This is a genomic window from Mesorhizobium neociceri, assembly GCF_013520985.1.
In the GTDB taxonomy this organism is placed as follows: Bacteria; Pseudomonadota; Alphaproteobacteria; order Rhizobiales; family Rhizobiaceae; genus Mesorhizobium; species Mesorhizobium neociceri.
This window is the reverse complement of the sequence record NZ_JACDTY010000002.1, coordinates 689,916-747,586: the sequence shown is the minus strand read 5'-3', so window position 1 is coordinate 747,586 and position 57,671 is coordinate 689,916. Positions and strand designations below refer to the sequence as shown.

Annotated in this window: 43 protein-coding genes and 1 tRNA gene (2 of these 44 cut by a window edge); 21 read left to right on the top strand and 23 right to left on the bottom strand. The window is 62.9% G+C overall.

Annotated features, from left to right (window positions below):
* The 3 genes in view from H0241_RS07555 to phnN are tightly spaced (at most 20 nt apart) and all read left to right on the top strand, a layout consistent with a single transcriptional unit that may run on beyond the window.
* Window positions 1-635, top strand: the 3' portion of a protein-coding gene (locus H0241_RS07555) for a DUF1045 domain-containing protein (protein ID WP_181056764.1). It extends 73 nt beyond the left edge of the window; the window shows 635 of its 708 coding nt (coding positions 74-708); its start codon lies beyond the left edge, outside the window; it ends in the stop codon at window positions 633-635.
* A gap of 20 nt (window positions 636-655) precedes the next feature.
* Complete coding sequence (locus H0241_RS07550) at window positions 656-1,795, top strand: alpha-D-ribose 1-methylphosphonate 5-triphosphate diphosphatase (RefSeq protein ID WP_181056763.1); 1,140 nt, start codon at window positions 656-658, stop codon at window positions 1,793-1,795.
* Window positions 1,792-2,421, top strand: a complete 630-nt coding sequence (gene phnN / locus H0241_RS07545; RefSeq protein WP_181056871.1) for a phosphonate metabolism protein/1,5-bisphosphokinase (PRPP-forming) PhnN — start codon at window positions 1,792-1,794, stop codon at window positions 2,419-2,421. The genes H0241_RS07550 and phnN overlap by 4 nt, the downstream gene beginning before the upstream one ends.
* A 210-nt stretch (window positions 2,422-2,631) precedes the next feature.
* Here the strand turns inward: phnN and H0241_RS07540 are convergent, their stop codons facing one another.
* The 3 genes from H0241_RS07540 to H0241_RS07530 all read right to left on the bottom strand — a co-directional run bounded on the left by H0241_RS07540 (window position 2,632) and on the right by H0241_RS07530 (window position 6,382).
* Window positions 2,632-3,618, bottom strand: coding sequence for an ABC transporter permease (locus H0241_RS07540; protein WP_181056762.1), 987 nt, complete (start codon window positions 3,616-3,618; stop codon window positions 2,632-2,634).
* A 41-nt stretch (window positions 3,619-3,659) separates the two neighbouring features.
* Window positions 3,660-5,198 (bottom strand): sugar ABC transporter ATP-binding protein, encoded by a 1,539-nt coding sequence (locus tag H0241_RS07535; protein ID WP_181056761.1) that lies wholly within the window; start codon window positions 5,196-5,198, stop codon window positions 3,660-3,662.
* A gap of 221 nt (window positions 5,199-5,419) precedes the next feature.
* Window positions 5,420-6,382 carry a sugar-binding protein gene (locus H0241_RS07530; protein WP_181056760.1) on the bottom strand — a complete coding sequence of 321 codons (963 nt, stop codon included), beginning with the start codon at window positions 6,380-6,382 and terminating at the stop codon, window positions 5,420-5,422.
* A gap of 582 nt (window positions 6,383-6,964) precedes the next feature.
* Between H0241_RS07530 and H0241_RS07525 the strand changes: the two genes are divergently transcribed.
* Window positions 6,965-8,077, top strand: a complete 1,113-nt coding sequence (locus tag H0241_RS07525; RefSeq protein ID WP_181056759.1) for a LacI family DNA-binding transcriptional regulator — start codon at window positions 6,965-6,967, stop codon at window positions 8,075-8,077.
* A 217-nt stretch (window positions 8,078-8,294) separates the two neighbouring features.
* Window positions 8,295-8,477 (top strand): hypothetical protein, encoded by a 183-nt coding sequence (locus H0241_RS07520; RefSeq protein WP_181056758.1) that lies wholly within the window; start codon window positions 8,295-8,297, stop codon window positions 8,475-8,477.
* A gap of 194 nt (window positions 8,478-8,671) precedes the next feature.
* On the opposite strand, the gene H0241_RS07515 is transcribed toward H0241_RS07520, so the two are convergent.
* Together H0241_RS07515 and H0241_RS07510 are read right to left on the bottom strand one after the other, a co-directional pair.
* Entirely contained in the window at window positions 8,672-9,805 is a 1,134-nt protein-coding gene (locus tag H0241_RS07515; RefSeq protein ID WP_181056757.1) for a DUF1501 domain-containing protein, read from the bottom strand.
* Complete coding sequence (locus H0241_RS07510; protein ID WP_181056756.1) at window positions 9,796-11,169, bottom strand: S8 family serine peptidase; 1,374 nt, start codon at window positions 11,167-11,169, stop codon at window positions 9,796-9,798. Before H0241_RS07510 ends, H0241_RS07515 begins: the two co-directional genes overlap by 10 nt.
* Before the next feature lie 138 nt (window positions 11,170-11,307).
* Here H0241_RS07510 and H0241_RS07505 point away from each other — a divergent pair, with 138 nt between their 5' ends.
* On the top strand, window positions 11,308-11,886 hold the full coding sequence (locus H0241_RS07505) for a hypothetical protein (protein WP_181056755.1): 579 nt from the start codon (window positions 11,308-11,310) through the stop codon (window positions 11,884-11,886).
* Window positions 11,887-11,898: 12 nt separating this feature from the next.
* Here H0241_RS07505 and H0241_RS07500 read toward each other — a convergent pair whose 3' ends face one another.
* Entirely contained in the window at window positions 11,899-13,632 is a 1,734-nt protein-coding gene (locus H0241_RS07500; RefSeq protein WP_181056754.1) for an adenylate/guanylate cyclase domain-containing protein, read from the bottom strand.
* Window positions 13,633-13,782: 150 nt separating this feature from the next.
* Between H0241_RS07500 and H0241_RS07495 the strand changes: the two genes are divergently transcribed.
* Window positions 13,783-15,021 carry a YcaO-like family protein gene (locus tag H0241_RS07495; protein WP_181056753.1) on the top strand — a complete coding sequence of 413 codons (1,239 nt, stop codon included), beginning with the start codon at window positions 13,783-13,785 and terminating at the stop codon, window positions 15,019-15,021.
* A 326-nt stretch (window positions 15,022-15,347) separates the two neighbouring features.
* On the opposite strand, the gene H0241_RS07490 is transcribed toward H0241_RS07495, so the two are convergent.
* On the bottom strand, window positions 15,348-17,147 hold the full coding sequence (locus H0241_RS07490) for an adenylate/guanylate cyclase domain-containing protein (protein ID WP_181056752.1): 1,800 nt from the start codon (window positions 17,145-17,147) through the stop codon (window positions 15,348-15,350).
* Between the two features lie 1,229 nt (window positions 17,148-18,376).
* Here H0241_RS07490 and H0241_RS07485 point away from each other — a divergent pair.
* The gene (locus H0241_RS07485; RefSeq protein ID WP_181056751.1) at window positions 18,377-18,895 is read left to right on the top strand and encodes a GNAT family N-acetyltransferase; all 519 of its coding nucleotides are present in this window, start codon (window positions 18,377-18,379) and stop codon (window positions 18,893-18,895) included.
* 423 nt (window positions 18,896-19,318) lie between these two features.
* Here H0241_RS07485 and H0241_RS07480 read toward each other — a convergent pair.
* Window positions 19,319-19,395 (bottom strand) — tRNA-Arg (locus H0241_RS07480).
* 255 nt (window positions 19,396-19,650) lie between these two features.
* Between H0241_RS07480 and hsdR the strand changes: the two genes are divergently transcribed.
* From hsdR to H0241_RS07460, 4 genes are read left to right on the top strand one after another with little or no spacing between them, the layout of a single operon-like run.
* Window positions 19,651-22,095: an EcoAI/FtnUII family type I restriction enzme subunit R gene (hsdR, locus tag H0241_RS07475; protein ID WP_181056750.1), complete on the top strand. Its 2,445-nt coding sequence runs from the start codon at window positions 19,651-19,653 to the stop codon at window positions 22,093-22,095.
* Window positions 22,096-22,098: 3 nt separating this feature from the next.
* Window positions 22,099-23,553 carry a type I restriction-modification system subunit M gene (locus H0241_RS07470; protein WP_181056749.1) on the top strand — a complete coding sequence of 485 codons (1,455 nt, stop codon included), beginning with the start codon at window positions 22,099-22,101 and terminating at the stop codon, window positions 23,551-23,553.
* Window positions 23,550-25,244 (top strand): restriction endonuclease subunit S, encoded by a 1,695-nt coding sequence (locus H0241_RS07465; protein ID WP_181056748.1) that lies wholly within the window; start codon window positions 23,550-23,552, stop codon window positions 25,242-25,244. Before H0241_RS07470 ends, H0241_RS07465 begins: the two co-directional genes overlap by 4 nt.
* The gene (locus H0241_RS07460; protein ID WP_181056747.1) at window positions 25,241-26,728 is read left to right on the top strand and encodes a hypothetical protein; all 1,488 of its coding nucleotides are present in this window, start codon (window positions 25,241-25,243) and stop codon (window positions 26,726-26,728) included. The genes H0241_RS07465 and H0241_RS07460 overlap by 4 nt, the downstream gene beginning before the upstream one ends.
* Before the next feature lie 84 nt (window positions 26,729-26,812).
* On the opposite strand, the gene H0241_RS07455 is transcribed toward H0241_RS07460, so the two are convergent.
* A complete protein-coding gene (locus H0241_RS07455; RefSeq protein ID WP_181056746.1) occupies window positions 26,813-27,733 on the bottom strand; it encodes a DUF1003 domain-containing protein in 921 nt (306 codons plus the stop codon).
* Between the two features lie 167 nt (window positions 27,734-27,900).
* On the opposite strand from H0241_RS07455, the gene H0241_RS07450 reads away from it, so the two are divergent.
* Window positions 27,901-28,455, top strand: coding sequence for a dihydrofolate reductase family protein (locus tag H0241_RS07450; RefSeq protein ID WP_181056745.1), 555 nt, complete (start codon window positions 27,901-27,903; stop codon window positions 28,453-28,455).
* Between the two features lie 96 nt (window positions 28,456-28,551).
* Here the strand turns inward: H0241_RS07450 and H0241_RS07445 are convergent, their stop codons facing one another.
* Both H0241_RS07445 and H0241_RS07440 read right to left on the bottom strand, forming a co-directional pair.
* Entirely contained in the window at window positions 28,552-32,412 is a 3,861-nt protein-coding gene (locus H0241_RS07445) for a DUF7929 domain-containing protein (RefSeq protein WP_181056744.1), read from the bottom strand.
* Between the two features lie 10 nt (window positions 32,413-32,422).
* Window positions 32,423-34,357 (bottom strand): NHL repeat-containing protein, encoded by a 1,935-nt coding sequence (locus H0241_RS07440; protein ID WP_235984159.1) that lies wholly within the window; start codon window positions 34,355-34,357, stop codon window positions 32,423-32,425.
* 510 nt (window positions 34,358-34,867) lie between these two features.
* Between H0241_RS07440 and H0241_RS07435 the strand changes: the two genes are divergently transcribed.
* Window positions 34,868-36,460 carry an ABC transporter substrate-binding protein gene (locus tag H0241_RS07435; protein ID WP_181056742.1) on the top strand — a complete coding sequence of 531 codons (1,593 nt, stop codon included), beginning with the start codon at window positions 34,868-34,870 and terminating at the stop codon, window positions 36,458-36,460.
* A 6-nt stretch (window positions 36,461-36,466) separates the two neighbouring features.
* Window positions 36,467-37,330 (top strand): hypothetical protein, encoded by an 864-nt coding sequence (locus H0241_RS07430; protein ID WP_181056741.1) that lies wholly within the window; start codon window positions 36,467-36,469, stop codon window positions 37,328-37,330.
* A gap of 5 nt (window positions 37,331-37,335) precedes the next feature.
* Here H0241_RS07430 and H0241_RS07425 read toward each other — a convergent pair whose 3' ends face one another.
* The 7 genes from H0241_RS07425 to H0241_RS07395 form a co-directional block, all read right to left on the bottom strand.
* Window positions 37,336-38,271 (bottom strand): alpha/beta hydrolase, encoded by a 936-nt coding sequence (locus H0241_RS07425; RefSeq protein WP_181056740.1) that lies wholly within the window; start codon window positions 38,269-38,271, stop codon window positions 37,336-37,338.
* Window positions 38,272-38,393: 122 nt separating this feature from the next.
* Window positions 38,394-39,176 (bottom strand): carnitinyl-CoA dehydratase, encoded by a 783-nt coding sequence (locus tag H0241_RS07420; protein ID WP_181056739.1) that lies wholly within the window; start codon window positions 39,174-39,176, stop codon window positions 38,394-38,396.
* Complete coding sequence (locus H0241_RS07415; RefSeq protein WP_181056738.1) at window positions 39,169-41,247, bottom strand: acetate--CoA ligase family protein; 2,079 nt, start codon at window positions 41,245-41,247, stop codon at window positions 39,169-39,171. Before H0241_RS07415 ends, H0241_RS07420 begins: the two co-directional genes overlap by 8 nt.
* A 66-nt stretch (window positions 41,248-41,313) precedes the next feature.
* On the bottom strand, window positions 41,314-42,477 hold the full coding sequence (locus tag H0241_RS07410; protein ID WP_181056737.1) for an acyl-CoA dehydrogenase family protein: 1,164 nt from the start codon (window positions 42,475-42,477) through the stop codon (window positions 41,314-41,316).
* 4 nt (window positions 42,478-42,481) lie between these two features.
* Entirely contained in the window at window positions 42,482-43,576 is a 1,095-nt protein-coding gene (locus H0241_RS07405; RefSeq protein WP_181056736.1) for a carnitine 3-dehydrogenase, read from the bottom strand.
* A 2-nt stretch (window positions 43,577-43,578) separates the two neighbouring features.
* Complete coding sequence (locus H0241_RS07400) at window positions 43,579-44,202, bottom strand: HD domain-containing protein (RefSeq protein ID WP_181056735.1); 624 nt, start codon at window positions 44,200-44,202, stop codon at window positions 43,579-43,581.
* Between the two features lie 14 nt (window positions 44,203-44,216).
* Window positions 44,217-45,140 (bottom strand): BKACE family enzyme, encoded by a 924-nt coding sequence (locus tag H0241_RS07395; RefSeq protein ID WP_181056734.1) that lies wholly within the window; start codon window positions 45,138-45,140, stop codon window positions 44,217-44,219.
* A gap of 78 nt (window positions 45,141-45,218) precedes the next feature.
* Between H0241_RS07395 and H0241_RS07390 the strand changes: the two genes are divergently transcribed.
* Entirely contained in the window at window positions 45,219-46,199 is a 981-nt protein-coding gene (locus H0241_RS07390) for a GlxA family transcriptional regulator (protein WP_181056733.1), read from the top strand.
* Between the two features lie 61 nt (window positions 46,200-46,260).
* On the opposite strand, the gene H0241_RS07385 is transcribed toward H0241_RS07390, so the two are convergent.
* Entirely contained in the window at window positions 46,261-46,464 is a 204-nt protein-coding gene (locus H0241_RS07385; RefSeq protein ID WP_181056732.1) for a hypothetical protein, read from the bottom strand.
* 208 nt (window positions 46,465-46,672) lie between these two features.
* Window positions 46,673-47,998: a xylose isomerase gene (xylA, locus tag H0241_RS07380; RefSeq protein WP_181056731.1), complete on the bottom strand. Its 1,326-nt coding sequence runs from the start codon at window positions 47,996-47,998 to the stop codon at window positions 46,673-46,675.
* Between the two features lie 113 nt (window positions 47,999-48,111).
* Between xylA and H0241_RS07375 the strand changes: the two genes are divergently transcribed.
* Window positions 48,112-48,474 carry a nuclear transport factor 2 family protein gene (locus H0241_RS07375; protein WP_181056730.1) on the top strand — a complete coding sequence of 121 codons (363 nt, stop codon included), beginning with the start codon at window positions 48,112-48,114 and terminating at the stop codon, window positions 48,472-48,474.
* A 197-nt stretch (window positions 48,475-48,671) separates the two neighbouring features.
* Here the strand turns inward: H0241_RS07375 and xylB are convergent, their stop codons facing one another.
* Both xylB and H0241_RS07365 read right to left on the bottom strand, forming a co-directional pair.
* Window positions 48,672-50,126: a xylulokinase gene (gene xylB / locus H0241_RS07370; RefSeq protein WP_181056729.1), complete on the bottom strand. Its 1,455-nt coding sequence runs from the start codon at window positions 50,124-50,126 to the stop codon at window positions 48,672-48,674.
* An 82-nt stretch (window positions 50,127-50,208) separates the two neighbouring features.
* Window positions 50,209-51,531 (bottom strand): tetratricopeptide repeat protein, encoded by a 1,323-nt coding sequence (locus tag H0241_RS07365; RefSeq protein ID WP_181056728.1) that lies wholly within the window; start codon window positions 51,529-51,531, stop codon window positions 50,209-50,211.
* 227 nt (window positions 51,532-51,758) lie between these two features.
* Here H0241_RS07365 and H0241_RS07360 point away from each other — a divergent pair, with 227 nt between their 5' ends.
* The gene (locus H0241_RS07360) at window positions 51,759-54,545 is read left to right on the top strand and encodes an autotransporter family protein (RefSeq protein ID WP_181056727.1); all 2,787 of its coding nucleotides are present in this window, start codon (window positions 51,759-51,761) and stop codon (window positions 54,543-54,545) included.
* A gap of 21 nt (window positions 54,546-54,566) precedes the next feature.
* Here the strand turns inward: H0241_RS07360 and H0241_RS07355 are convergent, their stop codons facing one another.
* Window positions 54,567-55,190: a LysE family translocator gene (locus tag H0241_RS07355; protein WP_181056726.1), complete on the bottom strand. Its 624-nt coding sequence runs from the start codon at window positions 55,188-55,190 to the stop codon at window positions 54,567-54,569.
* A gap of 214 nt (window positions 55,191-55,404) precedes the next feature.
* Here H0241_RS07355 and H0241_RS07350 point away from each other — a divergent pair, with 214 nt between their 5' ends.
* From H0241_RS07350 to H0241_RS07340, 3 genes are all read left to right on the top strand, one after another.
* Window positions 55,405-56,172 carry a L,D-transpeptidase gene (locus H0241_RS07350; protein ID WP_181056725.1) on the top strand — a complete coding sequence of 256 codons (768 nt, stop codon included), beginning with the start codon at window positions 55,405-55,407 and terminating at the stop codon, window positions 56,170-56,172.
* A 256-nt stretch (window positions 56,173-56,428) separates the two neighbouring features.
* On the top strand, window positions 56,429-57,595 hold the full coding sequence (locus H0241_RS07345; protein ID WP_181056724.1) for a diphosphate--fructose-6-phosphate 1-phosphotransferase: 1,167 nt from the start codon (window positions 56,429-56,431) through the stop codon (window positions 57,593-57,595).
* Between the two features lie 29 nt (window positions 57,596-57,624).
* Window positions 57,625-57,671: the 5' portion of an MBL fold metallo-hydrolase gene (locus tag H0241_RS07340; RefSeq protein ID WP_181056723.1), read on the top strand. 688 nt of this gene lie beyond the right edge of the window; 47 of the gene's 735 nt are visible here — the first part of the coding sequence; the start codon lies at window positions 57,625-57,627; its stop codon lies beyond the right edge, outside the window.

The following is a 57,671-nucleotide window of genomic DNA, read 5'->3' as shown; positions in this document are numbered from 1 at the left end:
GCGACCCTTTCGGCGCCGCCACAAGGCCGGTCGAGGCGGTGGCCGACCTGTCGGCCGCGGAAGTCGCCTTCCACACCGCCTCGGCCCGGCGCTACGGTTTTCACGCGACACTGAAGGCGCCCTTCCGGTTGGCCGCCAACGAGACGGAAGCCTCGCTGCGCGCGGCGCTGGACGCCTTTGCCGAGGCAACACCGACGGTGACCATCCCGCGCCTTATCGTCAGCCAGATCGATGGCTTCTTCGCTTTGGTGACGGAAGGGCCGCTGCCGTCGCTCAACCGTTTCGCCGACGACGTCGTGCTGGGCTTCGACCGTTTTCGCGCGCCGCTCACCGAAGCGGAAATCGAACGCCGCAGCCCGGATTCGCTGAAGCCGGCCGAATTCCGCAATCTCTGCCAGTGGGGCTACCCCTATGTCTTCGAGACCTTTCGCTTCCACATGACGCTGTCCGGCCGGGCCGGGCCACAGGAAAGCCAACGTCTGCGCGCAGCAATCGACAGCCTGTTCGCCGAGGTGCTGCAGCAGCCGGTGCTGGTGGATGCGCTGACGCTGTTTGTCGAAACCGAACCGGGCGCTCCGTTCATGGTGCTCTCGCACCATGCGCTTGGGCGCCGCACCGCCCGAAAAACCGCCTGACGAGCCAAGGACTGCCTGAAATGACTGCCGAGACCGTTCTGACCAACGCCCGCATCGTGCTTGCCGACGAAATCGTCGAAGGGTCGCTGCTGCTGCGCAACGGCCTAATCGCCGGCATCGACGCCGGCGCCGGGCGAACCGGCGAGGATATGGGCGGCGACTACATCATTCCCGGCCTGGTCGAACTCCACACCGACCATCTCGAAGGCCATTACGCGCCGCGGCCGAAAGTGCGCTGGAACCCGATCGCCGCCGTGCTCGCGCATGACGCTCAGGTCGCCACGGCCGGCATCACCACCGTACTCGATGCCTTGCGCGTCGGCATGGACGAGGACGCCGACCTCACCTCCGACGATATCCGCAAGCTCGCCGATGCCATCGAGGACAGTGTTCAGCAGGATCGCCTGCGCGCCGATCACTTCCTGCATCTGCGCTGCGAGGTCTCGGCGCCGGATTGCCTGCAGGCCTTCGCCAATTTCGATGGCGACGAACGGGTCAGGCTGGCATCGCTGATGGACCATGCGCCGGGACAGCGCCAGTTCGTCAACCTCGAAACCTACGCCTACTACTACCAGCGCAAGTTGAAGCTGACCGATCGCGACTTCAAGCTGTTCTGCGAAAAGCGAATGAGTGAGTCGGCGCGGAACTCGGGACCGAACCGGGTGGCGATCTCTGCCGCCTGCCAGGAGCGCGGCATCGTGCTGGCAAGCCATGACGACGCCACATCAGGCCATGTCGACGAGGCGATTGAGCAAGGCGTGCGGGTCGCCGAATTCCCGACCACGCTCGAAGCCGCCAAAGCCTCCAAGGATGCCGGGCTCGGCGTGCTCATGGGCGCTCCCAATGTCATGCGTGGCGCCTCGCACTCGGGCAACGTCTCGGCCCGCACGTTGGCCGGCGATGGTCTGCTCGACATCTTGTCGTCCGACTACATTCCGTTCAGCCTGATCCAGTCGGCCTTCTTCCTCGGTGATGTCGTCGAAGGCATTTCCCTGCCGCAGGCGGTTGCCATGGTGTCGAAGAACCCTGCCGAGGCCATCGGCCTCAGCGACCGCGGCGTCATCGAACCGGGCCGCCGTGCCGATCTGGTGCGTGTGCGCGTCGACGATCATGTGCCGGTCGTGCGGACCGTCTGGCGCCAGGGACGCCGGGTCGCCTGATGGTCTCGGCCTCGATCGAACGCGAACTCACCGCCGGGGCTTTTCCGGTCCGCAACGGCGTCTTCGTCGCCGTCGTCGGCCCAAGCGGCGCCGGCAAGGATACGGTGATTGGCTATGCCAGGGCGCTGTTTGCCGACGAGACAAGGCTGGAGTTCGTGCGCCGGGTCATCACCAGACCGAGCGACGCCGCAAGCGAGGATCACGATACGCTGGCCGACGCCGCCTTTGTCGAGGCCGAAGCCGACGGCGCCTTCGCGATTTCCTGGGAGGCGCACGGCCTGCGCTACGGCATCCCGGCCGATGTCGACTGGTCGATAGCCAATGGCCATGTGGCGGTCGCCAATGTGTCGCGCGGGGTTATCCCGGTCCTGCGCGAACGCTACGCCAATCTGGCTGTCGTCGAGATCACCGCCGCGCCGGAAATCCTCGCCGAACGCCTGGCCCAGCGCGGCCGCGAGTCGCGTGGCGAAGTGCTCGCCCGCCTCGCCCGCAGCGCCAACGTCGCTTTGTCCGGACCCGGCGTCACCTCGATCGACAATGGCGGCCCGCGCGAAACCGCCGGCGAGCGCTTCGCCGAAGTGCTGCGCAAGGCGATGGCGTTCTCGGATATGTCCGGCGTGATTTAGCGCCCTTTACCTTCTCCCCTTGTGGGAGAAGGTGGATCGGCGCGCAGCGCCGAGACGGATGAGGGGTGCGCGAAGGAATGCGGCACTGGCAGCCTGCCACCGAATGCCTTGATTAGATGAAAGTTTCCGCCAAGCTGGAACACCCCTCATCCGACCTCGCTTCGCGAGGCCACCTTCTCCCACAAGGGGAGAAGGTAAGAAGCGCGGCGATCACTCCGCGGCCACACTCTTCCGGCTGGCGTCGAGCATCAGCCGTCTTGCCCGGAACACGCCCCATTGCTGGTCGACCAGCACGCCGATGAGGATCACGCCACCCATCACCGCGAAGTTGAGCGAGGACGGGATGCCGAGCAGGTTGACCAGGTTCTGCAACTCCTGCAGCAGCACGGTGCCGAGGATGACGCCGACCAGCGAGCCCTCGCCGCCGCGCAGCGAGAAGCCGCCGAGCACGGCCGCGGCGATGGCGTAGAGTTCATAGAACTGGCCGTGGCTGGCCGGCGAAATCGAGCGCGTATACATGGCGAAATAGATCGCCGACAGCGCCGTCAGCACGCCGCAGATGACATAGGCGGCCATGACCACGCGGCCGGTGCGGATGCCGGAATATTTCGCCGCCTCTTCGTTCTTGCCGATGGCATAGAGGTAGCGGCCGAACACCGAGCGGTGCAGCACCACCCACATGACGATGGAAATGACGATCAGCGCGATGAAGCTGTTCGGCACGCCCCACGACCGGCCGGCGGTGAGGAATTCCAGCTCCGGAAAATTCTGCCCGAAGGCGAAGCCAGCGGTGCCGTCGGCGGTGTAGAAGCGCGCCACGCCGCGATAGATCAGCAGGCCACAGAGCGTCACCACGAAGGGCTGCAATTTGAGCCGGGTGATCAGCCAGCCATGCACCAGCCCGATGATGCCGCCGAGCACCAGGATCAGCGGCAGCGCAATCGGCCAGCCCAAACCGCGTACGGCGATGAAGTCGATGAACAGCGTACCGAGCAGCGCAACCACCGAGCCGACCGACAATTCGATGCCGCCGGTGATGATGACGAAGGCCTGGCCGATCGACAGGATGCCGAACAGCCCGATCAGGTTCGAGGTGTTGGCAAGATTGATCGGCAGCAGGAAGCGAGGGTTGATGATCGCCACCACCGCGCCGACCACCAGGATCAGGATCAGCAGGCCGAGATCTTTTTTGCTCATCGTCGTCTCCCCAATGCCGGACCGGCAATGCCGAAATCCGGCTAGTTTGCCGGCTTGCCGACAGCCAGCAGAAGCACGTTCTCCTGGCTGAAGTGTTCCTTGTCGAGAATGCCCGAGATCTGGCCCTCATGCATAACGGCGATGCGGTCCGAAACGCCGATCACCTCTTCCATGTCGCTGGAAATCATCAGCACGGCGACGCCGGCATCGGCCAGCGCCCGCATCAGCCCATAGATTTCGGCCTTGGCGCCAATGTCGATGCCGCGCGTCGGCTCGTCGAGGATCATCACCTTGGGGTTCATGGCCAGCCATTTGCCCAGCACCACCTTCTGCTGGTTGCCGCCCGACAGCGAGCCGGTGCGGGTCTGCACCGACGGCGCCTTGATGCCGAGATCTTTCTTCTGCTTCTCGGCGGTGACGGTCTCCGCACTTGCCGACACCAGCTGGCGCTTCGCATGCGCCGGCAAATTGGGCAGCGAAATGTTCTGCGCGATCGAGAGATCGAGCAGAATGCCGGTCAGCTTGCGGTCTTCCGGGACGAGAAAAATGCCGTGCGCGACGGCATCGGCGGCCGAGCCCAGCGCCAGCGGCTTGCAGTCGAGTTCGAGCGAACCACCAAGCGTGCCGTCGATGCCGAAGAACACCCGCGCCAACTCGGTACGGCCGGAACCGACAAGCCCTGCGAGGCCGAGAATTTCGCCGCGCCTGATGTCGAGATCGACCGGCCGGGCAGGGTAGGCAGGGGTTCGGACGGCTTTTGCCGAGAGTGCCGTAGCGCCCGGCGCCCGCGCGGCCTCGGAGGCTTTCTCGCGCTCCTTCAGCATGCGGCCGATCATCAGCTTGACCATCTGGTCGTGGTTGATGGCGCTCTTCGGCAAGGTGCCGGCCAGCATGCCGTCGCGCAGCACGACGACGCGGTCGGCAACGCGCTCGACCTCATGCAGGCGGTGCGAAATGAAGATGACGCTGATGCCGTCAGCCTTCAGCCCCTTGATGACGTCGAGCAGCTTGTCGGTTTCGGCGATCGGCAGGCTCGATGTCGGCTCGTCGAGGATGACCAGACGCGCCTTGATCGACAGCGCCTTGGCGATCTCGACCATCTGCTGCTGGGCAAGCGACAGCGAGGCAACCTGCGTATCGGCGGAGAAATTGGCGCCGACGCGCTTCAACAATGGCGCCACCATTTCACGCAGCCTGGCGCGATCGACCAGTCTCAGCGGTCCGCCGCGCAACGGCTCGCGGCCGAAAAAGATATTGGCCGCGACGTCGAGGTTTTCGAACAGATTGAGTTCCTGGTGGACAAAGGCAATGCCGGAACCCAGGCTGCCTTCGACGGTGAGCCCGTCATGTGCGGTCCCGTCAACGGTGATGGTCCCGCTGTCCGGCCTGGTGACGCCGCCGAGAATCTTCATCAAGGTCGATTTGCCGGCGCCGTTTTCGCCGACCAGGCCGATCACCTCGCCCGGCCTGACCTCCATGGAAAAGCCATCCAGTGCGACAACGCCCGGATAGGTCTTGCGCACGTTCTCGAGGCCGAGGAACGGGGTAGTCGCTGCAATGGATGTGTCGGAATAGTTCATCAAGCCTGACAGCAGCCGCTGGGTCTAGAGCGGTTCATCGTTTCACGGAAATGCCGAACCGCTCCATCTCTTTTTTAGCGCAATTCCGGACGGAAAACCGTTCACACTTTTCCTGGAATTGCTCGAAACAGCCCCTTCAGCAGACTGACGGGCCTGACCGGGCCCGTCAATACGATCGCCGGCTCAAGGCGAACCCTGAGCCGGCGTAACTGCTCGTGGTCTCAGTTTCCAGACATCGCCTTCAGATTGGCCGCATAGGCGTCGACATCGTCCTTGCCGATGATCTTGGTCGGGATGATGATCAGGCCGCCTTCCGGAATGCCCGACTTGTCGCCCTTGAGATAGGCGGCCATCAGCTTCATGCCCTGGTAGGCCCATTCGAAGGGCTGTTGCACGACTGTGGCGGCAACGGTGCCTTCCTTGACACCGCCCAGCGTGATCGGATCGTCATCGAAGCCGACGACGGTGATCGAGCCGAGCTTGCCGGCGTCGCGCAGCGCTTCATAGATGCGCGGCGTGTTGTAGGAGTAGAAGCCGACCATGCAGGTGATGTCGGGGCTGGCGACCAGCGCGTCCTCGACGTTCTTCTTGGCGCGCGCCTGGTCGATATCGTCGCCGCGCACGTCGACCAGCTCGATCTTGCTGCCGGCCAGGCCGTCCTTCATGCCCTGGATGCGTTCCTTGGCGTTGTCGGCGCCGAGCAGGCCAACGAAGCCGAGGCACTTGCCGCCGTCCGGCATCGCCTTCTTGGCAATTTCGGCCGCCTGCTTGCCGGCATCGACGTTGGACGAGCCGATATAGGCGACGCGCTTGGTTTGCGGCGCATCGGAGTCCGTGGTGAACAGCGCCGTTTCCGAGGCGATCTTGTTCAGACCGTCGGTCGACGTCTTGGGGTCGACGGCCGAGACCATGATGCCCTTGACGCCGGCGGTGACCAGATCGTCCATCAGCCGCTGCTGGATGGCGACCGAGGACTGCTCGGGATATTTGAGTTCGAGATTATAGTCGGGCAACTCGCCTTGCGCCTTCTTGACGCCGGCCTCGGCGGCCTTCCAGAAGTCGGAAGCGCCGTTGACGACGAAGGCCAGCGTCGGCTTGTCGTCGGCGCGCGCGATGGCTGTCGCCGTGAGGCCCAGCAGCAGGGCTGCGGTGGCTACGGATGCGTGTCGTATCAAGGATTTCATGTTCAACCTCCCGTTTTGGTCCAGTCGTCGGACTGAACCGATCTTGCACTCACTGATTTGCCGCTTGCGATCTGGACGCCCTCCTCCTCAGGGTTCCCGGCACTGAAAGAATGGCGTCGTTCCAGTCGCGATCACGGACTTTAGAGACTCATCCCACGCTCGTAAATAGTCTGATTTGTCTGACATATCACATGTCCGAAACATAGCATGCGGAGGCAATCTCCGCTCGCCATCAGGCTGTTCGCTGCACTTTCCGCCGCGCCAGCCATAACGAGCTGGGCGCGACGGATTGACGTTACAGCGCATTTTTGTATTAGTAAACAGTATTAGTAAAAGGTCTCGTGCGAAGGCTCGAGGGGGACCTTGTGGCTCGCTCGCCGAACGCGTGTTGTCTCGGGCGCACCCAAGTGGATGCCTTGTAGCCTTTGAGTTTCACTGTCGCGGAGCGGCATGGCGGAGGAATCTCAAAGCTGCTAATAAACATAAATGCCTCCGACCATTTCCATTAGTCGACGGCGCCACGCCATCTTGTCGGCCTGACAGGCTGCCGCTAGACAGGCTGGGGATTGGGGACACGATGCCATGAGCGAGACGAGGGATCCGGCCAGCGACACGGCGAAGCGGCGCAAGGCGCCGGCGAGAACCGCCAAGGGCGGCCGTGTCACCATGACCGATATCGCCAGGGCGGCCGGCTGCTCGCAGGCGACCGTCTCCTTCGTGCTCAACAATTCGCCCGGCATCAGGCTGTCGCAGCAGACCCGCGAGCGGGTGATCGATGCCGCGCGTTCGCTCGGCTACACCGCGCCCGCCTTCTCGGCGCTGCGCAAGCCGGTTCCCGCCTTCGAGGGGCTGGATGGCGTCATCGGTTTCGCCGTCGACCAGCTGGCGACCAGTCCGGAAGCCGTGGTCGCCATCGAGGGCGCCCGCCAGGCCTCATGGAACGCCGGCAACGTCTTGCTTGTGGCGCAGACCATGGGCGACGCCGTGATGGAGCCGCGTGCCATTGCGGCCCTCACCAAGCGCGGCATCTCGGCGCTGATCTACATGACCATCTTCACCCGCGAGATCACGGCGCCGGACTTCCTCTACGGCCTCGACATTCCGGTCATCCTGCTCAACTGCTACACGTCGGACTATGCCTTCCCGGCCGTGGTGCCTTCCGAGATCGCCGGCGGCCAGAGCTCGACCCGGCATCTGATCGGCCACGGCCACCGGCGCATCGCCACCATCACTGGCGAGCCTTGGATGCAGGCCGCGCAAGACCGGCTGAAAGGCTACCGCAGGGCGCTTGCCACCGCCGACATCCCGTTCGATCCGGAGCTGGTGGTCGAAGGCGACTGGTCGGCCAGCGCCGGCTATGCCGCGACCGTCAAGCTTCTGGCGCTGAAAGACCGCCCGACCGCCATCTTCTGCCAGAACGACCGCACGGCCATCGGCTGCTACGAAGCGCTGAAGGAGGCGGGCCTGCACATCCCGCAGGACATTTCGGTGGTCGGCTATGACGACGAGGAGATCGCCCGGCATCTGTTCCCGCCGCTGACGACATCAATCCTGCCGCACATGGCCATGGGCCAATGGGCGATCGAGCAGCTCGAAGTTCCGCCGCCCCCAGGCCGCGGCCGCTATCCCATCACCAAGCTGGAATGCCCGCTGGTCGAGCGGGACTCGGTGACGGCGGTAGCTGGGCAAACCTGACAGACCCATCCCGAAGCATGCCGGGATGGGTCTGTTACAGTATTGCGCCTCGGGGCAGGACTATCCGAACCCCGGGATCAAGCCGCGGCTAGAACCGCAATATGACATAAGAGCGCCTGCGATAGCAGCGCCGGTGCCACCGGCCATACCGCCAGAACCTGCGGCAGTGCCGCCTCCAGACGCGCCGCCTGTGATGGCGACGATGGTGCCATCGCCGATGGTAGATCTGCTCGACATCGCCCGGGCCTTCGTCGTCATCGAAAGCACTGGCATCCTGCTTGTCGAGCTCATCGAGAATGCCGTTACCGACATTGGGAACCCCGGCCACGGCCTCGAGAGGCCGAACCGTAGTAGCAAGCGCCGCGGCCCCCGCAACGCCGAACAATGCTGTCAAGAATGATCGCCGATCCATCAAAACCTCCATCAGAGGATAAGGCTAGCATTAGCCAGATAGAGCGGCTGAGACAAAAGGCCAGAGGGGGCAGCTTCGGGCCACTCCAAGGGCGCCCTGCGCAAGGAAACTGTTCGGGTTCTAGGCGCGCCGCGATCGTGTCGATCCCGGCGTGTGGCCCCCACAAGCGGACGTCGGCACCGCTACGCGTTCTGCCAAGGGTGCTGAAACAACCCCTTAATTGCTTGAAGGCCCGATGCGTTTGGAGCGACCATCGCCATTGCCTGGCTTGAGAGTCCAAGATGATCTTGCAACACCGCATTGACGATCGAGCGGACATCGGTGGTGACCGCTAGGTCGGTCCCCGCGTGGAGTTGATCTACCGCCAATCCGGGCCAGTGACCCGCGATCCGCCCACCGGCTATCGCACCACCCATCAAGAACGCTAGGCTGGCACCGCCATGGTCGGTGCCGCCTTGTTCGTTGAAGTGGATGGAGCGCCCGAATTCCGTAATGCCGAGCACAACGGTTTGACGCCAGATCGCGGCTGCCGCTTCCGAGAACGCGACGACACCACGCGCCAATGTCCCAAGGGTCGCCGAAAGACGCTCTCCCTGAGCAACGTGGGTATCGATGCCGTCCAACTGCAGCAGGGCCACGCGCGGACCGTCGGGCCTGGACAGCGCCTGCGCCGCGGAGGTCGCCGCTGCGGCAAAGCTGGCAGCACTCAGCGCATGTCGCCGTGCGAGCAACGTCTGCACCGCGTCTCCGGCTGAACCACACGCCTCACCGAGGCAAAGGCGAGCGATGTCAAGTTCCGGATTGGCCAACACGAGATCGAAAAGCACATCATTCGAGAGGTCGGTCGGCGCTGCGCGCCAGATCGGTTGGCTTCCCTGCGACAGCACCGAAGCGGCTCTTCCTGGCCAGCCAAAATCGCCGCCATCGACATCGCCGTCGAACAGGACCCTCTGCGCGGCGCCATGCGATTTCCCAGTATCCGGGATGCCCGTCGCGGGCAGGATCAGCAATTCGCCGGCCGAATAGAACCGAGCAAGAGGTTCCAGCGCCGGATGAAGCGCAAACAGAGGATCAAGCTTCACGCCGAATGCGTCGTCGGAGCCGCCAAGTTCTCTCGCCCTGCCTCGCACCCGCCGGAAATCAGGATCGCCATGGGGCGGCAGCGCGGCCAGCGCATCAAGTCCGCCCCGAAGGTGAACGACCAGCAGCCGCGGGTGGCTGTCGCCGGCAAAAAGCGCCGAAGCACGCCCTGCGCTCGTCCCAAACAGCGAGGTGAGAGCCAAACACTGGAGGGCCGTGCGGCGCGTCAATTGCATTTCGGATAATCCGGATCAGTGACGTCCGGCGTTCCGGCCGTCGAAAATCCGAGGGGATCGGCATTTGGGATCACGCCCTTTTTGACCGGGACCTCCTGCAAACTCGTGTTCCGAGCCAGCAGTCCTGCCAGAACTGGAGCGGCAAGGGATGTCCCCGAACAAATATTCTGCCTTAGCTTGTGATTGTCTGTGCTCCGCCAAAGCACCTGGACGCCAACGCCGGGCTCGGACATGGCAGCGCCAAAAGAGCCGCCATTCCAAAGCTCATCACACCACGCATCTGAAACGGTGCTGCACGCTTCAGTGCCGGTGCCGGCCGCGACATAAGTGCTTTTGGATGCCGAGACACTTTGGATGAAGCCTTGCGTCGGGTCTGGAGAAAAATATTCCGACGCATTCGCCGGGAAAAAGGACTGTACCCACGACGCCTCGTCGTCTTCCCGCGCATTGCCCGCCGCAATCACAATGCGGACTTGCTTGTTTGCGATCTCAAACAGCAGCTTGTCCATCTTACCAAGCAGGTCTAATTGGCCACCCTTTCTCGCAGTCTCCATGAACTGCGCGCCCCAGCTGATGTTCAGGATTTCGCCAGCGGACGCATTGTCACGAACATATCGCAGGGCGACAAGCGGCGGTCCGAAGATCTTCGACTTGTTATCCTCAAATGCCTTGACAATCTTGAGCGGCACCCCGGGAGTGACCCCAACGATGCCAAGGTATTCTCCACTTGTTGTTCCTGCCACACGCATTCCGCCAATGATGCCTGCAACCATCGTGCCGTGACCTTGATGGTCTGGCAGGCTGGTGACCGTGTTGTCACATGAAGTAGCCATAGTGGCCATACAGTCGATCCGCTCCGAAATATTAAGAAGCCCTTTTGTGACGACGTCTTCGTCGACACCGCTATCGATGATCCAGACCGCGGACCCGCTGGTCACAAGACTGGGCGACCCGACTACCCTGCAAACGTTCGGCGGCACGAGCTTGTCACCCGTTACAGGTTCTAGCCGGCTGCGTGCTTCGCAACCGCCGTCCGCGAACAGACTTACTTCAAGTGAGTCCGGTTCCTGATACCCCTCCGATAGAAGCTTGTCCGCTTCCTCGTCGGTAAAGCTTCCAGTGACCAGGCTAAATCCCAGGTCAGGCATGTCGACAGCCTGCAGGGCTTTCCCCGACGGATTGATCTTGTTCAAGCTGGCGATAGTCGATCCAAATCTGACCTTGTCCGCAACCGGCGCGATGAATGTGCGTTGCGTAACTTGTGGCTCGTCGGACGGTTCGTCCGCGTACACAATAGTGGGCGCGGAAAGAATGGCGGCGAGCTGATATGTAATGAGAAAAGTCACAAGCCAAGCAAGCTTCATGGATCCCCACCGTCCGCTGGTCGACTGACTGACAGCATGCTCCCAATACCTCTGTCTGTCCACGGCAACCTCCTTGCAGCCAAAGAAAAAGCAGCCTAGGTTGCTCTCGCACGCCTCAAAGCGCGGGGAGCGACGCTTGTGCCCAAGGTGAAACTCAAGCCAGGCCGACAGGCTCAGGAGATTGGCGCGTCGCTCGTGGGGGCCTGGCTGAAGGCTTTGCCACCCGCGTTCACGGCGACTATATCAGCGGTAGTTTCGACCAGTCCTTTGCGTATAACCGTCGACATTCCGAACGCATTCACGCTCAACGATGTCATAGCTCTGCGCACTGAAGACAAGACTGGCGGCCTTAGAAGTGTGAGGGTAGGACAGGTCACGGGCGCTACGGGAAAAACCTTACGTGTTGTTGATCTTGGCAGTGCCAATATCAACTATAAAGGCAAATCTTTACTGAACGGCGTAGTGTCGAAAGTAAAAGATCTGAATGACACCACTCTTCTCAACGAACTTAAGATTGTGCTCGAGCAGATCGTCGACGCGAAAGTGAAACTGGTGTGCGATGCCCCAACGGAGCTGACTGTAGTCCTGCCAGCCCTGCCGGAAGGCGTTGTCACACGAGAGGACCTGATAGATTACCTGGGGACGTACCACAACAACGCACAGGGTCGGCACTATCATGACGAGCTTGCGTCCGCGGTCCTTTTCGGCTGCCGATAGCAAACTTCAATTTCAGTTCGGCAGCCCTGCGGCGAGCAGCCCCTTGAGCAGCGTGGCCCGATCCTCCTCCAGGCGATAGGGCTCCTTGGCCACGAATCGACTGCAAGAAAAGCTGGGCGTAGCCGCCAACACGCGAGCCGCATACAACTTGGCGTCGCTGTCCCGGCCAAGCGCCGAGCTTGAAGCGGCCATGTAGGCGGTAACCCATGTCGGCATTGTCGACGAACGGGTCAAAGCGACCAGTGCCGGCTCGGGCCGGCCCGCAATGAAGTGGGCGATGCCGCGAAACGGCCAATACCAGGATGGTTCGTAGAGTGGATCGAGCACCTGCGCCCGCTCGAACCATTGCATGGCGCGATCCGGCTCGCCGCCAAATGTGTAGAGGGTGCCGAGATAGGAAACCTGCTCGGGATCGTTCGGATTGAGGTAGAGCGCCCGTGCGTAGAGTTGCGCGGCGACGTCGAAGTCTCGCAAGTGCAGCAGCACCCAGCCGAGAATGTTGAGGCAAACCGGATCGTTGGCGGAGAGCGCCACCGCCTTCTTGGCGACCGCATGCGCCTCGTCGAGCAGGGCATCGGAAGGTCCCATGTCGCGAAACCATTCCAGCTGCTTGTAGTGAGCCAGCTTGGCGTAGGCGCGCCCATAAGTCGGATCGAGGTCGATGGCGCGCTGATACCATTGCCTGGCTTCCGCTTCGGAGGCGAGGTCGCCTAGCGGCAGGGCATTGCCGCGCAGCACGCACTCATAGGCCGCCAGGTTGGCCGGCGGCTTGCGCCGCGCCTTCTCCGCACCCGCTGCCTTGAGGCGCCCGATAACCGTGCCCACGATCTTGCGGACCAGTTCGTCCTGCACTTCGAATATGTCCTTATCGTCGCTGTCATAATGCTCGGCCCAAACGTCACCGCCGGACGTGGCGTCAACCAGTTCGCACGAAAGGCGGATACGCTTCCCCATCCTCCGGATTCGCCCCGAAAGCTCGAAATCGAGCCCGATATCCGAGACCAGCTTCGGCAGTTCCACATCCTTGAGCCGCAACGAGGTATGATATGACGCGACGGAGAGCTGCGTGAACCGCGTCAGCTCGGTGATGACGTCTTCTGTGAACCCTTCGCTGAAATAGGCTTCCACGCCGCCGGTGCTGACAAATGGGCGGACCAGGATCGATGGCGTGTTCGAGCCCGAAGTCTCGGCGCCGATCCTCGGAGCCGGGCCTTCGGGTCTGTGAATAAGCGAGTAGACTGCCACGGGTCGGGGAATGTTCTTGAGCTGAAAGTCACCGCAAAACTCGAAGGGCAATTGCAGCCCTGCGCGGACCTCCTCATGCACTTTTGCCGAAAGGCAAATGCCTCCGGGGGCTGCGATCTGTTCAAGGCGTGCAGCCACGTTCACACCGTCGCCGAACACGTCGCCGTCGCCGTCGACGATAATATCGCCGAAATTTATGCCCATTCGAAGCAACAGACCGGGCGACGATCGCTCGGGGCTTGCGAGATAGGCCTGAATAGCCACGCTACACCGGACCGCTTCGACGGCGCTGGGGAACTCCGCGACGACACCGTCGCCGGTGTTCTTTACAACGCGGCCGTCATGCCGACGAATGTAGCCTGGGACCTCGTCGTGCATCAGCGCTCGGACGCGGGTAAACGTGCCTTCCTCGTCTTCCGCCATTTGTTGCGAATAGCCGACCACGTCGGCGACCACGATCGCAGTCAGGCGCCGCTTCAGGGTGCCGTTGTTTGCGCTCAATCCATGCTTTGGGGTCAATCCATACCTCGGGTCGGACGTCCGAACGTACTTTAGCACATTTGCATGATGCTATCGCGCATGGCAGCGTGTAAACTGCCACACGAGAGCTTCGGACGTACGACAGGGCGAATCCGTTCAGAAGCGCTCGCAATGCGAAAGATCCGCACATTCGAGGTCTGCGTGGGGTCTAGTCTTCTTTATGGCCCGGTGGTGATCTCGGACCCATTGCTCGGCTGTCCTCTCACCGTGGCGGCCGGCCGCGTTCGCGCCGCCAGGGATGGCGATGAGAGCACTTACTTCGTGTCTGGTTGGGGCACGACAGTGGAGCAGGCGCTGCAAGGCTGCCTTTGTGAGGCGGACGAGACCTACTTCGCCCAGATCATTCCCGAAAGGCGAATTCTCCGGTCGTGTGCCGATGCGATTCATGGGCGGGTCGTCGAGCCGCCCGGCATCCTTCTTTTCAGCGAAGAGCAATATGACCGGCGAAAGGCCGGCAACCGGCAGCCCCGCAACATGGTTCCGGCCCGCTGGGACAGATCCGCGCCTGAAGACTGGATCCTGAGTGACGGCAAGCTCGGTACGGAGCAAGCCTGGGTGCCCGCGGGGCTGTGTTTCCTCGGGTATGATCCCGGTGGCGAGGACCGATCTCTGCCGGCTGCCGACTCGAACGGACTTGCGCTGGGCAGCAACCCTGAGGACGCTGCGATGAGCGCCCTTCTCGAGCTGATAGAGCGAGATGCGACCTCTATCTGGTGGTACAATCGACTTGTTCTGCCTCGAATCGAGCCGAAGTCGATGGCAAGCGACACCGTATCTTCTTACGAGGATTGGCTTCGGCACCGAGGTCGCGAATTGCGGCTTGTGCGACTTACGTTGGATTTGGCGGTGCCGATCGTTGCGGCAATCTCCAGCGACAGTTCCGGCCGGTGTCCGGCGATGGGGTTTGCGGCGGGCGCATCGTGGTCAGCGGCTGCCACAAGGGCGCTTGGCGAGCTTGCTCAATGCGAAGCGAACCTTGCTCTGCTCTCCCAACAGGCGCGGCAACAGGGAACGACCGGCTTTACACCCGGGGCGCGGCAACTTTATCGCTGGCATCAAGAGACGGATCTTGGGCTGTGTCCATATTTGCAGGGTGGGAATAGCGGCCCTGTCTGCACGGATGAATCGACACTTGACTACGCCTCCTGCGTCAAACTCTGCCATGAACAAAACCTGGGGGTATTCGCCGTCATTCTGATGCAGGATGAGCAGCGGTCCCTTGTCCGCATTTTCGCTCCGGGCTTGCGTTCGACCAAACCAAGGTTTGGTCCGGGCAGGCTCTATTCTGTTCCAGGCACTCTTGGCCTCAAGCCTGCGGGCTCCATATGCCGAGACCCTTTCCCATTTTAGCGCCGAAACGCCTCGATGGCGCGCGTCGCCCTTTGCCGGTAGATGCAGCCTTGCCGAAACATGGCGAGCGGCACGGGGTCGGCGTCGAGCTCCCCGGACGGGGGCGCAAGCTGGCAGGCGGCTTCCAGTGTGAGGTGTAAGTGAGCGGACATTCAGCTCGGCGGAGGCTCTGTCCTCACCTGACCCTGAGCGGACTTTGCCGCTGCACGGTAGCAACGTCGCGAAAGGTTCGTTTTCTGCGTACGTTCTGCGATCGGAAGGAGCAACTCGTGCCAGAATCAGTCAGGCGCTCACATTGGACGCGCTTGGGAGCGCCCCACGACCGGTTACTTTAGTCCCGCCATACGCATGCCATGCGTTATGTGTTCAAGATCGGCGGGGTCTCGCCACCATTCAGACCGTTCGAAGTCCGCTATGGCAAAATCAGGCTTGAGGCGCAGCACATCTGCGGCCGACTGTTTCGCCTGATCGATCTTGCCCAGACGAGCCTGACAAGAAGCAATGTAGCAGGGTAGCCACCAGTGCCAGAGGTGGTCGATATGCTGAAACGCTTCGAGGGCCTCGGCGTGGCGCCTCAACTGCAGAAAGGCCACTCCGCGGCACCCCCAGTACCAAGCTGGCGGAAAGGGATCGCGGCGAAGATCTGCCTCCAGGCTGCGCAGCGCTTCCTCTCCGCGTCCCGTAAAGGCCAGCCACAGCCCTCTGAACGTCGAGGCATACACGTCGTTCGGATTGAGCGCGACCGCTCGGTCGAGGTGTATCCCTCCCAGCTCATACTGCCTCATCTTAGAATAGATGAGGCCGAGTTGCCGGTGACCGTTCGAATCCAACGGATCGAGCCGTACCGCCGTTTGTGCGGCACGAAGGCCTTCCTCCAGATCCTCGCGCCGCCCGTGGTCCGAATGGAGGACATAGGCGACACCCGCCAGCCACGCATGGGCTTGGGCGTGTGCCGAGTCGAGCTCAATTGCGCGGCGCAGGAACTGAGCCGCGGCTTCCGAATCGAACCGTATCGAACGCTCCCGCCCTTGCAGAAAGTGATCGTGGGCCGCCCAAAGCTGCGGTGGCTTGCGGCCTGACTGCTCGGCACGGGTGGAGGCGACTCTCCCGACCAGGGTGCCGACGATCATGGACACGACTTCGTCCTGCACTGCAAAGATATCTTCGAGATTGCGGTCATAGCGCTCGGCCCAGCGATGCTTTCCGCTGGACACGTCGATCAACTGAGCAGTGACCCGCACGCGATTGCCCGCCCTGCGCGCACTGCCCTCGACGATGAAATCCGCGCCGAGCCTATGGCCAACTTCCTTGGCGTCGAGCGCCTTGCCTCGGAGCGCAAAGGAAGAATTCCGTGCAATCACCATGATCTCCCTGAATCGGCTCAGCTCGGTGATGATGTCCTCCGTGATCCCGTCTGAGAAATAGTCCTGCGCAGGGTCGCCGCTCATGTTGTTGAAGGGCAGCACGGCGATCGACGGTTTGTCCGACGTGACCGCTGGCTTGCTCGGCGCGACAACAGCGGGACGGACCAAGTAGGCGCGCACAGGCGCTTCGATGTTCTTGAGCTGACGGTCACCCAGGGGCTCGAATGTGCCATTCACCTTTTTGGCCACCTGTTCGTACACGTTTTGCGACATGCAGATGCTGCCGGGCTCGGCCAGGGACTCGAGTCGCGCGGCAATGTTGACGCCCTCTCCATAGACATCCGTGCCCTCGCCGATCACGTCGCCCAGATTGATGCCGATCCGGAGCATGATCCGGCGCTCGTCGGCCACGTCGTCGTTGGCATCGGCCATCCTGGCCTGCAGTTCGAGTGCACTGCCGACGGCATCAACTGCGCTGCCGAACTCGACCAGGACACCGTCGCCCATGAGTTTGACGATGCGTCCGCCATGAGATCGCACGATGGGCTCGAGCACGTTCCTGCGGCGGTCCTTCAGCGCCGCGAGCGTGCCGGCCTCGTCCGCCTCCATCAGGCGCGCATAGCCTACGACGTCGGCGACCATGATCGCCGCGAGCCGGCGACGGATGCGTTCTTCGGCCATTGCGACCTTGTTGGCGACCGGCCTCCAGTGAGACAGAATGACCTCACTAAGCGCGCTTTCTTGGCGGTCGACGGCATTCATTATGTGCCTGTGAAGAACGAAATGCGAGCCCTATGGCGCGACTGAAGGTCCGACAAGGGTCGCATCGAGCCGTTCTGGTATCGTTAGGCAAGAGTCCTGCGTGCGGCTTGGCGCCAAGTCCAATCTTGGCGAAGCCGCGATCCGCGATTTTGAGATCGGCCGCAGAATTCCGAATCCGGGCACACTCATCCGTCTACGGCAAGCACTGGAGGGAGCCGGCGTTGTCTTTACACCTGGAGGCCCGTCGCTAACCAATCTCGCTGAAGGTGAGCCTGGTGTAATCGGCTCCAATGAGATGTAGCGTCCCTGCGGCTTTGGCCAGGGTGTATCATTTTAGCACAATCCCTAATTAGTAGACTCGCACGATGCAGCGGCAGTTAATCGCGCCCGTCAGGCCCAAGGGAGGGAAAAGGCCTAAGGGAGGAAAAACGATGTCCGTGCAAAAAGAAGACTTTCGAACGAACAGAGCCGACTATGCGATCGCCGCACATGGCCGAAAAACCGCTGATGATGACGACCGCGAAAAGCTAATGGCAAAAAAGAGGTCGCTATGGCTAAGGGATCGGCGATCCGCCAGCTTGTCCGCACACCCGGCGGAAAGCTCGCCAGGACCGAAAGCCAGACCGCGCGGTCAGTAGGCGCGTCCCGAAGAAGGAAATTCCATGGCTTCGAAATGGGCCACGCCGCTGCGCCTGATCTTGGTGACTGCGGTTGCGGCTGACGCTCTGGTGGCGCAGACCGCGTTCTGTGGGCCGGAACGTTTAAGCGCCCTGGGATTGGCGCGGAGAGCACGCAGACGCAGGCCGGGCTGTCGCAAGCGAACCGCCCGGCATCATCACCGCCGAGCAGGCGCAGGCCTGCAAGCCGTCGCGGCAGATTTTTGAGCACGCCTGGCGAACCCTCGGTGTGACCAGGGACGAGCTCGCGCACATCTGCGCCAGCCCGCATCTCGGCGCCGCCAAGCTCAAGCAGGTCAGCGAGATTTTCTGAGTGCCATCGCCGCGCACCACTTCGGGGCGTCGGTCTGAGAACTCGAAACCGGCCGCCGTTGCCGTTGCTCGCCGAAATAGAGGCGGTGCCGCATCCGTAAGCCCGGTTTGCAATCCGAACCGAACCTGCGACACTCTGCAAACCGATACGGCATGAAGAGGCACCCGTCCGGAAGACAGGTGCAAGAGGGGCAAGGACCGAGCCGAAACTGCAGCCAACGACCCCCACGAGGCGAAGCCATGATCGACATCCGTCGCGCAGAACATCCGTCCGAACTCCACGACGTCAGGTCGCTGATGCGGGCATTCGTCGAATGGGGGCGGGCGCTGACCCCGATGGACCGGGAGAAAGTCGACCTCTACTTCGATGCCGCCGCGTTCGAGCAGGAACTCGCCGGCCTACCGGGCAAGTACGGTGCCCCCGCCGGCTGCCTGTTGATCGCCAGCTACGACGAACGCGCGGCGGGATGTGTTGCGTTTCGCAAGTTTGACGACGCATTCTGCGAGATGAAGCGGATGTTCGTTTCGCCTGACTTTCACGGCCTAGGCATCGGACGCGCATTGGCCCAGCGCGGTGTCGCCGAGGCGTCATCCGCAGGCTATCGAGGCATGCGCCTCGACACGAGCCGAAACCAGCACGCTGCGATGGGCCTCTACGAGAGCATCGGCTTCAAGCGCATCCCCGCCTACTATGCCATCCCCGATGATTTCAAGGACTGGCTGGTCTTCTTTGAGCTCAAATTCGAGCGTTCCCGATAGTCTCACTGCCAGGCGCGCACCATTGCCGATGGCAGCGCCAGCAGGAGCGCCAGCCTCAGCCCCGTCGATCGTGCCTCGTCCAGGTCGCGATGCGCTGCTGGCCACGCTCAAGGCACTGCGGCTGCGTCTCGCCCGTGACCACGTGCAGGAAATGCAGGCTCAGTCAGTGATCTCAGAAGGGCCGCCGCTCCATCAGAGGCAACGTCGTACGGTGACCGCTGCCCACATGAGCAGCGGTCAAGCAATCCCCGGTTTCTGACCTTTTACTTCGCAAGAAAATCAATGGCTTGCGCAGCGCTCCACACGAGAAAGCATGGACTGGTGTCAACGGAAACCGAGATCTGCCGCTTACGCGGAGTTCGCCCCGAGGAGTTGCAGTCCGGCTAAACCACCCTTCAAGCCATTGTAATCAAAGGATAAATCTGGCGCACCCGACAGGATTCGAACCTGTGACCTCTGCCTTCGGAGGGCAGCGCTCTATCCAGCTGAGCTACGGGTGCCTTCAGGATTCCTGAAAACGAACCAGCCGGCGAACCGGCAAGTCACGGCTTCTTAGCGGAAGCAGGCGCAGGCTTCAACGGGCAAGTGGCAAGTGGCGCGAAATCCGAAGATCGGGCGGCAGGGTTCGGTCCCAGCCGGCTCGTGGATCTGGTCCAGAAGTGGGTTCAAGCGACTCAATAGTATCAATGACTTGAACTGCACTATTGATCAGTGTGAGCTTACCCCATAGAGCGTGAGTGGGGGAACACCAACCAATGGACAAACGAAGCCTCACCGAGCGCGACATCTGCACCAAGTTCATCTTGCCCGCCGTCAAGAGCGCCGGATGGGACGAGATGCTTCAGGTCCGGGAAGAAGTCTATTTCACCAAGGGCCGGATAATCGTACGCGGGAAACTGGTCACGCGTGGCAAGGCGAAGAAGGCCGATTTCGTACTCTACTACAAACCGAATATCCCGATCGCGCTGATAGAGGCGAAGGACAACAATCACAGCGTCGGCGATGGCATCCAGCAGGGCCTTGACTATGCCGCGACGCTAGACATCCCCTTCGTGTTCTCCTCGAATGGCGACGGTTTCCTCTTTCACGACCGCACAGGCTTGAGCAACACCAAGGAAGCGAACCTTGGTCTCGATGCCTTTCCGTCGCCCGCCGATCTGTGGGCGCGGTACCGCGCTTGGAAAGGCCTCGATCCAGAAGCAGAACAGATCGTTCTTCAAGACTATTTCGACGACGGCAGCGGCAAAGCCCCGCGCTACTACCAGGTAAACGCCGTTAACGCCGCGATCGAGGCCATTGCCAAGGGTCGCGATCGCGTGTTGCTCGTCATGGCCACCGGCACGGGCAAAACCTACACGGCGTTTCAGATCATCTGGCGTCTGTGGAAGGCGGGCCGCAAGAAGCGCATCCTTTTCCTCGCCGACCGGAACGTGCTGATCGACCAAACGATGGTGAACGATTTCCGGCCGTTCGGTGCGGCAATGGCAAAGCTTTCGACCAATGCGAAGACCATCGAACGGCAGGACGGCACCACGGTTGATCTGACCCTGGCGCTCGACAGAAAGCGCCGGATTGACACGGCCTTCGAAGTCTATCTTGGCCTCTACCAAGCTATTACGGGGCCAGAGGAGCGCCAGAAACTTTACAAGGAGTTCTCGCCGGGCTTTTTCGACTTGATCGTCATCGACGAATGCCATCGCGGCAGCGCGGCCGACGATTCTGCATGGCGCGAGATCCTCGATCACTTTTCCGGCGCGACCCAGATCGGCCTAACCGCCACGCCGAAGGAAACGGAATACGTTTCCAACGCCGACTATTTCGGCGAACCGGTCTTCACCTATTCATTGCGCCAGGGCATCAGCGACGGCTTCCTTGCACCCTATAAGGTCATCAAGGTCCACATCGATCGCGACGTTGAAGGCTATCGCCCGGAACTCGGACAACTCGACCGCGACGGCAATGAGGTCGAGGATCGTATCTATAACGCCAAGGATTTCGACCGGACGCTGGTCCTCGACGACCGCACCCTGCTGACAGCGAGGAAGATCACGGAATTTCTAAAGGAAAGCGGCGACCGCTTCCAGAAAACCATCGTATTTTGTGTCGACCAGGAGCACGCAGCGCGTATGCGCCAGGCGCTAGTCAACGAAAACAAGGATCTTTGCGACGACAACCACCGATATGTCATGCGGATCACCGGCAGTGACAAGGATGGCCAGGACCAGCTCGGCAATTTCCTCGACCCGGAATCGAGGTATCCCGTGATCGTCACGACCTCACGACTTCTGTCCACTGGAGTGGACGCGCAGACCTGTCGGCTAATCGTGCTCGACCGCCCGGTAGGGTCCATGACCGAGTTCAAGCAGATTGTAGGGCGCGGCACCCGAGTCCATGAAGACACGAAGAAGTTCTATTTCACGCTGATCGACTTTCGTGGCGCGACCAATCACTTCGCCGATCCGGAGTTTGATGGTGATCCGGTTCAGATTTACGTGGCCAACGAATATGATCCCATCACGCCGCCCGACGATACCGTCACCGACTTTGACGAAGGGGATCAACCACCTTACGAGGCGGGCGGTGACGAAACCGTTGTCGATCAGCCGGGCTTGCCGCAGGCGCCGGGCAATCAGGGGCGCAAGATTTACGTGGACGGTGTCGGCGCCCGCATCATCGCCGAGCGTGTTGAATACCTTGACGAGAATGGCAAGCTGGTCACCGAGTCCTTGCGGGATTTCACCAAGACGGCGCTGAAGAAGCGCTTCGCTAGCCTTGACGAGTTTCTCAAGCGTTGGAAGTCTGCGGAACGAAAACAGGCAATCGTCGAGGAACTGGAAGCCGAGGGCCTGCCACTTGACGCCATTGCGGACGAACTAGGCAAGAACCTCGATCCGTTCGATCTGATTTGCCACGTCGCCTTCGACAAGAAACCTTTGACACGCCGTGAGCGAGCTGAGAACGTCAAGAAGCGCGACGTTTTTACGAAATACAGCGCGCAAGCCCGCGCCGTGCTCGACGCGCTGCTTGAAAAATACCGCGACGAGGGTGTGCTCAATCTTGATGATGCCAATGTGCTGAAGGTGACGCCCTTCACTGCAATGGGCAGCGTCATGCAACTCATCAAGGCGTTCGGCGGCAAGGAGGGTTTCGAAAGAGCCGTCCACGAAATGCAGGACGCTATCTACCAGGAGACCGCTTAAACCATGATCGTCCGTACCACCATAAAATCCATTCAGGACATCATGCGCCAGGATGTGGGCGTCGATGGCGATGCGCAGCGCATCAGTCAGTTGTGCTGGATGTTCTTCCTCAAGATCATTGACGATCAGGATCAGGAACTCGAACTGACCAGAGTAGGCTACCACTCGCCGATCTTGGAGAAATTCCAGTGGCGGAACTGGGCGGCGGACCCGGAGGGCATGACCGGTCAAGCCATGCTCGATTTTATCAACGATGACCTATTTCCAGCTTTGAAGGGATTGCAGCTCACGGGCAAGCCTGGAGATCGCCGCCGCGTGGTGCGCGATGTGTTCGAGGATGCCTATAACTACATGAAGTCCGGCCATCTCATCCGGCAGGTGGTCAACAAGATCAACGAGGTCGATTTTAACAACCTCGATGAGCGGCGGCACTTTGGCGAGTTCTATGAGCAACTCCTCAATGACCTGCAATCAGCCGGCAATGCGGGCGAATATTACACGCCACGCGCGGTCACCGCCTTCATGGTGGACCGTATTGATCCGCGTCCCGGCGAAACTCTGTTCGATCCCGCCTGCGGCACAGGCGGTTTTCTCACCTGTGCTATCCGCCACATGGAGAAAGCGTACGTGCGGACACCCAAGCAACGCGAAACGATGCACGGCGCACTGCGCGCGGTGGAGAAGAAGCAACTTCCGCACATGCTCTGCGTCACCAACATGTTGCTGCATGAGGTCGAGGATCCGAGTTTCGTGCGCCACGACAATACGCTCGCCCGCCCGCTCATTTCCTGGGGCAAGGATGAGCGAGTGGATATTGTTCTCACGAATCCGCCCTTCGGCGGGCGCGAGGAAGACGGAATCGAGAACAACTTCCCGACCTTTCGCACAAAGGAAACGGCTGACCTGTTCCTCGCGCTCATCGTACGGCTGCTGAAATCCGACGGCCGCGCCGCCGTGGTGCTGCCTGACGGCACGCTGTTCGGCGAGGGCGTCAAGACTCGACTCAAGGAACATCTGATGGAGGAGTGCAACCTCCACACCATCGTCCGCCTGCCCAACTCCGTGTTCAAGCCCTATGCCTCGATCGGCACCAATCTGCTGTTCTTCGAGAAGGGCGCACCGACTAAAGACATCTGGTTCTACGAGCACCGCGTGCCAGATGGCCAGAAAGCCTATTCGATGACAAAGCCGATCCGGCTGGAGCATTTTCGACCCTGCATTGACTGGTGGGGCGGCAAGGACCGGAAGGGCCGCGAGGAGACGCCACAGGCTTGGAAAGTGAGCGCCAAGGACGTGAAGGCGCGCGGCTACAATCTCGACATCAAGAACCCGCACGCCGTGGCCAATGACCACGGCGACCCGGAAACTCTGCTGGCCGACCTCGCCCGTGCCGAAGCCGAGACTGCCGGTTTGCGCAACGAGTTGAAGGCGATCCTTGCCGAGGCGCTGGCCCGATGAACGCCGACCGCCTGCTGGAGCACTATGATCGGATTGCCGACGCGCCTGACGCGATTGCCCGCCTGCGCCGCTTCATTCTCGATCTGGCCGTATGCGGGAAATTAGCACCGCAGGAAGCAGGCGACGAACCGGCATCGGAACTGTTGAAGCGGATCGCGAAGGAAAAGGTGCGGCTCGATCGAAAGGAACGCGCCAAGCGAGAACCGAGGAATCTCAACGGAGAAGTGGAGTCCTTCCAACTTCCAAGGGGATGGGCACATGCACCGCTGGCCGACCTGGTCTCGATCCTCAATGGCCGCGCATACAAGCAAAGTGAATTATTGAGTTCTGGGACGCCGGTTCTGCGTGTTGGCAATCTGTTTACTTCGGATCGCTGGTACTATTCGACCCTACAGCTTGACGAAGACAAATATTGCGATAAAGGCGATCTGATTTTCGCTTGGTCTGCTTCGTTTGGCCCTTTCATCTGGACTGGCGAGAAGGTCATTTATCACTATCATATTTGGAAGCTTCCGCTTCATAGCGAGGCTAATATCGACAAGCACTACCTATACAATTTCCTCCTGCAAAAGACGCGCGAGGTCAAAGAGGCCGGTCATGGCATTTCGATGATCCACATGACCAAAGAAAAGATGGAGCAAATTCAGGTTCCCCTCCCACCGCTCGCTGAACAGCACCGCATCGTCGCCAAGGTCGATGAATTGATGGGCCTGTGCGACCGGCTGGACGCGGCGCGGTCGGGCCGCGAGAAGGCACGCGACCGGCTGGCGGCGGCAAGCCTTGCCCGCCTCAACGCGCCCGATCCTGAAGCCTTCCGGGCCGACGCCCGCTTCGCCCTCGAAGCGCTGCCCGCCCTCACCACGCGCCCCGACCAGATCAAGGCCCTGCGTCAGACCATCCTTAACCTCGCCGTGCGCGGCAAGCTGGTGTCGCAGGATGTGAACGACGAACCGGCGACGGAGTTGTTGAAGCGTATTGCGAAGGAGAAAGCGCGGCTGGTCAAAGAGGGAAAGGCCAAGCGCCAAAACATGCTGCCGGAAATCAACCTCGGTCAAGCACCATTCGAATTGCCCGCTGGATGGGCATGGGGGCGGTTTCCCGAAGTTGGTACGTTTGGCAGAGGCAAGTCGAAACACCGACCGCGCAATGACCCGGCGCTGTTCGAAGGTGGTGAACACCTGATGATCCAGACGGGTGACGTAGCCCGCTCCCAAGGCGTCATTGAGACCTACACGAGCAAATACAACGACTTCGGCTTATATCAGAGCTTCAAATGGCCGAAGGGGACGCTTTGCATCACTATCGCCGCGAACATCGCCGATAGTGGGATATTGAGTTTCGATGCCTGCTTCCCCGATAGCGTCGTCGGCTTCATTCCGGCAGCCGGGTTCGAAAACGCAAGATACTTCGAATATTTCGTTAGAACGGCAAAAGCAAATCTATTGGAGTTCGCGCCAGCGACGGCGCAGAAGAACATTAACCTCGAAATCTTGACGCAGGTCCTCATTCCCCTCCCACCGCTCGCCGAACAACATCGCATCGTCGCCAAGGTAGATGCGCTGATGGCACTCTGTGACCGGCTGGAGGCAAACCTCAACTCCACCGCCACCACCCGCCGCCGACTGTTCGACGCGCTGCTCGCCGAGGCGTTGGCACCGGCCGACGATCGCGAACTGGAAGCGGCCGAATGACTCTTGGAATTGCCGACGCCGAAGCGATCCTCCGGTCTCGACTTGGCGAACCGGCCAAGCTGCCCACCGACTACGTGGTCGGTTTCACGACGCCGTCCGGCAAGGTGCTCGCTATTCATCGCGAAGCCACCGAGACGCGCATTTGGTTCCAGCCGCCCGCGCCCCCGATTCTCGACGGTGTGCACCTGATGGATAGCGTTTCGAACAGCAACTCGAACATCAATGGCCCACTTCTGCCGCTTCGAGCGCCGACAACGCTGCGTGTCGAAATCGATGGTCCAGGCGCTCTAAACAGCTTTCTAGACTGGTATACCAGTTCCGAGAGCAAGGCCGACAGCATCACCGCCGGCGCCGGCGTTGATCCGCGCACCTTCCACCAAGCCTTCATGCGCTTCCAGGCGCTCGTCACAGCAAAATCGGGGCGGCCATTTGCAAGCTTTGGGGAAGGCCTGATCCACGATTGGGAAAGCTACAAGCCCCGCTTGCGCGCCCACGCGCTCGGCTTGCTTCGCGCCGGGGATTGGTCGGAAGCAGATATCGGTTCGGGCACCATCCTGAATTCGATGACCGAAGCAATCGAAATTCAGGACAGCCGGAGCAACCTCACCAACAATCTTGTGTTCTGGCAGAACCGTTACGGCCATGCCAACCGTGATCACCGTGTGCTGCTGGAGGCGGCTTCTAATCCGAAGCTGCGTCGCGAGATCGAGGCTCTGCTTTTCGGCCTTTTTCGCGGCAACGCCGATGAGGGTGTGACGTTCGATCGACTGAGCGAACTAACGGGCGGCAAGTATCCGCTCCTCGCCTATTTCTATTTTCTCAAGGACATGGATCGGTTCATGCCGGTCCAACCGACCGGGTTCGACCGCGCTTTCCGGGCGCTCGGCATCGACTTCTCGACCTTGCGCCAATGCAGTTGGGAAAACTATTCGACCTACAATCGGACGCTCGCCGCGTTGCGTTCGCTCGTCGGGGCGACCGCCGGTTTGAAAGATGTACGGCTGGTAGATGCACATTCTTTCTGTTGGATGTTGGCAACACTTCTAAAAATGGAAGCGGAGGGCTCGATCGCTAAGGCGGCGGTCGGCAAGGATCAGGTCCGCTATCTCGGCGGGCGCGAGAAATCCATCATCGCCATGCGCCTTTCGGTCGAGAACACCGTCAAGAACGCGAACGGGCAAATCGTTCAGCGCATACTGAAGAACAAGGAATTGCGGATGACCTCGGCCGAGCTGGAGAAGCTGATTGCTTCACTGCTCGATCTTCAGGACAACCGCTGCGCTCTGACCGGCATCCCGTTTCAGTTTCTCGGACCGGAGGCCGACAAGAATCTGTTGCCGTCGCTCGATCGCATCGACAGCGCGGGGCATTACGAGGTGGGCAATCTCCAGGTGGTCTGCCAGTTCATTAACTTCTGGAAGGGGGATAGCGACAACGCCGAATTCCAACGGCTGCTGATGTTGGTCCGAGGGATCGAGTCCTAGGCGGCGACGGTTCAATTTCTCGGCAATGGCAATCTAGCCTCCCCTGATCAAGTTCGTGCTGTGCCTCACTGAGCCGCCTTACCTCTAATCTCCCGCTCCCCCCTTCACCGTCCTCCTTCTTACCCCTCTTACCGCCCGCTTCGCCTTCTTCGCGCCCGTCAGCTCGTGCATGGCATCCAGCTGCATCTGCTGCATTTCGGCCAGCCGCGTCCATTGGCGCGAGATCAGATAGTCGAGCTTTTCGTGCAGGTGGCGCACTTCCAGCTCGGCTTTCAGGTTCACCCGGTAGTCGTTGAAGGAGCGCAGGCGGTCCTTGGCCTCCGTCCGTCTCTGGCTCATCATGATGATCGGCGCCTGGATGGCGGCGATGCAGGAGAGCAGCAGGTTGAGCAGGATGAAGGGGTAGGGGTCGAAGGCGCTGCTCATGCCCGCGATCAAATTGATGCCGATCCAGACGGCCAGCACGCTGCCGAACGAGATCAGGAACCACCAGCTGCCGCCGAAGGCCGCCATATTGTCGGAGACGCGGTCGGCGAACGACCTGTGCTCCTCGAACTCCTCTTCCGAGTTTTCCGAAATCGTGTCCTGCCTGGCGATCGATTCGACCACCTGGCGGTCGAGCTCGGAGAATTCGCCATGCTCCTGCTGCAGCAACTCCTCCATGTAGCGCATGCGGTAGCGGCCGAGCTCCTCGCGGCTGATGCGGGCGCCGCGCGGCAGGTCGGGATGGTCGGAGCGGATGCGGTCGGCCAGGCTCGGCCTGAGATCGTCGATCCGCACCAGGTCGCGCTTGCGGAATTTGCGGCCCGATATCGCCGACGGTTTTCGCTTCGGCTTCAGGCGCCCATGGCCGGCGGGTTCGGAATCCGGCACATCGGGCGCTTCGAGCGCCTCGTCGGCAACCAGCTCGGCTTCATGGTCGCCAATGGTCGGCGCCTCGAAATACTCGCCGCCGCTGTCGTTTTCATTGGCGGCCTGCTCGGATGGTTTTGGGACGGTGCTCATGGTGCCGGCTCCTGCTGTCGCGCCCACGATACGCCAAGCCGGCGCGGCATAGCCACTGTTGCGGCGCATTTCGCGCGTGTCCAGATTTCCATTCGCTTTGCGACAAACCGCTTGCAGTTCGCAATCGGTTATGCCTCATTCGGTGTGGACAAAAACGGAGAGGTCAGATGGCCAGGATCGTCTATTCCATGCTGACGTCGCTGGACGGCTTTATCGAGGGACCGTCGGGCGACATCGGCTTGCCGGTGCCCGAGGAAGAATTGCACCGGCATTTCAACGACGAGATGCGGCGGACCGCGATCGCGCTCTGCGGACGCCGGATGTATGAGGCAATGCGTTTCTGGGACAGTCCGGAGCGGGAGACCGGCGAGGAGGTCGAGATAGATTTCGCCCGAGCCTGGCGGGGAACCCCGAAGATCGTGTTTTCGACGACGCTTCGCGACGTCGGACCCAATGCCCGGTTGGCGGGCGGCGATGTCGAAACCGTTGCAAACCAGCTCAAATCGCAGACGGAAGGCGAAATCTCCGTCAGCGGCGCCGATCTAGCCGCTCACTTCGCGCGCGCGGGCCTCATCGACGAATACCGGCTCTATACGCAACCGGTCGTGCTGGGCGGCGGCAAGCCGTACTTCCAGTCCGGCCTGTCGCTGACCTTGCAGCCGCTCGGCACGCAAAGCCTTGCCCAGGGCGTGACGTTGTTGCGCTACGCTCCCGCCAACTGAGATTCGGCCTGGAACAGGTCGACGGCACTGCCGCCTGAAAGAAGAACCCCGCCGGATCGCTCCGGCGGGGTTCTGATTTTGACTCGCATCCAGAACCTACGGCTTGAAGTTGGCCGCCGGATCCCTTTGCGGCTGTACCTGCGTCTGCGGCGTACGCTTCGGTATCAACTGCTGAAGGACACCCGGATTGAGCAACAGGGTCGGATCGAGCGACGGCTGTTGCCGGATGGCCCTGCAGTTCGGATACCGTCCAATCGTGCCTTCCGGGCAGCGCCGCTTGATGATCGGCACGCACTGGCCACCAACCATCTGCGAGCCCGGTGCGCATTCCACCTGCGGCCTCGGCTTGCGGCATGCGCCGTCGATCACCTTGGTGCCGCGCGGGCAAACGCACTCGCCGCGCTTGTTGTGCACCTGGCCGCGTATGTCGCACTGTTCCAGCACAGGCTTCTTCTGCCGGCAGGCATTGCCTTGCACCTCGGTACCCCGTGGGCAGACGCAATTGCCATTGGCGTCATGGACCTGGCCGCGGATGGTGCACTGCTCGGGCGTCGGCCGGATCGGCCGGCAGGCTCCATTGCGCACCTCGGTGCCACGCGGGCAGACACAATCGCCGTCGGCGTCATGAACCTGACCACGGATCGTGCACTGTTCAGGCTTCGGCCGGATCGGCCGGCAGGCTCTATCGCGCACCTCGGTCCCACGCGGGCAGACGCAGTCGCCGTCAGCATCGTGGACCTGGCCGCGTATGGTGCACTGCTCGGGCTTCTGCTTGTCGCGCACGCAGGCATTTGCCTGTCGGTCGAGATGCGTGCCGTCCGGGCAGTAGCAGCCATTGCCGTCCGACGTCGGGACCGAACCGGGGATGGTGCAGCCCGGCTTGTCGGTCTTGACGCAGGCGCCGTTCTCGAGCGCGGTGCCACGCGGACAGACACAGCGTCCATCCTCGGTGCGGATCTGGCCCTTGAGCAGCACGCACGGCCTTGGCTTTGGCTCGATGATGACGCCACCGTCAGGCGAGCACTGGCCGTTGCGGAACGTCGTGCCTTCCGGGCAGACGCACCGGCCGGCATCGTTCATGACGAAGCCCGGCGAGCACTCTTTCTTCACCTCACGCTTGATAGTGAAGGGATGGCAGGCATAGGCCTTGCCGCGATCGCCCTGGATGTTGGTCTGATCGCCGGACAGCACGTCGCCGCCTTGCACCCTGGTATCAGGAGACAAGACACCGACGCAGTTCCGGCCGGTGACGTTGCCCTGCAGCTTGGCCAGGCGGCCGTCGTCGGGAAGGACCACGGTGACATTGTGCACGTGGCTTTCCCCGGCGCCGAGCGTCAGGTTGGCAATGCACGACAATGGCAACGTCGTCGGTTCCGGCGAGCAGCCGAAGGGCGGCGAGATCGAGGTGATCTCGACACCTTCCAGCCGGCCGAGCCCGTCCACGCCGATCGCATCGCCGATGCGGACCGGACCCGAGAATGGGGTCTGGCCGTCATTGGTGATCGTGATCTCGAACGAGCAGGGTTGTCCCGGCTGGCACTCGGCATCACCGGTCTTCTTGACGCTGATGGTGGACGTGCCGCCGCCCTTGGCGCAGGCCTGGCCGATCGGGTAGACGATGTCGTCTCCCGGAGCCGGGCCATACGAGCCGCGTGCGCAGTTCTCGAACGCGCCATTGGCCGAGACCGTCACGTCGAAGTGCCGGCTGGTTCCGGGCGTCATCACGGCGCCGGGAATCTGGCACGACAGCGCATTGGCCGGAACCGCTCCGCAGGCCCATTCCGCGCCGTCGGGTGTGACGGTCTGGATCTGGACCGGCGCGCCGCCCGAGATCAGCGTGGCGGCATCGTTGACCCGCACCGGACCGGTGGGGGCAGCGGTGCCAAGGCTGATGACGGTGATGCGGCAGGAAACCACCGCCGCGCCGGCGAGCGAGCCGTTGCACACCTTGGTTATGCGCAAGGTTGGCTTGCCGCCATTGGGATGCCGGAAGCGTTCCTTGGCGCAGGCCTTGTTGTTGGTGAGGTCGACCTCACCGGGGACAGGCTTCAGCGCCGCACAGTTTTCCACCGAGTCCGACTGGTAGCCGGCCGGCATCACCGCCTTGACGACGATCGGCGTCGAGGCGCCCGGCATCAGCACGATGCCGGCATTGTCACAGCGGAACTGGCCGGGGCCGTTCGGTCCGCATGTCCAGGGCGGAGATGGGCCGAAGGTCGAAGAGGCCGGCGCGCCGCCCGGGTAATTGTCGATGACCGTCAGCGGCCCATTATAGGGGACGCTGCCATTGTTGATGATGTCGATCACGAAGTAGCAGATGCCGTCGGGCGTGCAGACAGGGAGGCGGGCACGCTTCTTCAGGATCAGGTCGACCTTCTTGTCGACCGGCGGCCGGCAATCGCGGTCGCGGTCGCCACGCCGGCAGATCGGGATCGAGGCGCAGCCGCGATCGTTCTGCTGGCTGCCGAACAGCGGCTTGCCGCTGGCGCCGTAATTGTAGGTGGCGCAGTTGCGCAGCACGCTGCCTTGCCAGCCTCCGGCCGGCTTGAAACCGAGCTTGAGGTTGACGGAGGCACCGGGATTGAGCGTGGTCACCGGATAGGTGCACGTCATCGGGGTCACGCCGGGCACGCAGACCCAGGGCGGATTGGGCCCTGAATCCAGCGTCGAGCCGGCCGGCAGCGTCACCTCGTCGAGCACGATCTTGCCGTGATACGGCCCGTCGCCGACATTGGTGACCTTGATGGTGAAGTCGCAGCCGCCGCCCATCGTGCAACGCGTCACGTCGGCGCGTTTCTCGACCTTGAGGTCCGGCTCCTTGTCCTTGGGCGGACATCTGAGGTCACGCGGGATGACGATGTCGATGGTTTGCGTGCAGCACAGGCCCCAACCCTCCTTCGGGCCGGCATAGGTCTCGATGCCGGTGACGATGAGGTGGATGACGTCGCCAGGCGATGCGCCGACGATCTTCCAGTTGAGCACACCGCCGCCCGCCGGCACCAATTGCGTGTCGGGGATGATGGTGATGCCGGGGGTGGTCGTCGACACCTGAACCCACTTGCCGCCCATCTCCGGGCCGACAGGCATGTGGTAGATGAAGGCGCCGCCGCCTTGCACGCAATCGACCGTGCCGCGCTCCACCTTGAAGCACTCCCGGTCGGGAGGCGGAGGCCGCTTGTCACAGTTGGTGAGGTCGATCTTGATCGAGGTCTTCACCCCGGTCTTGTAGTCGCCATCGTCGGGCTTGCCCGGATCCTGCGACGGGATGATGGTCCCGGTGCCGGCTCCGTTGCTCACCTTGATCAGGCCCTGATTGTCGATGATGGTCGGCGAGGGAAACGCCGCATGGTCGATCTTGGCCGTGATCTGGAAGTTGATGACGCGTTCATTGGCGGCCCCGGCGCCGTCGAGATCGGCGGCGGAGAGCCGGAAGTCGGACACCGTGGCCGTATCGTTCGGACCTGCCGAGGTGCTGATCGAAACGCCGGGCAGCGGGCCGCCCGCAGCGTCCGTGCCGTCGCCCGAGACATGCGCGCTGACGATCGAAAGGCCGTGCGGAAGCTGGTCCTTGAACTCGATCTTGAGCGTTTTCAGCAAGCCGGCCAGGTCGGCAAAGGCTTGCGCATCACCGCGGAGGCCGAAGCTCAGGGAGTAGACGACATAGTCGCAGCTCCGCTGAGTGCCTTTCTTGGTGAAGAAGGGTACGGCCCGCTCCGGCCGCGGATTGATGATTTTCGAATTGTCGAGGTCGAGGCGCAGTTCCGGAGTAATCGGAACCGCGTCTTCGGCGTGGCTTGCCAGAGGGGTGAACATGGCGACCGCGATACCGGCCGCCATCAGCCAGCGCGCGCCGCGCCTGGCGTATGACAGGGGTTTCATGATGGTCTCCAAGACTGTTGGCTGCTTGCCGGTGGATTGACTGCTCGTCGCGGTCGGGGAAAGTGCGAGATTTTTCAACTTCCCCTCCTCAACGTTCGCAGCTGACGGCTGGGGTTCTGAGCGGCAAAGTCATCTTGCAGCAAGGGTAGTAGCCACCCTTGTCCTTATCGGATTGCCTGTAGAAGCAGAGCCCGACATCGACTGTGTCGCCCGGATAGTGGCCGGTGATGTCGATCGTGTAGGGCTTGCCGGGCGCATGCGACTGGGGTGATGTCACCCCGACGCCTGGCGTCCTGGACTGGGCTTTGATCGAATCGCCGCCGAAGCCGGCATGGTCATGGAGATAGAGGTCGGCCTCCAGGCCGCGAGGCGTGCAGTAGAACTGAACATCCTCGACATCGATGCACGGAGGCAGGTCGCCGGGCGGTGGGAAGTCTGGCGGATAGAAGGGCGGCAGATAACCGCCGGGGATTTCTTCATAGTAACCGGCACGGCCTTCGCAGGGGTGCCAGACCTCGACGTCGCCGACATGACCTTCCACTTCGGGGTCTTCGAAATAGCCGTCGAAATCGACGAACCACGAGCCGAAAGGCGGCACATTGGCCGGCTTGACCAGCGGCGTCGGCGTGATCTGCACGCCGTGCACGGCAAGCGGCCCGCCAACGGCGAGCTGGTCGGCAAGTGTCGGGTTGTCGCGCAGCTTGTCGCCGGTGTTGACCAGCGTGTCGGTGCACACACCGGTGTCGAGATTGCCGTCGGCGTCGTAGCCATATTGCAGGTCGAGGCCGCCGGCCGACTGCCGGTTGCCTTGCGGGAAGCCGACCGCATATTCCTGCGGCTCTTCCACCCACTCCGATTCCGTCGCCGGATCGTCGGGATTCTCGCGCCAGTAGCGGATGACCTCGCCTTTGCCGGAATCGGCGAACTGGCTGTAATCGTAGCGGTTTTCCACCGGGCCACGCTGCGCCAGGTACATGAAGCCCTGGTTGTCGAAGGCGATGTCGGTGACGGCGTAATCCTTGTCGGCCTTGACCGTCAGCTCCCAGCGCGGATCGCCGGCAAAGCTGCCGTCGCGGGCAATGCCCACCGACCAGATCTCGGCCTTTTCGCCGACCGAATAGTAAACCCGGCCGCCATGATAGGCGACCGCCCAGACGCGGCGTTCGTCCTGCGTGTAGCCCCAGCTGTCGGGGTCTTCCGAGTCGAAGGCCGCGCCCTGTATGTCCATCACCGCGCCGTCGTCGGCGACGGCTGCCAGCCCATGCGCCGGCCGCCCGGCAACGCCATGGTCGAACGTATCGATCAGCGTGCCGTTGGCGTCGATGCGGTGGATGAGGCCGGTATCGAGGTCGCTGGCGAAGAACTCGCGGTGATTGCTGTCGAAAGTGACGTCACCGATGCCGGGACCGCTGTTGGTGTCGATGTCGGTGAATTTGGAGACGGCACCGGTGATGCCGTCGATCTTCCAGATCGTGCCGGGACCGCCGCCGTTTTCGGTGCCGAACTGGCCGTCCATGAACACGGCGCCGGCTGTGCCGCGGCGCTGCCGCTCGGGCCGGCTGTCGGAATCTTCGTCAGCGGTGACGATGCGAATGCCGTGCAGCGAGGTGGCGCCGGCATAAAGGTTGGGGATGCCGGACGGAACGCCGTCGCGCACGCCGTCATCATAGGTGACGGCGAACACCTGGCCGATCTGTTCGGCCGTCACCTCGAAAGGCGGCGGCGTGTAGACGAGCTGGCCGGAGGCTGGTCCTCCCAGCGCCGAAACGTCGAAAACGCGCAAGGTGGCGCGCGTCGTGTCGATGAAGGTTTCGTCGACCGGGTCGACACCGGGCGGCAGCCCTTCGTCGAAATTGGGAATGACAGTGCCGGAAAATCCGGTCACGGCCATCGAGCCGGGATAGATGATCTGGGTTTCCTGCGCCCGGGCAGCTGTGCCCAACCAGAGCGTGGCGCTCAGCGCCAGGGCAAGCAAACCGCCGGCCAGTTGGAGCGAACGGCGAAAACCGCTTGGAGATGGCATGGACGTGCCGCGATCGCAGGACATAAAACTCCCCCCGAAGTTTTCGGGAGGAACATCCGGTCCCGCCGCGCGAGTCAGGGCAAGGCGCGGCGTTCCGGCACGTTCGTCCCTGATCGAATTGTCTGCTTTCCTCATCCTCACGATACGCCTGCTCCTGCGCAGGGTCAACGGAATCAGCCGAAAGCCCAGCGCATCGACTCCGTCCCGAAGGCGGTGGTCGCGCTGAGCTTGCGTTGGTCCCGGAGACCGTGGAGCCTCTAAGGTCCTGGTCATTGGGGGGCATCCTTTCCGGCCCCGCACCATGCGGCGCCTGGTCGTCAGTCGCAGGCTGGAGCGGAAAGGTTCATGCAAAACGGCGGCTGGGTCTGTCCGCCATTTCACAGAGGCGGCGAACGGCTCTTTGTGTCAGGCAACTCAGAATGGAAACCAGCCTGGCGCGAAAGAACTGGCCGGCTTACTTACCGTCAGTGCCGCCTTCTGCTAGCGTCTTCCCAACCCTGGGGGGGTACCATGACACGCAGGCATTTCGTTCTGTTGCTGGCCGCGCTTTTTCTATGTGCGTTGCCGGTTCATCAGTCCGTAGCCAAGACCTTGGTCTACTGCACCGAGGTCAGTCCGGACACGTTCGATCCCGCACTTGCCTCCGGCGCGCGTGACGCCTCGGCCACCGCGCTCTACAACCGCATCGTCGAGTTCGAGCCCGGCACCACCAAGGTGCGTCCCGGGCTTGCCGAAAGCTGGGAGATTTCCGACGACGGTCTCACCTACACATTCCACCTGCGGCGTGGCGTGAAGTTCCACAGCGTCGAAGGCTTTACGCCGGGCCGCGACTTCAACGCCGACGATGTGCTGTTCACCTTCGACCGGCAGGGCAATGCGCAGAACCCGTTCAACAATTATGCCAAACGCCAGTACATCTACTTCGACGGCATTGGCATGCCGGGTCTCGTCGCCGGCTGGCGCAAGCTTGACGACTACACCGTCGTGTTGACGCTGAAGGCGCCGCATTCGCCGATGCTTGCCGATCTGGCGTTGGATTTTGCTTCGATCGTGTCCAAGGAATATGCCGACATGCTCGTCACCGAGAAGCGGCTGCTCGATCTGGCGCTGAAGCCGGTCGGGACGGGTCCGTTCCAGCTTGTCGACTATCAGCAGGATGCGGTCATCCGCTACAGGGCCAATCCGGACTACTGGCGCGGCAAACCGAAGATCGACGATCTCGTCTTTGCCATCACCGCCGACGCCAGCATTCGCATGGAAAGACTGCGCGCCGGCGAGTGCGATCTCATGCCCTATCCAAATCCGGCCGACCTGGAGGCGATCGAGGCCACGCCCGGCATCAAAATCATGCGTCAGGAAGGCCTCAACACCGGATACCTCGCCTTCAACACCTTGCAGAAGCCCTTCGACGATCCGAAGGTGCGAAAGGCGATCGCCATGGCCATCGACACCCGGGCGCTGGTCGATGTCGTGTTCCGCGGCACCGGTAAAGTCGCACGCAATCCGCTGCCGCCGACCTCCTGGGCCTATGACAAGACAAGTCCCGATCACGTCTTCGACCCGGCTGCCGCGAGGCAAGCGCTCGCCGATGCCGGCGTCAAGGACCTGCACATGAAGATCTGGGCCATGCCGGTGCAGCGTCCGTACAACCCGAATGCGCAGCGCATGGCTGAGATGATCCAGTCGGACCTGGCAAAGATCGGTGTCAGCGTCGACATCGTCACCTATGAGTGGACGGAATACCTCGCCCGCTCAAAGGCACACGACCGCGACGGCGCCATGCTGTTCGGCTTCACCGGCGACAATGGCGACCCCGACAATTTCCTGTCGGTGCCGCTTGGCTGCGCCGGCGTCGGCACCACCAATCGCGCCAACTGGTGTTTCCCCGCCTTCGACAATTTGCTCAAGCAGGCGGCCGGGATCGTCGATCCCGCTGCCCGTGCGAAACTCTATGCGCAGGCGCAAACGATCTTCAGGGAGCAGATGCCGTGGATCGTCATCGCCCACTCCGTGGTCTCGATACCGATGCGCGAACGGGTGACCGGCTATGTCATGGACCCGTTTGATCACCATGATTTCTCGGGCGTCGACATCAAGGAATAGCGGCTCGTGGCGGCAGCGGATCTCGATGTCTATGTGGAAAGCCTGCGCAATTTCCGCCTGGTGCGGGGCTACTCCATAGCGCAGTTGCTGCCCTACCTGGAGCAAGCCGGATTGAAAGTCCGTCTGCTCGACCGGCCGGCCCGCCAGAATAGGGCGCCGGCGGCGCTGCTGCACATCGACCTGACCGTGGTCCCGCCGCCCTACCGCGACATCGGTCAACGCTACGAGCGCAGCATCAATGGCCGCGCGCTGTCCATCCACAGGTACCTCTATTCGACGCTGAAGCTGGAGGCCGGCGACAGCCACAAGGGGCCGGTTATCGTCAAGACCGTCCTCAACTCCAGGGGCCGGCCAGAGCAGCGCTGGTGGCAGCACCGCAACGGCCTGACCCGGAGCGCTCATGCCATCCGCAAGCTCTTCGAACCCGGCTACAAGGACCGCCTGTGTCCACCTTATCAAGTCTACCAGACGATCGCGGAGGTTCCGCCGGATGTATGGCGCAACGATCGCCTGATGGTCGAGAAATTCGCCTTCGATACACTCGACCTGCCCATCGTCAAGCATCGCTACATGTTCCTGCTTGGCGCCGAGATCAACATGCGGCAGGTCTTTGATGACGTCCTGTGCGCCGGCTCAAAAATACTAAGCAACGAGGTGGGCGGTGCCGTCCCGCCGGAGGTGCTGGCGGTGCGGCAAAGGCTCAATCTGGATTTCGGCGCCATCGACTATTTCATCGTCGACGGCAAAGGCATTGTCGTCGACGCCAACAAGACCGTCGGCTCAAATCCGGAATGGCTGAAGAAGAATCGCTTTCGCCAGGAGTTCAACGATCGCATGGCCGAGGCACTGATCGCCTTTGTCCGCGGCTGAGCCGTTCACCAGATCCAGTTGCCTCTGCCGAGCACTGACACCGCCTCGACGATGCGACTGAAGGAGGCACGGGCCCGGCCGACCGTGTGCCTGGCCCGGAGATAGCCGTGCACCAGTCCTGGCTCCTCGAACCAGGTGGCGTGTCCGCCTGCGGCACGGATGCGGTCGCGATAGGCCTCGCCGTCGGATGACAGCGGGTCGCACTCAGCGGTGATCAGCACTGTCGGCGGCAGGTTGGTGAAATCGGCGTCGGCCAGCGGCGACAAGGTGACGTCGCCGGTCCGATCCACACCGCCGGTGCGGATGTGCTTATAGAACTCGATATCGCGCACCGTCAGCATCGGTGCCTCGGCATGCGTCACATAGGAGCCCTTCGAACGGTCGCCGAAAAGGCCGGCATAAATCAACACCTGACCGACCGGCCTTTTGGCGTGACCGCGCGTCGCGTGGGCGACGGCGGCGCAGAGATTGCCGCCGGCGCTGTCGCCGCACAGCAGGACAGGTTGATCGTAGGTTTTGGCCGCCCATTCGAAGGCATGCAGCGCATCGTCGAAGGCGCCCGGGTGCAGATGCTCCGGCGCCAGGCGGTAGTCCACGGAGACCACCTCGAAGCCGGTGCGGGCACAAAGCTCGGCGCAGACATCGTCGTGGCTGTCGAGCCCACCGAGGATGAAGCCGCCGCCGTGGACGTAGAGCACCATCGCCGCCTTGTTCGGGGTAGCGCTGCGATAGATGCGGATCGGAATGTCATGCGCCGCAATGACGGTTGTTTCCGCGGTCACGCCGTCGGGATAGCCGGCAAAGAACTCGCGGCACATCCGGTCATAGATCGCGCGCTGCTGGGCAATGGTGTAGTCGATCGTGTCGGGCGGATAATAGGAATTCGTCCGCTCGATGAAGGCCCAGGTCTCGGCGTCGATGAGGGTTTTGTAGTCGGTCATGGAGCTCCTTTACCTCCCCCTTGATGGGGGAGGTCGCCGCGAAGCGGCGGGTGGGGTGGCGGCGCATCACCCCACCCCGGACCTTCGGTCCGACCCTCCCCATCGAGGGGAGGGTAAAGAGGCTACTTCCCCTTCCACACCGGATCGCGCTTCTCGGCGAAGGCGCGGAACCCTTCCATATTGTCCTCCGAGCCATAGAGCGCATCGACTGTCGCCAATTGCCTCCGCGTCACGCGGTTCATCGCGTCCTGGAAAGTCAGCGCCTCGGCCACCCGCGCCGTCTCCTTGATCGCCGCAAACACCAGCGGCGGGCCGCTGGCCAGCAGCCTTGCGATCTCCCAGACGCGGTCCTCGAGCTTGTCCTTGGGCAGCACTTCGTTGACCAGGCCCCAGCGATGCGCTTCCGCAACATCCATCCAGCGGCCGGTAAGCAAAAGGTCCATGGCGACATGGTAGGGGATGCGCTTCGGCAGCTTGATCGTCGCTGCGTCGGCCAGCGTGCCGGCGCGGATTTCTGGCAGCGCGAAGGAGGAATGGTCGGAAGCGAAGATGAGATCGCAGGACAGCGCCAGCTCGAAGCCGCCGCCGACCGCCATGCCGTTGACGCAGGCGATGACCGGCTTGTTCATGTCGCGCAGCTCCTGCAGGCCGGCAAAACCGCCGACGCCATAGTCGCCGTCGACCGCATCGCCACCGGCAGCGGCCTTCAAATCCCAGCCGGCGCAGAAGAATTTGTCGCCGGCGGTCTTGACGATGGCGACGCGAAGCTCCGGATCGTCGCGGAACGCCTTGAACGTCTCGCCCATCAGCCGCGACGTCTTGAGGTCGATGGCATTGGCCTTCGGCCGGTCGAGCGTGACCTCGAGGATCACGCCCTCGCGGCGGGTCGAAATGACGTCAGACATTCTTCTTGTCTCCCAGCACCAGCAGCGCGTCGGCGATCCAGGCGCCCTTGCCCTCGGCGCAAACGATCAGCGGGTTGATATCGAGTTCCTCGATATCGCCGGCGTTCTTCTGGACGAAGTCGGCAATGCCGGCGATGGCCTCGATGGCAGCAGCGACATCGGACTTGGGCCGGCCGCGATAGCCTTCGAGCAGCGGGAACAGTTTCAGGCGGCGCAACGCCGCCTCGATGTCGTCGCGCGTCGCCGGCAGCATCAGGGTGACGCTGTCGCGCAACAGCTCGACCAGCACGCCGCCGGTGCCCAGTGTCATCACGGCGCCGAACATCGGGTCGCGGGTGAAGCCGACGATCAGTTCGGCGACGCCATCGCGCACCATGCGCTCGACATAGAGCCCGGTGCCGAGCGGCAGCAGATCATGCGCCGCCGTGCTGACGGATTCGGCGTCCTTGAGGCTCAGCCTGACGGCGCCGACTTCCGACTTGTGGGTTACGCCGAGCGCCTTCAGCGCCACCGGGAAGCCGAGCGCCATCGACGAGATGACGGCCTCGACCGCATTGGCGGCGCGTTCGCCCTTCGGCACCGGCAAGCCGGCCTTGATCAACCGCTCCTTGGCTTCGGCCTCGTCGGGGGTGACATGGTCGCCTCGGGCAGCACCGGCTGCCGTCGTGTCGATCGACTGCGCCTGAGGCTCGGCCCAGGCCCAGCCGATGAAGGCTGCGGCACCCGCGGCGTCCATGGCTTCGGAGATGCCGAACAACGGCACCATGCCGCGCGCCATGAGTTCGGCGGTGTATTCCTCCGGCAGGTTCTCCGGCAGCGAGGAGACGATGGCGCCATGCGCCTTGTTGGTCTTCAGCGCCGATTCGAAGGCGCGCAGCGTCGCCCACCAGTCGGTGACCGAGCAGCGATCCGGGCGCGGGAAGTCGAGCACCAGCATGTTGAGGTCGAAGCCGCCCGACACCATGGCGGTGAAGGTGGCGGTCATCGCCGGCTCGTTGTTCCAGATGAAGGTGTGGTAGTCCAACGGGTTGGCGACCGCGACCAGCGGCCCGAGCGTCGATTTGACATGGGCGCGGTGCTTGCTGGTGAGCTCCGGGAAGTTGACCCAGCGCCCTTCGGCGCTGTCGGCCATGACCGAGGCTTCGCCACCCGAACAGCTCATCGACGACAGCCTGTAGCCGGGCAACGGTCCGGTGACGTGCAGCAGCTTCAGCGCCTCGATGAAGGCAGGGATGGAATCGACGCGCGCAATGCCGAGCCGCCTCAAGAAGGCGCCCGAGGCAGCATCCGAGCCGGCAAGCGATGCGGTGTGCGAGACGGTCGCCTGCCGTGCCTGCTCGGACCGGCCGACCTTCATGGCGATGATCGGTTTCTTCAATTCGCGCGCCCGCGCCGCCAAGCGCTCGAAGCCGGCTACCGAATCGAAGGCCTCGATGTGCAGGCCGAGCGACGTGACGCGCTCATCCTCGATCAGGCCGAGCGCCATTTCGGACAGGCCGGTCTGCGCCTGGTTGCCGGCGGTCATCAGGAAGGCGATCGGCAGGCCGCGCTTCTGCATCGTCATGTTGATGGCGATGTTGGAGGACTGGGTGATGATGGCGACGCCCTTGGCACCTTCGGGCAGCCTGATGCCGCCATGCTGGTCGGGCCACAGCAACGCGCCGTCGGCATAGTTGATCAGGCCATAGCAATTCGGGCCGATGATCGGCATCTGGCCGGCGGCAGCCACCAGTTCGGCCTGCAGCCGCTCACCGTCGTCGTCATAGGCCTCGGTCTCGAGAAAGCCCGCGGCAAAGCAGACGGCGCCGCCGGCGCCACGCTCGGCCAGCGCCTTGACCACCTCGATGGTCAGATGCCGGTTGACGCCGACAAAGGCGGCATCTGGAGCGTCGGGCAAGTCGGCAACGGAGCGATAGGCCTTGCGGCCGGCCACCTCGTCCTTGGTCGGATGAACCGGCCAGATTTCGCCGGCAAAGCCCATCTTGATCGATTGCGCGACGACGGCAGCGGCCTGCGCCCCGCCGAACACGGCAATCGACTTCGGGCGCAGGAGACGTTCGAGTTTATGCATGGCCATCTTTTCGTTTGAGCATGATCTTCTCCCCAAAACCGGACCCGGTTTGGGGTCCATCATGCTCTAAGCTCCGAACGGACGCAGCAGCGCCCGCGAAATAATATGTCGCTGAATCTCCGAAGTGCCTTCCCAGATGCGCTCGACGCGGGCGTCGCGCCAGATGCGTTCCAGCGGGAGGTCGTCCATCAGCCCCATGCCGCCATGGATCTGGATCGCCTCGTCGGCGACGAAAGCGAGCATTTCGGTAGCCTTCAGCTTGGCCATGGCCATGTCCTGATCGGTGACGGTGCCCTGATCGTACTTCCAGCCAGCTTCGAACACCATCAGGTCGGCGGCCTTCAATTCGGTGGCCATATCGGCGAGCTTGAACGACACGCCCTGGAACTTGCCGATCTGCTGGCCGAACTGCTGGCGCTGCGCGGAATATTCGATGGCATGGCCGAGCGCCCGCTCGGCGCGGCCGAGGCAGGTGGCGCCGACCTGCAGGCGGGTGGCGCCGAGCCAGGAATTGGCAACGTCGAAACCCTTATGGACTTCGCCGAGCACCTGGCTTGCCGGCAGGCGGCAATCGTCGAATTCGAGGATGGCGTTGGTGTAGCCGCGATGCGAGACGTTGCGGTAGCCGTCGCGCACCGTAAAACCCTTGGTGCCCTTGTCGACGAAGAAGGCGGTGATCTTCTTGCGCTTGCCACGCGGCGTTTCTTCTTCGCCCGAGGCCATGAAGACGATGGCAAAGTCAGCAAGGTCGGCGTGGCTGATAAAATGCTTGGTGCCGTTCAGCACCCAGTCGTCGCCGTCCTGCACGGCGGTCGCCTTCATGCCGCGCAGGTCCGAGCCGGCGCCCGGTTCAGTCATCGCCAGGCAGTCCCACTTCTCGCCGCGGATGCAGGGGAACAGGTATTTCTCGCGCTGCTCCGGCGTGCCGGCCAAGAGGATGTTGGAGGGCCGCGCCACGCAGGTCCAGTGCAGCGCGTAATTGGCGCGGCCGAGTTCCTTTTCGTAGAGCAGCCAGGTCACCGTATCGAGGCCGGCGCCACCGACATCGGCCGGCATGTTGGCGGCGTAGAGCCCGGCTTCGATCGCCTTGACCTTGATCTCCTCGATCAGCTCGCGGCGCAGCACGCCAGTGCGTTCGACCTCGCGCTCATGCGGGTAAAGCTCATTCTCGACGAACGCGCGCGTCGTCTCGACGATGAGCTTCTGTTCCTCCGACAGCCCGAAATCCATGGCTTCAGCCTTTCTTCTTTTTCTTCGGCTTTTCAACCTTCTTCACCGGCTTCGACGCCTTGGCCTTTTCGGCGGCCTTGGAAGCGGCCGGCTTCTTCGCCGCCAGCTTGGCCAATTGGTTGGTATAGTCCTTATGCAGCGCGCCGGCGCCCCAGCCCTTGCCTTTGTTCTGCTTCGACAAAGCATCCATGATCGCGACCAGATTGTCGTCGCGGATCTTTTCCAGCTCGCGGATCGACAGGCCGTGCGCCTGGTCGTCCGACTGGGTGGCGATCAGATCGACCAGCTCGTCGTTGAACTCCGGCACGTCCATCAGCTTGGTCCACGGCCATTTCAGGCACGGCCCGAACTGCGCCATGAAGTGGCGCATGCCGGCCTCGCCGCCGGCGACGCGGTAGACCTGGAACATGCCCATCTGCGCCCAGCGAAGGCCGAAGCCATAGCGCATGATGTCGTCGAGTTCCTCGACCGTGCAGATACCGTCCTTGATCAGCCACAGCGCCTCGCGCCACGCCGCTTCCAGCAGGCGGTCGCCGACAAAGGCCTCGATTTCCTTGCGAATGACCACCGGCTTCATGCCGATCGAGGCATAGATTTCTTTGGCAACTTCGATTGCCTCGGGGAACGTCTGCTCGCCGCCGACGATCTCGACCAGCGGCAGGAGATAGACCGGGTTGAAGGGATGTCCGACAACCAGCCGCTCCGGGTGCTTCTTCATCGCCACCTGCATGTCGGTCGGCTTGATGCCGGAGGTCGAGGAACCGACGATGGCGTTGGTCGGCGCATAGAGATCGATCTCGGCCAGCACGCGGTGTTTCAGGTCGAGCCGTTCCGGCACGCTCTCCTGGATGAAGTCGGCATCGGCCACTGCTTCGGCGATGGTCTTGGCGAAGGTGAGTTTACCTTCCTTAGGCAGGCCACCGGGAACCATCTGCTTGTAGGCGCGGCGGGCGCCCTTCATCACTTCCGAGACCTTGCGCGACGCCTCCGGATCGGGATCGAAGATCGACACATCGATGCCGTTGAGCAGCAGCCGTGCCACCCAGCCGGCGCCGATGACACCGCCGCCAATGGCGGCTGCCTTGTTGATGATGCTCATGGTCAGGCTCCGGTTCTTGTCTTGACTGTCTGAGGGTCGAGGAGGGGCACGCGCTCGCCGGCGCGGATCACTGAGGGGTCGTAGGCCTTGCGGGCGAAGACCTCGAGCACGAAGGGCCGGAAGAACTCGATCGGCAGCGTCTCGTAGTCGGGGTCGAAGCTCGACTGGTCCCAGCGTTCGCAAAACTGGTCGCAGTCGTCGAAATACATATGCCCGGCGAAGCGGTCGCGGGCATGGCGGTTGCCGCCGAGGTGGTGGGCGTAATAGAGGCGCTGGAAGTCGCCATGCTTTTCCACCACCCAGGTGCATTGCTCGCGCACGAAAGGTTTCAGGATCGACGCGGCGTATTCGTCGTGATTGTAGGGCGCATAGATGTCGCCGATATCGTGAAGCAGCGCGCAGGCGATCCAGTCGGTGTCGGCGCCATCGCGCCAGGCCCGCGTCGCCGCCTGCAGCGAATGGCCGAGCCGGGTGATCTTGTAGCCGGACAGGCCTTCGTCGAGCTGCACCAGCCCGTCGAGCAACCGCTCGCCGGTTTTCGCAGCATAGTCGATCTCATGGGCGGTCAGGAATTCGTAATCGTCCCTGTCGCCATCCTTCATCGCGGTGAATTTGACGGTAGCCATCGTCAACCTCCGCTTTATGCCGCGGCTGCGATCGGTGCCCGCTTGGTCAGGTTCAGCTTCTTGCGCACTTCTTCCGGCCCGAGGATCCTGGCGCCGAGATTGGTGACGATGCTGGCGGCGCGCTCGACCAGCTGGGCGTTGGTCGCGAGCACGCCCTTGTCGAACCACAGATTGTCTTCCAGCCCGACGCGGACATTGCCGCCGGCCAGAACCGCTGCTGCCGCATAGGCCATCTGGTTGCGGCCGATGGCGAAGGCCGACCAGTTCCAGGTCGACGGCACATTGTTGACCATGGCCATGAAGGTGTTGAGGTCGTCCGGCGCACCCCACGGCACGCCCATGCAGAGCTGCACCAGCGCATCGGGGTTCAGCACCTTCTCTTCGACCAATTGCTTGGCGAACCAGAGATGGCCGGTGTCGAAGGCTTCGATTTCCGGCTTGACGCCAAGCGCCGTCATCATGCCGCCCATGGCGCGCAGCATGCCGGGCGTGTTGGTCATGACATAGTCGGCTTCGGCGAAGTTCATGGTGCCGCAGTCGAGCGTGCAGATTTCCGGCAGGCACTGGCGCACATGTTCCATGCGGTTGGTGGCTCCACCCATGTCGGTGCCTTTTTCGTTGAGCGGCAACGGCGCTTCGGGCGAACCGAACACCATGTCGCCGCCCATGCCGGCGGTCAGGTTCAGGATCACGTCGACATTCGCATCACGGATGCGCTCGGTCACCTCGCGGTAGAGATGCACATCGCGGCGGGGCTTGCCGGTCTCGGGGTCGCGGACATGGCAGTGGACGATGGCCGCACCGGCCTTGGCCGCGTCGATGGCCGAATCGGCGATCTGCTTGGGCGAGCGCGGCACATGCGGCGAGCGGTCCTGCGTGCCACCGGAGCCGGTGACGGCACAGGTAATGAAGACCTCACGGTTCATCGCGAGTGGCATGGCAATCTCCTCCCAATCATCAGAAGCCTAACAATGATCCGACTTGCCGGAAACTGTTTTGCGTTTTACGAAGCTCTCATGATCAAAAGCGAAAAACCGACTATCTTTCGTTCGGAGCGCTCACCGCTCAAGGTGACGCTGCTGGTGTTTTCCGGCTCCTCCATCATGTGCGTCGCCTCGGCCGTCGACCCGCTGCGCGCCGCCAACCGCATTTCCGGCGAGACGCTATTCGATTTCAAACTGGTTTCTGTGACGGGCGAGGCGCCGGTCACCACATGCGGCCTGCCCGTGGCGGTCAGCGGCCGTTTCGATGCGGCCGAGCCGACCGATGTGCTTGTCGTCGTCGCCGGCTTCGGCACCCAGAACTATGCGACCTCGGCGCTGCTATCGGGCCTGCGCCGCGCGGCCCGAGCCGCCCGCGCCTGCGGCGGCGTCGAGGCCGGCACCTGGCTGGTGGCGCGTGCCGGCCTGCTCGAAGGCCGCAGCGCCACCACCCACTGGGAAGACATGGAGGATTTTTCCTCGGCCTTTCCCGGCGTCGATGTCCGGCCCGACCGTTATGTCATCGACGGGCCGGTGTTCACCTCCGGCGGGGCGTCGCCTACCTTCGACCTGATGCTGCATCTGATCCGCACCCGCCTCGGCATGGCCGTCGCGCTCGATGTCGCCAGCGTCTTCATCTACGATCAGGCCCGCGCGGCCACCGACGCGCAGCCGCTGGTCTCGCTTGGCCGGCTCGACGGCTATGACCCGCGCCTGGCGCAAGCCATCCGGCTGATGGAATCGCATGTCGACCAGCCGCTGACCATCGATGCGGTGGCAAAACGCGCCGGGGTGACGGCGCGGACATTGGAGAGCATTTTCCGCAAATCTATCGGTGAGACGCCTGGCGCCTATTATCTCAGGCTGCGGCTGGGCGCGGCGCGGCGGCTGGTGGTCGACACGCGGATTGCCATGGCGGATATTGCCGGGCGGACGGGGTTCTCGTCCGCCGCGGCATTTTCCAGAGCGTTTTCAAGAGCGTTCGGCGAAGCGCCAGTCAGGCTGCGCCGAGGTTGATGCATGTCGCCCAAAAGTGTGTCGCGGTTTTGGGATAACGACATGCACAGACAAAGAGAGATCAGGCGGCGTTCTGGCGATCGCCGCCGGCGTCGATCTGCGAGCGCATCTGCCTCGCCAGTCGGACTTCGAAGCGGCTGCTGACAGCGCGATCCCATTCGTTTTTCACAGTGTCGGTCGGCCGCGGCAGCGCCATCAGCCGGTCGATGATCGATCCGGTCTCACCGGATGAGAGTAGGGCGTCGATTTCGCGTTCGTGTTGCATTATCGGTTCGCCTCCTTCCTTTTCACCCGCCACAACGGCACTCTTATACGAGATACGTGACGGCAGTTTGAAGGCAAGAGCGAGGTCATTGAGGGGCGACAAAGGGCAAAACCTTGTCGCCGGAAGAGGGCTGCCGCACAAAGCATTCCAAGGCGGCAGGGGTGTTCATCCTGCCGCCCCTTACGCAGTGCGAATCGGTTTTCCGCCTTCAGACGTAGCGGTTGACGATGTTTTCCAGCAGCTCCTGGCGGCCGGAGCGCGGCTGCGGCTCGATCTTCTTCTTCACGACGCGCTCGGCGATATCCTCAAGCGTGCGCTTGCCCGACAGCATCGCCTTGGCCTCGGCCGAGTTCCAGCCCGCATAGCGTTCGGCCAGTGGGCCTGACAGCGCCTTGTCCTCGACCATGCGGGCCGCGGCCTTGAGACCGCGTGCGCAGGAATCCATGCCACCGATATGGCCGATCAGCAGATCCTGCGGATCGAGCGACTGGCGGCGCAGCTTGGCGTCGAAATTAGTGCCGCCGGTCTTGAAGCCACCGGCCTGCAGGACCTGGTAGTAGGCCAGCGCCATTTCCGGCACATTGTTGGGGAACTGGTCGGTGTCCCAGCCCGACTGGTAGTCGTTGCGGTTCATGTCGATCGAGCCGAAGAGGCCAAGCGCATTGGCCAGCGCCAGCTCGTGCTCGAAGGAATGACCGGCCAGGATGGCGTGGCCCTGTTCGATGTTGAGCTTGACCTCCTTTTCCAGGCCGAAGCGCTTTAGGAAGCCGTAGACGGTCGCGACATCGTAGTCATACTGGTGCTTGGTCGGCTCCTGCGGCTTCGGCTCGATCAGGATCGTGCCCTTGAAGCCGATCTTGTGCTTGTAGTCGACGACGAGGCTGAGGAAACGGCCGGCCTGCTCCTGCTCGCGCGCAAGGTCGGTGTTGAGCAGCGTCTCATAGCCCTCGCGCCCGCCCCACAGCACGTAGTTCTCGCCCTTCAGCCGCTTGGTGACGTCGATGCAGCTTTTCACCGTCGCCGCCGCATAGGCAAAGACATCCGGATCTGGATTGGTGGCGGCACCCGACATGAAGCGGCGGTTGGAGAACAGGTTCGCCGTGCCCCAGAGCAGCTTGACCCCGGTCTTCTTCATCTTGGCGGCGAAATAGTCGGCGATCTCGTCGAGCCGCGCTGCACTTTCGGAGAAATCCTTGCCCTCGGGCCGCACGTCGGCGTCGTGGAAGCAGAAATAGGGCGCACCGAGCAGCGAGAACATCTCGAAGGCGACGTCTGCCTTGAGCTTGGCCAGTTCCATCGTGTCGACGCCGCCCGCCTTGGGGAACCAGGGACGGTCGAAAGTCTGGCCGCCAAAGGGGTCGCCGCCCGGCCAGGCGAAGGAATGCCAGTAGGCGACCGCGAAGCGCAGATGGTCTTCCAGCCGCTTGCCGGCGACGACCTCATCGGGGTTGTAGAAGCGGTAGGCCAGCGGATTGGTCGAATCCGGTCCTTCATACTTTATCTTCTGGATGTCGCCGAAAAATCCGCTGCTCATGATGTCTGTCCTCTCTCGAATAGTTCGCCCTGATTACCTCAGGCGTAATTGGTTTCGTTCTGCCAAGGGGTGAAGAGGCTCGTGTCAAAGCCGCTCAACGAAGGAGACAGACCATGACCGATCTCAACATCATCGCCCAAAACTACATCACCGCCTGGAACGAGGCCGATGCGGATCGCCGCGCCGAGCTGCTCAAGGCGACCTTCACCGAAGACGTCAGCTACCGCGATCCGCTGATGCAGGGCGACGGCCATGCCGGTGTTGCCGCGCTCATCGATGGCGTGCAGCAGCGCTTTGCCGGCTTCCGGTTCTCGCTGAAGGGCAAGCCGGACGGGTTCGCCGACACGATCCGCTTCTCGTGGAACCTCGGGCCGGAAGGCATTCCATCGGTTATCGAAGGCACCGATATCGGCATCATCGAGAACGGCCGCCTGAAGAGTGTCACCGGATTTCTGGACAAGGTGCCGGCGCAGTGAGGCTCTCTGGGTAAGTGTGGCGTGAAGCGCCCCCCTCTGGCCTGCCGGCCATCTCCCCCTCAAGGGGGGAGATTGGCTGTCACGCGGACCTTCGCCAACGACCAACGTGGAAAGAGATGAGGCATTGCTAGGTCTGCTGATCTCCCCCCTTGAGGGGGAGATGGCCGGCAGGCCAGAGGGGGGTGCCGCGCACTGACTCACGCGGTCACGCCCTTTATCGCCGGATACAGCGCCCGGTAACGCTGATAGGCGTCCGCGTAGGCGCCGCCGAGCACGGCATCCGGCTCTATCGTCGCATCCGTCCTCGGCGCCGTGCAGACGCTGAGCGGATCAGCCCCTGTCGCCGCGATCAGCCCAAGCCGTGCCGCCCCAAACGCCGCGCCGAAATCGCCGTCTGCCGGAATATCCACCGGCATCTGCAGCGCGCTGGCGATCGCCTTCAGCCAGTAGCGCGAGCGCGAGCCGCCGCCGATCGCCGTCACCCGCGTCAAGGTCGTGCCCGCCGTCTTCAAGGCTTCGAGACTGTCGCGGAAGGCGAAGGCGACGCCCTCAAGCACCGCTTGTGTCAACACCGCGCGGCTGGATTCATGCGCCAGCCCGGTGAAGGCGCCGCGAATGGCGGAATCATTGTGCGGCGTGCGTTCGCCCGAGAGATAAGGGAGGAACGACACGCCCGTCGGCGCCTTCAGCGTCTCGCCGAGGTCGGCGGTCAATTCGCCGGCCTTTTTGCCTGAAATCTCCGAGAGCCAATTGAGCGAATCCGTGGCCGACAGGATGACGCCCATCTGGTGCCAGGTGTTGGGCAGCGCGTGGCAGAAGGTGTGGACCGCGCTGGCCGGATTGGGCAGGTAGGACGCGTTGGCGGCAAACAGCACGCCGGATGTGCCCAGCGACACAAAAGCGTGGCCGGCGCCGACCGTGCCCATGCCGCAGGCGGAAGCCGCATTGTCACCTGCGCCGCCGGCAACCGGGACGCCTGATGTCATGCCCCAGCTTGCGGCCAGTTCGGCGCGCAAGGCTCCGGCCTTTTCCGTGCCTTCGACCAGCGACGGCATCTGCGTCTCGTCGAGCGATGTCGCTGCTAGCAATTCCGCTGACCAACGCCGCTTGCCGACATCGAGCCAGGAAGTGCCGGCCGAGTCGGACATTTCCGACATATGCTCGCCGGTCAGCCAGAACCGCAGGAAGTCCTTGGGCAAAAGCACCTTCGCCACCTTGGCGAAGACGGCGGGCTCGTTGTTTTTCACCCAGGCGAGTTTCGGCGCGGTGAAGCCGGGGAAGACGATGTTGCCGGTCAGCTTGCGGAAGCGCGGGTCGGCGTCGAGCGCTGCCGCTTCGGCATGGCTGCGCGTATCGTTCCACAATATGCAGGGGCGCAGCACTTTGTCCGCGGCGTCGAGCAAGGTCGCGCCGTGCATGTGGCCGGAGAGGCCGATGCCTTTGACCGCGGCAAGCTCTTTCGGATGCGCTGATTTCAGCTCCGCGATCGCGGTCTCGCAGGCGCGGATCCAGTCGGCGGGGTTCTGCTCTGACCAGCCGGGGTGCGGCCGCGATACGTCAAGCGAAGCATGGCCGGAGCCGATGACGGTTTGCCCGGCATCGATCAGCAGCGCCTTGACGCCCGACGTGCCGAGATCGAGGCCGAGATACATGCAGTCCTCCCATTGCCATTAATTTTTTCGGGTCTCGAAAAAATCTGGCTTGGCCAGTTTTTAAAACAAGATCCGTTGCGGGTCAATTCTCTGACAAATCTGCGGCGCGCCGCGAAAACAGCGCCGACAGCGGACTGTCCGGCCGGGCCATCTGGCGCTCGGCCGTCAAGGCCTTTGCAACAGCCGTGCCGCCGGCGCGCAGCGCCGCCTCGATCAGCGTCAGGTCGATGACATCGCGCTGGGCATGGCTGCCGCCGAAGCGATGAGCGATCGAGCGAATCGGCCGGATCAGGCGCACCGCCTCGTTGTAGTTGCCTTCGCCAAAGGCCTTGATCGCCAGCGTCAACGGATGGCCGACATCCCTGGTGAAGGCAGCGTTGTCGTCGCTGCCGCGCATCGCCTCGCGTTGCGTCTCGAGCAAGGTTTTGGCTGGCGCTTCGAGCCCTGCTCCGACGAAGGCCATCATCGCATGGGCGTCGTTGAAGGCGTAGTTACCGGCACCGACCTTGGGCCAGTTGGCTGCGAGCGCTATCCAGCGGTCACCGACATCGACGCCGCCGAGATGAAGCCGCCACAGGATCGCCGAGGCATCGACCATATTGAGCGCCATCGTCGACGGGGTGCCGTAGATCGGCCCGTCATAGAGATCAAGCACTTCGCCCGTCTCGCCGAGATCGTAGTGGAACAGCGCCAAATGCCACCAATTGTGCACCTGCAGGAAGCTGTCTTTTGTCCACGCTTCAGGATTGGCGCGCATCCAGGCGATGCCATCCCTTTGCCGGCTTTGCATCTCCATGACGTGAGCGACGGCATGTTGGCCCCAGCCGTCGCGCGGCTCGATGGCGACCGCAGTGCGACCAAACTTCTCCGCCTGTGCATAGTCGCCCATCTCTTCCAGCCCGAACGCCTGCATGCCGAGGATGGCGTGGTATCCAGGCATGTCCTTTTGCCATGACGGCAGGGCGCGGCCGATGCGGTCGCGCAGCATGCGGGCATTGCCGGTGAAGAAGTCGACCTGGTGCCCGGTCTGCAGCGCCACCGCGTCGAGCGGGAAGTCGATGGCGATATCTTCGAGCAAGCGCGAAGCTTCGTGCCAGCGGCCGGCGGCGAGATGGCCAAGGGCCGCGACATGCGCCTGCTCGCGCGCAGTCGCGGCAAGCGGCAGCGCAGCTTCGTGGCATGCCTTGGCCACCGCCGTTGCCTCGCGCTCGGTGGCGAGGCCGAACAGGTAGCCCTTGAACACATGCGCCATGACGAAGCCCGGGTCGGCCGCAATGGCGCGATCGACGGAAGCGACGGGGTCGCCGATGAAGCATTGCAATTCGCGGACGGCCTGGCTGTAGGGCGTGAAGCCGGCCTCCGACGCGCCTGATAAGGTCAAGCCGAATGCGTCCCTGACTGCCATGCCCGGTCCTCCGGTGATCACAAAACTCCAGCTGCGCGGCCGATCCTAGAGCATCGGCGGCGGGCGCGCCAAGCGAAGTCTGGACCAATCAATACCGGAGTCCAGTTCAACTAGTTTCGCAGTTCATCAACCATGAGGCACAGAATAGGCTTTGTAAAATCTGACGGATTGTGTCTTCATTGCGGCGCCGGGCGGGGAGCTTGAAATCGCGAATTGAGAGGGACGCGATGCGGCACCTGAAGAACAAGCCTGCGGACAGTTGTTTGCGGGATACGGAGGAAACAGTTGCTTTATCGCGGCGAAAGCTGCGTCAGCCACATCCATGGTTTATTAGCGTTCTCTCAACTACGGCACTGGCGTTTCTGCCCAATTCTACGGCCTTCGCCGCCTGCGCGCTGGTCCCGCCGGCCGGAAATACCGCCTACATCTGCGACAGCGGCGATTCGGGCGGCAGCCTTACCGACACCAGCGGCGACAACACGCTGACCTTCCCCACCGCCGGCACCGGACAGATCAGCGGCAACGTCACCTTCGGCACCGGCATCGACCGCATCGACATGCAGTCCGCCACCATCACCGGCACTGTCGACCAGGGCGGCGGCACGGATTTCTTCACCATCGGCGGCGGCACTGTCACCGGCAACGTCCAGCAAGGCGCCGGTATCGACGATTTCAACATGAGCGGTGGGCAGATCGGTTCGCTGAACCAGGGCGACGCGCTCGACACCTTCTTCATGAGCGGTGGGCGCATTGTCGATTTCTTCGACGACGGCGATCATGCGGTGATGACTGGCGGCCGCATAGGTCGCGTCAACATGAAGCTCGACGACAATTACTTCAACATGTCCGGCGGCACGATCGACCGCAACCTCGTCACCGGCTTCGGCAACGACACGATCATTCTCTCGGGCGGCACCATCGGCGGCAACATCAGCGTCAGCGGCGGCACCGACAGCGTAACGGTGACCGGCGGTACGGTCGGCGGCGACGTGCTGATGAGTTTCGGCGCCGACAGCTTCGCCTGGAATGGCGGCGGCATCATCTATGGCGCCGTCGATCTCGGCGGCGACAACGACACCGCCAAGCTCAGCAACCTCTCCAACGCCAATCTCGGCGACGCCGACGCGTTGAATGGTGGCGCCGGCACCGATACGCTGACCTTCGACAATGTCTCGCTGGACGGGATCAGCCGGGTTCGGACCTGGGAGACGATCAACGCCACCAACGACACCGAATTGACGCTGGACGGCAATCTCGTGCTCGGCGACAGCGCCACGGCCACCGGGTCGCTCAATGTCGATCAGGCAAGCACGCTCTTTGGTGGCGGCTTCAATGCCACGATCCAGGCCTTTACCGCCGGCCAGATGGCCGAAGTGATGAATGCCGGCCGCATCGACCTGACCAATGGCGGCACCAGCGTGACCGACCGGCTGACGATATCAGGCAATTATACCGGCCTCGGCGGCCTGCTGCTCATCCAGACGGAGCTCGGCGACGATAGTTCCGACTCGGACAGGCTTGTCCTGTCCGGCGGCACGGCCTCCGGCTCGACCGGCATCGCGGTGATCAATGTCGGCGGTGCGGGTGCCGAGACCACTGCGGACGGCATCATGGTCATCCAGGCAATGAACGGCGCGACAACGGCTGCCGGCGCCTTTGCGCTCGACGCGCCGGTCGCCGCGGGCGCCTTCGAATATTATCTGTTCAAGGGCGGGGTCACCGCCGGCAGCGAGGAGAACTGGTATCTGCGCTCGACGCTGATAACACCGACGACGCCGGCCGCGGCGCCGCCAGCGCTCGAACCCACTCCGGCGCCGGAGCCGGAAGCGCCGGAGACCGAGCCGCCGCCGCCGCCGTCCGAGCTGCCGCCAGTACCGCCGCCGACCGAAGGCGACGCCGGCAATCCGCCAGTCGATCCGACGCCGCCGGTCCAGGCAAGCGACCCGGAGCCCGAGCCGCCTCCACCGCCGCCACCTGCGGCGGAGGCGGATCCGCCGCCGCCGCCACCGGAAGTGCCCATGGACGCACCGGATCTGCCGACCCCGGCGGCGGGTGAGGAAATCCTGCTCTACCGCATCGAGGTTCCCGTCTATTCGGCCGTGCCGCCGGTGGCCCAGCATCTTGCGATGTCAACGCTCGGCACCTTCCACGAGCGGCGTGGCGAACAGAGCCTTTTGTCCAACACCGAATTGCAGCCCGTCTGGGGCCGCATCTTCGGCCAGGACGACAAGATGGGCTGGTCGGGGACGGTTTCGCCGTCCTTCGACGGTACGCTGTTCGGCCTGCAGGCCGGTTTCGATCTCATCGGCCGCGAAACCAGCGCTGGCTCGGTCGATCGCGCCGGCCTGTTCATCGGCTATGGCAGCATGAATGGCGATGTGCGCGGCCAGGCGCTGGGGCAGGACGGTCTCGCCGTCGGCGGCATCGATCTCGGCGGCACCAGCATCGGCGGCTACTGGACACGCATCGGCCAGGGCGGCTGGTATCTCGATGGCGTGCTCATGGCCACCTTCTTCAGCGGCTCGGCAAGCTCGTCGCGCGACATCGGCATCGACATCGACGGAACCGGCATCACCGCTTCGCTGGAGGGCGGCTACCCCATAGCGCTGGCGCAAGGCTGGACGCTGGAGCCGCAGGCGCAGCTGGTCTGGCAGCATCTGTCGCTTGACGATGTCAGGGACAGCTTCTCGGCCGTCTCCTTCGATGCCGACGATCAGGTCAACGCCAGGGTCGGGTTGCGGCTGCAAGGCGAGACGACGGTGGACGGCGTCCCACTGCAGCCTTACCTCAAGGCCAATATCTGGCACGCCTTCGGCGGCACCGACCAGGTCGACTTCGAGGGCACCGACATCTCGACCGAAGGCAAATCCACCTCGCTCGAATTCGGCGGCGGCGTGATCGCCAAGGTGACCGACAAGGTCTCCCTCTTCGCCACCGGCGACTACACCACCAATCTCGGCGGCGACAAACGGCGCGTGCTGGAAGGCAACCTGGGCTTCAGCATCAAGTGGTGAGGCGGGCGAACTTCACCCGTCTTAATTCCCCGAACGCATTGCCACGGTAGCTATCCCCGCGCCGACCAGCAGCGTGCCGCCGGTGCGGTTGAAGATGCGGATCGCCTTGGGGTTGCGCACGACGTTGCGGGCGCGAGCCGCGATCAGCGCGTAGCCGAAGGCATTGGCAAAGGCGAGCGCCAGGAAGGTGGTCTCAAAAATCAGCATCTGCGGCCAGAAATCGGCTTCCCGATTGAGGAACTGCGGCAGGAAGGCGACGAAGAAGGTGATGCTTTTCGGGTTGAGCGCGGTGACCAGCCAGGCATGCGCCATCATCTTGGCCGCCGACACGGCGTCGGTGCGCGGTTCGGCTTTGAGCGCGCCACCGGCGCGAAACAGCTTTATGCCAAGATAGATCAGATAGCAGGCGCCGATCAGCTTCAGGATGGTGAACACGGTCGCCGACGCGGCCAGCAGCGCGCCGATGCCCAGCATCGAAAGCGTCATGGCGGTGAAGTCGCCCAGCGCCACGCCGACGGCCATCGGCAATGCGGTGCGCCAGCCCTGGCCCAGCGCATAGGACACGACCAGAAGAATGGTCGGACCGGGAATGATGAGCAGGACGGTGGAGGCGGCGGCGAAGGCGGCCCAGTTTTCGAACGACATCTTTGTCTCCTTGAGCGCAAAGAAAAGGATAAATCCTCGGGTCCGCGGGAATGTAAAGGGTCATCTCAAAAAATGCGCAGCGGGCCGTTTCGCGCGGCCGGCCCAGGCATAAAGGGCACAGGGAAGGCCTTCACCCTTTTTCAACCATGTTTGGCGAAACTGCCTGCTATCCGGCCGGACCGTGTTTCCGGCCGACAGTGTAGGGTTTGGGTGCATGCGTGAGTTGCCGCAGAATCTGACGCCGCCTGCAAATGGCGACGCAATCGAAACCGAAAATCTCTATTCCCGCCGCTCGGTCCTTACAGGGGCCGGCGCCATGGCGCTGCTCGGCATGGCCGGCTGCAGCACCTCGACGCTCGAACTGCCGCAATTGCAGCTGGACGATACGGTCACCGGCTCGGTGCGGCCGATCCGCCCCGCAATCAGCGTCGACAAGAACATCACCGGCCCCGACGTTATGTATGCCGCGCTCACCGATGGCGGTTTCGAAGTGCCGGCGGTGCCCTATCAGAAGGTCAAGCCGGAGTTCCGCCGCCAGATTGTCGTCAACGAGACCGGCGAGGCGCCCGGCACCATTGTCGTCCATCTGCAGGAGCGAAAGCTCTATCTCGTGCAGGAGGGCGGCGACGCCATCCGCTACGGCGTCGGCATCGGCAAGGACGGCTTCCGCTGGTCGGGCCGCGCCAACATCCAATACGGCAAGGAATGGCCGGTGTGGACGCCGCCGCCGGAAATGATCCAGCGCAAGCCGGAACTGGTGAAGTGGCAAAACGGCCAGCCCGGTGGCCTCACCAATCCGCTCGGTGCGCGTGCCCTCTACATCTACCAGGACGGCAAGGACACCGGCTACCGCATCCACGGTTCGCCCGAATGGGCGAGCATCGGCCAGGCGATGTCGTCGGGCTGCGTGCGCCTGATCAACCAGGACATCATCGACCTCTACAGCCGCGTTTCCAAGAAGAACCCGGTCGTCGTCGTCTGATCCTTCTGCGGCGGTTTGGCGCCGCTCGAAACTCCCGTTGCGCGATGCGGCAAGCTAGGCCAAGGTGCCTTGAAAACCATCACCCGTGTGGCGAATCCGAAATTCGCAGAGCCTCGGAGCGCCGCAGTGAGCGAATTTCGGATCCGCCACACTAGAAACTGTAAGAATCTGGTGTGGTGGATTTGAAGTTCCTGGAAGCTGATGCCACCAAGATGACAGGGACTTCAAATCCACCACACCAGAGGAGACATCAAGCATGGCTGGAACGTTTGTCATCGCGCAGGGCGGCGGCCCGACCGCCGTCATCAACCAGACGGTCGTCGGCGCCACGCTGGAAATCCGCAAGCGCCATCCCGGCGCCAAGGTGCTGGGCTCCATCCATGGCGTGCGCGGCATTCGTGACGGCAACTACGTGGACCTCTCCGCCATCCCCGAGGATCGGCTGCGGCTGATCGCCGGAACGCCGAGTGCCGCCCTCGGCTCGACCCGCGACAAGCCTGACGCCGCCTATTGCGAGGTCATCCTCAACGGCCTGAAGAAGGCCGGCGCCGACGCCTTCATCTACATCGGCGGCAACGACACGTCGGGCACGCAGCAGATCCTGACCGACGCTGCCGGTGGCAGCATCGCCTTCGTCCATGCGCCAAAAACCATCGACAATGATCTCGAGGAAAACGACCACACGCCGGGCTTCATCTCGGCGGCCGAGTTCGTTGCCGGCGCCTTCCTGTCCGTCGATCTCGATTTCCGCGCGCTGCCCGGCATCTATGTCGGCATCGTCATGGGCCGCCATGCCGGCTTCCTCACTGCGGCTGCTGCCGCCTGGCAGCTCGATCCCGACAGCGGCCCGCATCTGGTCTACGTGCCGGAACGGCCGTTCTCGGCCGCCGGCTTCATCGACGACGTGCGCGCCTCGCTCGACCGCCACAAGCGCTGCATCGTCGCCGTCTCGGAAGGCGTCAGCACCGCCGACGGCAAGGCGCTGGTCGAAAGCCTGGTGCCGCCGGACAAGCTTGAGCGCGACGCCCATGGCAACGTCAAACTGTCGGGCAGTGACCTGCCGGCAGCCCTCGAACGGGCGCTTGCCGATGGCCTGCCAGGCAAGCGCGCGCGTGTCGATGCGCTGGGCTACATGCCGCGCGGCTATATCGGCGCGATCAGCGCCGTCGATGCGCAGGAGGCCTTCGATGCCGGCGCCTTCGCGGTTGCCGTCGCCGGGGAAGGCGGCGGCTCGGTGGCGCTGCAATATGACGGCACGAAAACGGTACTGAAGAAGGTGCCGCTAAAGAACGTCGCCGGCAAGACGCGCCATATGCCGGACGATTTCATGAAGCCCGACGTCAACCAGCTGTCGGATGCCGGCATGGCCTATTTGAAGCGCCTGGTGCCGGAGAAATACAAGGTCGGAAAGCCCTTCGTCTAAGGGGCGGCTGTCCGGTGGGCGGCGGTTTCATGGGCGAACGTGTTGTAGGCGACTGGTTCGGCAAGACCGTCATCGA

What these genes read in the sequence shown, in the direction of transcription:
- H0241_RS07515 (WP_181056757.1), bottom strand. Translation starts at nt 9,805, where the DNA reads ATGCAATTGACGCGCCGCACGGCCCTCCAGTGTTTGGCTCTCACCTCG.
- hsdR (WP_181056750.1), top strand. Translation starts at nt 19,651, where the DNA reads ATGGACAAACGAAGCCTCACCGAGCGCGACATCTGCACCAAGTTCATC.
- H0241_RS07535 (WP_181056761.1), bottom strand. Translation starts at nt 5,198, where the DNA reads ATGAACTATTCCGACACATCCATTGCAGCGACTACCCCGTTCCTCGGC.
- H0241_RS07390 (WP_181056733.1), top strand. Translation starts at nt 45,219, where the DNA reads ATGATCAAAAGCGAAAAACCGACTATCTTTCGTTCGGAGCGCTCACCG.
- H0241_RS07365 (WP_181056728.1), bottom strand. Translation starts at nt 51,531, where the DNA reads ATGGCAGTCAGGGACGCATTCGGCTTGACCTTATCAGGCGCGTCGGAG.
- H0241_RS07540 (WP_181056762.1), bottom strand. Translation starts at nt 3,618, where the DNA reads ATGAGCAAAAAAGATCTCGGCCTGCTGATCCTGATCCTGGTGGTCGGC.
- H0241_RS07485 (WP_181056751.1), top strand. Translation starts at nt 18,377, where the DNA reads ATGATCGACATCCGTCGCGCAGAACATCCGTCCGAACTCCACGACGTC.
- H0241_RS07385 (WP_181056732.1), bottom strand. Translation starts at nt 46,464, where the DNA reads ATGCAACACGAACGCGAAATCGACGCCCTACTCTCATCCGGTGAGACC.
- H0241_RS07400 (WP_181056735.1), bottom strand. Translation starts at nt 44,202, where the DNA reads ATGGCTACCGTCAAATTCACCGCGATGAAGGATGGCGACAGGGACGAT.
- H0241_RS07420 (WP_181056739.1), bottom strand. Translation starts at nt 39,176, where the DNA reads ATGTCTGACGTCATTTCGACCCGCCGCGAGGGCGTGATCCTCGAGGTC.
- H0241_RS07525 (WP_181056759.1), top strand. Translation starts at nt 6,965, where the DNA reads ATGAGCGAGACGAGGGATCCGGCCAGCGACACGGCGAAGCGGCGCAAG.
- H0241_RS07460 (WP_181056747.1), top strand. Translation starts at nt 25,241, where the DNA reads ATGACTCTTGGAATTGCCGACGCCGAAGCGATCCTCCGGTCTCGACTT.
- H0241_RS07455 (WP_181056746.1), bottom strand. Translation starts at nt 27,733, where the DNA reads ATGAGCACCGTCCCAAAACCATCCGAGCAGGCCGCCAATGAAAACGAC.
- H0241_RS07495 (WP_181056753.1), top strand. Translation starts at nt 13,783, where the DNA reads ATGCGAAAGATCCGCACATTCGAGGTCTGCGTGGGGTCTAGTCTTCTT.
- H0241_RS07510 (WP_181056756.1), bottom strand. Translation starts at nt 11,169, where the DNA reads ATGAAGCTTGCTTGGCTTGTGACTTTTCTCATTACATATCAGCTCGCC.
- H0241_RS07435 (WP_181056742.1), top strand. Translation starts at nt 34,868, where the DNA reads ATGACACGCAGGCATTTCGTTCTGTTGCTGGCCGCGCTTTTTCTATGT.
- H0241_RS07520 (WP_181056758.1), top strand. Translation starts at nt 8,295, where the DNA reads ATGGTAGATCTGCTCGACATCGCCCGGGCCTTCGTCGTCATCGAAAGC.
- H0241_RS07410 (WP_181056737.1), bottom strand. Translation starts at nt 42,477, where the DNA reads ATGGATTTCGGGCTGTCGGAGGAACAGAAGCTCATCGTCGAGACGACG.
- H0241_RS07415 (WP_181056738.1), bottom strand. Translation starts at nt 41,247, where the DNA reads ATGCATAAACTCGAACGTCTCCTGCGCCCGAAGTCGATTGCCGTGTTC.
- H0241_RS07345 (WP_181056724.1), top strand. Translation starts at nt 56,429, where the DNA reads ATGGCTGGAACGTTTGTCATCGCGCAGGGCGGCGGCCCGACCGCCGTC.
- H0241_RS07405 (WP_181056736.1), bottom strand. Translation starts at nt 43,576, where the DNA reads ATGAGCATCATCAACAAGGCAGCCGCCATTGGCGGCGGTGTCATCGGC.
- H0241_RS07465 (WP_181056748.1), top strand. Translation starts at nt 23,550, where the DNA reads ATGAACGCCGACCGCCTGCTGGAGCACTATGATCGGATTGCCGACGCG.
- H0241_RS07425 (WP_181056740.1), bottom strand. Translation starts at nt 38,271, where the DNA reads ATGACCGACTACAAAACCCTCATCGACGCCGAGACCTGGGCCTTCATC.
- H0241_RS07375 (WP_181056730.1), top strand. Translation starts at nt 48,112, where the DNA reads ATGACCGATCTCAACATCATCGCCCAAAACTACATCACCGCCTGGAAC.
- H0241_RS07350 (WP_181056725.1), top strand. Translation starts at nt 55,405, where the DNA reads ATGCGTGAGTTGCCGCAGAATCTGACGCCGCCTGCAAATGGCGACGCA.
- H0241_RS07490 (WP_181056752.1), bottom strand. Translation starts at nt 17,147, where the DNA reads ATGAATGCCGTCGACCGCCAAGAAAGCGCGCTTAGTGAGGTCATTCTG.
- H0241_RS07530 (WP_181056760.1), bottom strand. Translation starts at nt 6,382, where the DNA reads ATGAAATCCTTGATACGACACGCATCCGTAGCCACCGCAGCCCTGCTG.
- xylA (WP_181056731.1), bottom strand. Translation starts at nt 47,998, where the DNA reads ATGAGCAGCGGATTTTTCGGCGACATCCAGAAGATAAAGTATGAAGGA.
- H0241_RS07360 (WP_181056727.1), top strand. Translation starts at nt 51,759, where the DNA reads ATGCGGCACCTGAAGAACAAGCCTGCGGACAGTTGTTTGCGGGATACG.
- H0241_RS07450 (WP_181056745.1), top strand. Translation starts at nt 27,901, where the DNA reads ATGGCCAGGATCGTCTATTCCATGCTGACGTCGCTGGACGGCTTTATC.
- H0241_RS07470 (WP_181056749.1), top strand. Translation starts at nt 22,099, where the DNA reads ATGATCGTCCGTACCACCATAAAATCCATTCAGGACATCATGCGCCAG.
- H0241_RS07550 (WP_181056763.1), top strand. Translation starts at nt 656, where the DNA reads ATGACTGCCGAGACCGTTCTGACCAACGCCCGCATCGTGCTTGCCGAC.
- H0241_RS07395 (WP_181056734.1), bottom strand. Translation starts at nt 45,140, where the DNA reads ATGCCACTCGCGATGAACCGTGAGGTCTTCATTACCTGTGCCGTCACC.
- xylB (WP_181056729.1), bottom strand. Translation starts at nt 50,126, where the DNA reads ATGTATCTCGGCCTCGATCTCGGCACGTCGGGCGTCAAGGCGCTGCTG.
- H0241_RS07440 (WP_235984159.1), bottom strand. Translation starts at nt 34,357, where the DNA reads ATGCCATCTCCAAGCGGTTTTCGCCGTTCGCTCCAACTGGCCGGCGGT.
- H0241_RS07355 (WP_181056726.1), bottom strand. Translation starts at nt 55,190, where the DNA reads ATGTCGTTCGAAAACTGGGCCGCCTTCGCCGCCGCCTCCACCGTCCTG.